The organism is Arthrobacter cavernae (genome assembly GCF_017368795.1).
GTDB classification, from domain to species: Bacteria; Actinomycetota; Actinomycetes; order Actinomycetales; family Micrococcaceae; genus Arthrobacter; species Arthrobacter cavernae.
Genome location: NZ_JAFNLL010000036.1, coordinates 1 through 57,671 on the forward strand (window position 1 = coordinate 1; position 57,671 = coordinate 57,671).

48 protein-coding genes (1 of these 48 running past the window's edge) are annotated in these 57,671 nt (G+C 66.8%); 18 read left to right on the forward strand and 30 right to left on the reverse strand.

The window, feature by feature from the left end; all coding sequences use genetic code 11:
• From J1902_RS14225 to J1902_RS14240, 4 genes are all read left to right on the forward strand, one after another.
• On the forward strand, positions 1-1,184 hold a 1,184-nt coding region (locus tag J1902_RS14225), incomplete at its 5' end, for a multicopper oxidase domain-containing protein (protein ID WP_207616971.1).
• Positions 1,185-1,216: 32 nt separating this feature from the next.
• Positions 1,217-2,260, forward strand: coding sequence for an EamA family transporter RarD (gene rarD, locus J1902_RS14230; protein ID WP_207616972.1), 1,044 nt, complete (start codon positions 1,217-1,219; stop codon positions 2,258-2,260).
• Between the two features lie 110 nt (positions 2,261-2,370).
• Positions 2,371-4,557: a multicopper oxidase family protein gene (locus J1902_RS14235; RefSeq protein WP_207616973.1), complete on the forward strand. Its 2,187-nt coding sequence runs from the start codon at positions 2,371-2,373 to the stop codon at positions 4,555-4,557.
• 95 nt (positions 4,558-4,652) lie between these two features.
• On the forward strand, positions 4,653-5,714 hold the full coding sequence (locus J1902_RS14240; RefSeq protein ID WP_207616974.1) for a hypothetical protein: 1,062 nt from the start codon (positions 4,653-4,655) through the stop codon (positions 5,712-5,714).
• Here the strand turns inward: J1902_RS14240 and J1902_RS14245 are convergent.
• The 3 genes from J1902_RS14245 to J1902_RS14255 form a co-directional block, all read right to left on the reverse strand.
• The gene (locus J1902_RS14245; protein ID WP_207616975.1) at positions 5,684-6,550 is read right to left on the reverse strand and encodes a universal stress protein; all 867 of its coding nucleotides are present in this window, start codon (positions 6,548-6,550) and stop codon (positions 5,684-5,686) included. The genes J1902_RS14240 and J1902_RS14245 overlap by 31 nt on opposite strands.
• Positions 6,551-6,713: 163 nt before the next feature.
• The gene (gabT, locus tag J1902_RS14250) at positions 6,714-8,084 is read right to left on the reverse strand and encodes a 4-aminobutyrate--2-oxoglutarate transaminase (RefSeq protein ID WP_207616976.1); all 1,371 of its coding nucleotides are present in this window, start codon (positions 8,082-8,084) and stop codon (positions 6,714-6,716) included.
• Between the two features lie 109 nt (positions 8,085-8,193).
• A complete protein-coding gene (locus J1902_RS14255) occupies positions 8,194-9,624 on the reverse strand; it encodes an aminobutyraldehyde dehydrogenase (protein ID WP_207616977.1) in 1,431 nt (476 codons plus the stop codon).
• A 144-nt stretch (positions 9,625-9,768) separates the two neighbouring features.
• On the opposite strand from J1902_RS14255, the gene J1902_RS14260 reads away from it, so the two are divergent.
• The 4 genes from J1902_RS14260 to J1902_RS14275 all read left to right on the forward strand — a co-directional run bounded on the left by J1902_RS14260 (position 9,769) and on the right by J1902_RS14275 (position 13,992).
• Complete coding sequence (locus J1902_RS14260; RefSeq protein WP_207616978.1) at positions 9,769-11,211, forward strand: PucR family transcriptional regulator; 1,443 nt, start codon at positions 9,769-9,771, stop codon at positions 11,209-11,211.
• A gap of 74 nt (positions 11,212-11,285) precedes the next feature.
• The gene (locus tag J1902_RS14265) at positions 11,286-12,572 is read left to right on the forward strand and encodes an MFS transporter (RefSeq protein WP_207616979.1); all 1,287 of its coding nucleotides are present in this window, start codon (positions 11,286-11,288) and stop codon (positions 12,570-12,572) included.
• Positions 12,569-13,249: a FadR/GntR family transcriptional regulator gene (locus tag J1902_RS14270; protein ID WP_207616980.1), complete on the forward strand. Its 681-nt coding sequence runs from the start codon at positions 12,569-12,571 to the stop codon at positions 13,247-13,249. The genes J1902_RS14265 and J1902_RS14270 overlap by 4 nt, the downstream gene beginning before the upstream one ends.
• 161 nt (positions 13,250-13,410) lie before the next feature.
• Positions 13,411-13,992 carry a hypothetical protein gene (locus tag J1902_RS14275; protein WP_207616981.1) on the forward strand — a complete coding sequence of 194 codons (582 nt, stop codon included), beginning with the start codon at positions 13,411-13,413 and terminating at the stop codon, positions 13,990-13,992.
• Positions 13,993-14,002: 10 nt separating this feature from the next.
• Here the strand turns inward: J1902_RS14275 and J1902_RS14280 are convergent, their stop codons facing one another.
• The 6 genes from J1902_RS14280 to J1902_RS14305 form a co-directional block, all read right to left on the reverse strand.
• Positions 14,003-15,397, reverse strand: a complete 1,395-nt coding sequence (locus J1902_RS14280) for an MBL fold metallo-hydrolase (RefSeq protein WP_207616982.1) — start codon at positions 15,395-15,397, stop codon at positions 14,003-14,005.
• 111 nt (positions 15,398-15,508) lie between these two features.
• On the reverse strand, positions 15,509-16,975 hold the full coding sequence (locus J1902_RS14285) for an FAD-dependent oxidoreductase (RefSeq protein ID WP_207616983.1): 1,467 nt from the start codon (positions 16,973-16,975) through the stop codon (positions 15,509-15,511).
• A 100-nt stretch (positions 16,976-17,075) separates the two neighbouring features.
• The gene (cobA, locus tag J1902_RS14290; RefSeq protein WP_207616984.1) at positions 17,076-18,347 is read right to left on the reverse strand and encodes a uroporphyrinogen-III C-methyltransferase; all 1,272 of its coding nucleotides are present in this window, start codon (positions 18,345-18,347) and stop codon (positions 17,076-17,078) included.
• A 74-nt stretch (positions 18,348-18,421) separates the two neighbouring features.
• Positions 18,422-19,177, reverse strand: coding sequence for a DNA alkylation repair protein (locus tag J1902_RS14295; RefSeq protein WP_207616985.1), 756 nt, complete (start codon positions 19,175-19,177; stop codon positions 18,422-18,424).
• A 20-nt stretch (positions 19,178-19,197) separates the two neighbouring features.
• Positions 19,198-20,109, reverse strand: a complete 912-nt coding sequence (locus J1902_RS14300) for a glutaminase (protein ID WP_207616986.1) — start codon at positions 20,107-20,109, stop codon at positions 19,198-19,200.
• A 105-nt stretch (positions 20,110-20,214) separates the two neighbouring features.
• The gene (locus J1902_RS14305; protein ID WP_207616987.1) at positions 20,215-21,831 is read right to left on the reverse strand and encodes a PucR family transcriptional regulator; all 1,617 of its coding nucleotides are present in this window, start codon (positions 21,829-21,831) and stop codon (positions 20,215-20,217) included.
• 628 nt (positions 21,832-22,459) lie between these two features.
• Between J1902_RS14305 and J1902_RS14310 the strand changes: the two genes are divergently transcribed.
• Genes J1902_RS14310 through J1902_RS14320 form a run of 3 tightly spaced genes read left to right on the forward strand, consistent with a single transcriptional unit; the run spans position 22,460 to position 26,975 of the window.
• A complete protein-coding gene (locus tag J1902_RS14310) occupies positions 22,460-23,998 on the forward strand; it encodes an amino acid permease (protein ID WP_242702031.1) in 1,539 nt (512 codons plus the stop codon).
• A gap of 17 nt (positions 23,999-24,015) precedes the next feature.
• Positions 24,016-26,733: an aminotransferase class I/II-fold pyridoxal phosphate-dependent enzyme gene (locus J1902_RS14315; RefSeq protein WP_207616988.1), complete on the forward strand. Its 2,718-nt coding sequence runs from the start codon at positions 24,016-24,018 to the stop codon at positions 26,731-26,733.
• A 17-nt stretch (positions 26,734-26,750) separates the two neighbouring features.
• Positions 26,751-26,975, forward strand: a complete 225-nt coding sequence (locus J1902_RS14320; RefSeq protein ID WP_207616989.1) for a winged helix-turn-helix domain-containing protein — start codon at positions 26,751-26,753, stop codon at positions 26,973-26,975.
• On the opposite strand, the gene J1902_RS14325 is transcribed toward J1902_RS14320, so the two are convergent.
• From J1902_RS14325 to J1902_RS14365, 9 genes are all read right to left on the reverse strand, one after another.
• The gene (locus tag J1902_RS14325) at positions 26,948-28,021 is read right to left on the reverse strand and encodes an LLM class flavin-dependent oxidoreductase (protein WP_207616990.1); all 1,074 of its coding nucleotides are present in this window, start codon (positions 28,019-28,021) and stop codon (positions 26,948-26,950) included. The genes J1902_RS14320 and J1902_RS14325 overlap by 28 nt on opposite strands.
• Positions 28,022-28,245: 224 nt before the next feature.
• On the reverse strand, positions 28,246-29,175 hold the full coding sequence (locus J1902_RS14330; RefSeq protein ID WP_207616991.1) for an ABC transporter permease: 930 nt from the start codon (positions 29,173-29,175) through the stop codon (positions 28,246-28,248).
• Positions 29,165-29,908: an ABC transporter ATP-binding protein gene (locus J1902_RS14335; RefSeq protein WP_207616992.1), complete on the reverse strand. Its 744-nt coding sequence runs from the start codon at positions 29,906-29,908 to the stop codon at positions 29,165-29,167. The genes J1902_RS14330 and J1902_RS14335 overlap by 11 nt, the downstream gene beginning before the upstream one ends.
• Positions 29,909-30,023: 115 nt before the next feature.
• Positions 30,024-31,178: an ABC transporter substrate-binding protein gene (locus J1902_RS14340; RefSeq protein ID WP_207616993.1), complete on the reverse strand. Its 1,155-nt coding sequence runs from the start codon at positions 31,176-31,178 to the stop codon at positions 30,024-30,026.
• A gap of 315 nt (positions 31,179-31,493) precedes the next feature.
• A complete protein-coding gene (locus tag J1902_RS14345; protein ID WP_207616994.1) occupies positions 31,494-32,894 on the reverse strand; it encodes a sulfate adenylyltransferase subunit 1 in 1,401 nt (466 codons plus the stop codon).
• Positions 32,895-33,842 carry a sulfate adenylyltransferase subunit CysD gene (gene cysD / locus J1902_RS14350; protein ID WP_207616995.1) on the reverse strand — a complete coding sequence of 316 codons (948 nt, stop codon included), beginning with the start codon at positions 33,840-33,842 and terminating at the stop codon, positions 32,895-32,897. It abuts the gene before it with no gap.
• Entirely contained in the window at positions 33,839-34,555 is a 717-nt protein-coding gene (locus tag J1902_RS14355; protein WP_207616996.1) for a phosphoadenylyl-sulfate reductase, read from the reverse strand. The genes cysD and J1902_RS14355 overlap by 4 nt, the downstream gene beginning before the upstream one ends.
• A complete protein-coding gene (locus tag J1902_RS14360; RefSeq protein WP_207616997.1) occupies positions 34,552-36,297 on the reverse strand; it encodes a nitrite/sulfite reductase in 1,746 nt (581 codons plus the stop codon). Before J1902_RS14360 ends, J1902_RS14355 begins: the two co-directional genes overlap by 4 nt.
• 132 nt (positions 36,298-36,429) lie before the next feature.
• Positions 36,430-37,134, reverse strand: a complete 705-nt coding sequence (locus J1902_RS14365; protein ID WP_207616998.1) for a sirohydrochlorin chelatase — start codon at positions 37,132-37,134, stop codon at positions 36,430-36,432.
• A 64-nt stretch (positions 37,135-37,198) separates the two neighbouring features.
• On the opposite strand from J1902_RS14365, the gene J1902_RS14370 reads away from it, so the two are divergent.
• Positions 37,199-37,882 carry a trimeric intracellular cation channel family protein gene (locus tag J1902_RS14370; RefSeq protein ID WP_207616999.1) on the forward strand — a complete coding sequence of 228 codons (684 nt, stop codon included), beginning with the start codon at positions 37,199-37,201 and terminating at the stop codon, positions 37,880-37,882.
• Positions 37,883-37,895: 13 nt separating this feature from the next.
• A complete protein-coding gene (locus tag J1902_RS14375) occupies positions 37,896-38,318 on the forward strand; it encodes a hypothetical protein (RefSeq protein WP_207617000.1) in 423 nt (140 codons plus the stop codon).
• A 106-nt stretch (positions 38,319-38,424) separates the two neighbouring features.
• Here J1902_RS14375 and J1902_RS19390 read toward each other — a convergent pair whose 3' ends face one another.
• From J1902_RS19390 to J1902_RS14405, 7 genes are all read right to left on the reverse strand, one after another.
• The gene (locus tag J1902_RS19390; RefSeq protein WP_307794458.1) at positions 38,425-38,652 is read right to left on the reverse strand and encodes an endonuclease domain-containing protein; all 228 of its coding nucleotides are present in this window, start codon (positions 38,650-38,652) and stop codon (positions 38,425-38,427) included.
• The gene (locus J1902_RS14380) at positions 38,580-39,263 is read right to left on the reverse strand and encodes a type IV toxin-antitoxin system AbiEi family antitoxin domain-containing protein (RefSeq protein WP_242702032.1); all 684 of its coding nucleotides are present in this window, start codon (positions 39,261-39,263) and stop codon (positions 38,580-38,582) included. Before J1902_RS14380 ends, J1902_RS19390 begins: the two co-directional genes overlap by 73 nt.
• Before the next feature lie 426 nt (positions 39,264-39,689).
• Positions 39,690-40,793 carry a polyprenyl synthetase family protein gene (locus J1902_RS14385; RefSeq protein WP_207617001.1) on the reverse strand — a complete coding sequence of 368 codons (1,104 nt, stop codon included), beginning with the start codon at positions 40,791-40,793 and terminating at the stop codon, positions 39,690-39,692.
• 9 nt (positions 40,794-40,802) lie between these two features.
• A complete protein-coding gene (locus tag J1902_RS14390) occupies positions 40,803-42,146 on the reverse strand; it encodes a geranylgeranyl reductase family protein (RefSeq protein ID WP_207617002.1) in 1,344 nt (447 codons plus the stop codon).
• A 24-nt stretch (positions 42,147-42,170) separates the two neighbouring features.
• Entirely contained in the window at positions 42,171-42,947 is a 777-nt protein-coding gene (locus J1902_RS14395; protein WP_207617003.1) for a demethylmenaquinone methyltransferase, read from the reverse strand.
• Positions 42,948-42,959: 12 nt separating this feature from the next.
• Entirely contained in the window at positions 42,960-43,976 is a 1,017-nt protein-coding gene (locus tag J1902_RS14400) for an L-idonate 5-dehydrogenase (RefSeq protein WP_207617004.1), read from the reverse strand.
• On the reverse strand, positions 43,973-45,400 hold the full coding sequence (locus J1902_RS14405) for an MFS transporter (RefSeq protein WP_207617005.1): 1,428 nt from the start codon (positions 45,398-45,400) through the stop codon (positions 43,973-43,975). Before J1902_RS14405 ends, J1902_RS14400 begins: the two co-directional genes overlap by 4 nt.
• A gap of 243 nt (positions 45,401-45,643) precedes the next feature.
• Here J1902_RS14405 and J1902_RS14410 point away from each other — a divergent pair, with 243 nt between their 5' ends.
• From J1902_RS14410 to J1902_RS14430, 5 genes are all read left to right on the forward strand, one after another.
• Complete coding sequence (locus J1902_RS14410; protein ID WP_242702033.1) at positions 45,644-46,357, forward strand: GntR family transcriptional regulator; 714 nt, start codon at positions 45,644-45,646, stop codon at positions 46,355-46,357.
• A 64-nt stretch (positions 46,358-46,421) separates the two neighbouring features.
• Positions 46,422-47,816, forward strand: coding sequence for an isochorismate synthase (locus tag J1902_RS14415; RefSeq protein ID WP_207617006.1), 1,395 nt, complete (start codon positions 46,422-46,424; stop codon positions 47,814-47,816).
• Positions 47,817-47,973: 157 nt separating this feature from the next.
• Positions 47,974-48,774 (forward strand): ABC transporter substrate-binding protein, encoded by an 801-nt coding sequence (locus J1902_RS14420; RefSeq protein WP_207617007.1) that lies wholly within the window; start codon positions 47,974-47,976, stop codon positions 48,772-48,774.
• A 100-nt stretch (positions 48,775-48,874) separates the two neighbouring features.
• The gene (locus J1902_RS14425) at positions 48,875-49,666 is read left to right on the forward strand and encodes an amino acid ABC transporter permease (RefSeq protein WP_207617008.1); all 792 of its coding nucleotides are present in this window, start codon (positions 48,875-48,877) and stop codon (positions 49,664-49,666) included.
• An 11-nt stretch (positions 49,667-49,677) separates the two neighbouring features.
• Positions 49,678-50,475 carry an amino acid ABC transporter ATP-binding protein gene (locus J1902_RS14430; RefSeq protein ID WP_207617009.1) on the forward strand — a complete coding sequence of 266 codons (798 nt, stop codon included), beginning with the start codon at positions 49,678-49,680 and terminating at the stop codon, positions 50,473-50,475.
• A gap of 81 nt (positions 50,476-50,556) precedes the next feature.
• On the opposite strand, the gene J1902_RS14435 is transcribed toward J1902_RS14430, so the two are convergent.
• From J1902_RS14435 to J1902_RS14455, 5 genes are all read right to left on the reverse strand, one after another.
• Entirely contained in the window at positions 50,557-51,531 is a 975-nt protein-coding gene (locus tag J1902_RS14435) for a type IV toxin-antitoxin system AbiEi family antitoxin domain-containing protein (protein ID WP_207617010.1), read from the reverse strand.
• A gap of 149 nt (positions 51,532-51,680) precedes the next feature.
• Positions 51,681-53,387 carry a 2-succinyl-5-enolpyruvyl-6-hydroxy-3-cyclohexene-1-carboxylic-acid synthase gene (gene menD, locus J1902_RS14440; RefSeq protein WP_207617011.1) on the reverse strand — a complete coding sequence of 569 codons (1,707 nt, stop codon included), beginning with the start codon at positions 53,385-53,387 and terminating at the stop codon, positions 51,681-51,683.
• A gap of 114 nt (positions 53,388-53,501) precedes the next feature.
• Positions 53,502-55,580, reverse strand: coding sequence for a PhoX family protein (locus J1902_RS14445; RefSeq protein WP_207617012.1), 2,079 nt, complete (start codon positions 55,578-55,580; stop codon positions 53,502-53,504).
• 105 nt (positions 55,581-55,685) lie between these two features.
• Positions 55,686-56,678: an o-succinylbenzoate synthase gene (locus tag J1902_RS14450; RefSeq protein WP_207617035.1), complete on the reverse strand. Its 993-nt coding sequence runs from the start codon at positions 56,676-56,678 to the stop codon at positions 55,686-55,688.
• 101 nt (positions 56,679-56,779) lie between these two features.
• Positions 56,780-57,671: the 3' portion of a sensor histidine kinase gene (locus J1902_RS14455; RefSeq protein ID WP_307794459.1), read on the reverse strand. Its footprint extends 335 nt past the window's final position; the window shows 892 of its 1,227 coding nt (coding positions 336-1,227); its start codon lies beyond the right edge, outside the window; it ends in the stop codon at positions 56,780-56,782.

Here is a 57,671-nt window from a genome sequence, read left to right on the forward strand (position 1 = left end):
AGGTTGCGATGGGCGGCATGTATCCGGGCGGGCTGGTGGGGCATTGGACCCTCGCGGCACCTGGCGGTGAATTGGAACATCATGAACACCGGAGCCAGGTGGATTTCAGCGCCAACCAGATCCAGCAAGGAAACCCCACTACAGAGTTCCGCCGGCGTCCGGACCGGGAACTGGATCTCCAGTTCTTTAACAGCAAGATGAAGTTCGACGACGGCGGCAACTTTGAGATCTGGGCGTTCGAGTCGAAGACTTCCGGACGAAAATTCCCGGCGCCTCTGGTGCGGGTCACCGAGGGCCAGACTTTCCACAGCACATTGAGTCCTGGCAAGAAAGTCCACACCATTCATTGGCATGGCGTGGAACCGGACCCGCGCAATGACGGCGTGGGGCACACTTCCTTTGAGGTCACGGGCCAATACACCTACCAGTGGGAACCTGAACCCGGCCGGCCCGGCGACCCCAACGTCGGGTCGGCCGGCACCTACTTCTACCACTGCCACGTCAACACCCCGTTGCATGTGCAGATGGGAATGTTCGGACCTGTGGTCATAGATCCTGTAGTCCACCCGGATTTCCCGGTGTCACCGGGGGCACGGCGGGCCTTCGTCGACGGGCCGGAATATGACATTGATACGGAGGCCATGCTGGTTCCCTATGCCGTGGATCCTCGGTGGCATAAACTCGGTCACGCCGCTGGGCTCTCCGGTGAGGATGTGGGACTGGACAAATTCGAGCCGGCACACTTTTACGTGCTGGGCGGCGAGCTCGCCCATCCGCAGGAAGAGGACGGCCCCCGCCAGCTGACCCGTATCCGCGCCAATGTCACCGCCGGCGGTGGTGCGAATGCCGCCAAACCCACGCTGCTGCGCGTGGTCAACGCCACCTTCATCCGGGTCAACGCCCATTTCACTGACGCAAACGGGAAGCCAGTGAAAATGGCTGAACTGGTCGCCCACGACGGTAGGCCGTACCGGGATACTTCCAGCCCCACCGGCGCCTGTCCGCCGACCTCCCGCACGGTTAGCCCCTTGGTGGCGGGCGTCATCAACGTCGGAGCCGCCGAGCGCTACGACATCATCCTGAATCCACCGTCCCCTGGCGATTATGTATTGACCGTCGAACTTATGAAATGGACCTCGGACACGGTCATCGCGTCCCGCAACATCGACATCATCGCCCGCTGACGGGCTGGAATACCGGCAGCACCGGTGGTGTTATGGATCTTGTGCCTACTCCCGATGGATCCGCCCCGTCCGCTGCCGTAGCTTCCTCCAGCCCAGTGGCACCGGCCAGCTCTTCGGGAATCCCAGCGACCGGCAGGCCTTCCCCGCCCAAAGCCGTCGACAAGGAAACGACGACGGGCGTGCTGTTCGGCATCGGCGCATACGGGCTGTGGGGGCTGCTGCCGCTGTACTTCCTGGTGCTGGCGCCCGCCGGAGCCGTGGAAATCGTGGCCAACCGGGTGGTGTGGTCGCTGCTCTTCTGCGCACTGCTCATCACCATCGCGCGCAGCTGGCGGGCACTCGGCGCGGCGATGAAGGACCGCACCGTCATGGTCCCGCTCGCGGTGGCCGCGGGCCTGATCGCCGTCAACTGGCTGACCTACACCTACGGCGTCACCACCGGCCATGCCGTGGAGGCCTCCCTGGGGTACTTCATCAACCCGCTCGTTTCGGTCCTCCTGGGCGTCATCGTGCTGAAGGAAAAGCTGCGCCCCCTCCAATGGGCCGCCGTCGGCATCGGCTTCATCGCCGTCGGCGTCCTGACCGTTTCCTACGGCAAGCTGCCGTGGATCGCCCTGACGCTGGCCTTCAGCTTTGGGCTGTACGGGTTCGTGAAGAAGCGCGTGGGCCCGAAGGTGGATGCGGTGACCAGCCTCAGCGTGGAAACCATCGTGCTGGCCCCGCTCGCCACCGCCACCATGGTTGTCCTGGGCGTCAGCGGAGCAGCAACCCTCAGCAGCAACGGCCCGGGGCATTTCTGGCTTCTCGCGGCGTCCGGCATCATCACCGCCGTCCCGCTGCTGTTCTTCGGCGCGTCCGCACGGCGGCTGCCCATGACCACCATCGGCCTGCTGCAGTACTTCGCTCCGGTCCTGCAGTTCATCGTGGCGCTAACGGCCTTCCACGAGACCATGACCGTGGACCGCTGGATCGGTTTCGGCGTCGTCTGGCTGGCCCTGCTGGTGCTGACCGTTGATATGCTGCGGAACTCGCGCAAGAACTCGGCCATCAAGAAGAGGGCAAGGCTTCACCCCTGAGTTCCTGCCTCTAAGTTTTTACAAGGTCTGTACGCCATAGTGATGTTGGCGGACTGCGTCGCGAAGCTGGCGTCCGAAGCGTCGGCCTCACGCGAAGAAGGCGCAGACTGATGTCGGAGGAATCTGAAAACGCAGGCGGGATGTCCCGCCGCACGCTCCTGCGGTGGGGGGCTGTTGGGAGTGCCGCTGCCGCGCTGGGTGCCGCGCAAGCGTACGGCAGCCCGTTTCTCGCCCAGCGGGGCCTGCTCTCGGCCGACGGCGCTTTTGCCGCCACGTCGACGTCGCTTGGTGACCTCTTGTTCTATATCGAGACATTCCCGACGAGCCCGCTGATCATCTCGCCGTTCAAGGACCGGCTGCCGATCCCCAAGGCGCTGGCGCCGGCGTCCCGCTCTGAACTCAGCAGCTGGAAACTGCCGCCGGGGCCCGGCACCGGCCAGCAGAACTCAATGCGCAACGACCGGCACCAGATCTGGCCGAGCCAGATCGGCTTTCCAGACCCCATCGTCTACAAGATCGACCTGCTGCTCGCCACCCACGCCTTCACTACCTCCCAAGTGCTGCCGATCAACTCAAATGGCCGTCCGACAGTCTCATTTGACGCAGGCGGCAAGACGTTCGCTGCCGGCACCAAGCGGACCCTGCCCCTGAGCACCATCTACGGCTTCAACGGCACCTTCCCCGGGCCGCTGATCAATGCCGAGTACGGCAGGCCGGTCCTCATCCGCTTCGAGAACCACCTGGATGAGAACCCTCAAAACCTCGATCGCCAGGACTTCGGCTCCCCGGACTGGTCTTTCCTGACCCACCTGCACAACAGCCACACGGCACCGGAAAGCGACGGCAACCCGCACTACTCCATGATCGCCGGGCCGAAGCACGACGGCTATTTACCGAAGACGTTCTGCGACAACCTGTACCTGAACTGGCCGGCAGGCGGCGACGACCGCGAAAAGCAGAGTTTCTTCTGGTTCCATGACCACAGGATGGACCACACAAGCTCAAACGTCTACAAAGGCATGGTGGGCCTCTACCCCATCTACGATCCGAAGAACGGCATGGACATGGGCGACGAGCGGCAGGGACTGCATCTGCCCGGAGTCCGCAAGGACAACTCGGACGGCACCTTCGACGTCGGCTACGACATCCCTCTGGCCTTCTTCGATTGCCGGCTGGACGACGGCGTGACGCTGCACAAGGACGTCCACGACGGCCTGGACGAATTCCCGGACGCCAAGAACCCGGCCAAGCACCCCGAGTGGTGGGGCAAGACCTTCTTCAGGCACTTCCCGAACCACGGCTTCGTGGGCGACATCTTCACCGTCAACGGCACGGCCAACCCGGTGCTGGAGGTGAAACGGCGCAAATACCGTTTCCGCTTCCTTGATGCCTCGGTCGCGAGGATCTACGAGTTCAAGCTGATGAGCTCGACGCAGGGCCCGAAGTCTTCGGCGTCGCTCGGCTACAACGGCGACGAACTCGCCGGCCAGTACCGCATCCCCGACGCGCAGCAGTGCATGCAGTTCGCCCAGATCGCCTCGGAAGGCGGGCTCCTGCCGTTCCCGGTCAGGCGGGACTCGTTCGAACTGTGGCCCTCCAAGCGGCGCGAAGTCATCGTCGACTTCACGCGGTACCAGGACGGCACGCCGACCACCAAGGGCGATGTCATCTACCTTACGAACGTCATGAAGATGCCCAACGGGCGGATGTGGTCCAACTCGTCCCGTTTCGGCCTGGATCCGGCCTACAAGGTGCCGGTGCTGAAGATCGTTATCGGCAACAACGCGCCGGACGAGAGCAGGATTCCCACGGCCATGCGTCCGCTTCCGCCGTTGCCGGACAACTGGCGGAACCTGATGGAGAACCGCCTCATATTCGAGGTGCAGCGCGGCAGCGCAGGCGGCGAGGCCGAGTGGCTCATCAACGGCAAACCCTTTGAGCCTTTGACAGTGGCGACGAGCCTGAAAAGCCCGCTCGGCCGCAGCCCGCTGGCCCAGCAGAAAAAGGGCAGCTTCAACCTCTGGGAGATCCGCAACGGCGGCGGCGGCTGGGTGCATCCCGTTCACCTGCACATGGAAGAACACCGCACCGTCATGCGGAACGGCAGGGATGTCACGCGCGGGGATCCCTCACATCCGGACGACGTCTCGCGGGAGGACACAGCGGCGCTTGATCCGGGCGAGTCCGTGATCCTCTACCGTGGGTTCAGGGACTTCGTCGGACCGTACGTAGTGCACTGCCATAACCTGGTCCATGAGGACCACGCCATGATGTTCGGCTGGGAAATCGTGCCGTGACCGCTCCACGTATCCCCTGGCGCACCAAGGGTGCGGGCTTGCCTCCGGGCCGGCCGGCCGTCCCTTGGTTGACAGTTGTATCGCTGGCTGCCGTGATGGCGTACGCTGACGGCTTCTGGATGATCTCGCTGCGGGGCGCCGTCGGGGCCATCGAGCGCACACAGGGGCCATTCGCGAGCTGGCTGCGCGAGTCCACCGCTGCCCTCCCGGTCTTCGTATTCGGTGTCCTTGCTGCGCTCGCCTTGGCGCTGCGCTGGTTCGGGCCGGTGCCCTCCAAGCCGCGGACGGTGATGGCAACGGGGCTGCTGGTCGCGGCGGCGGGCACCCTGGCCGGCACCGCTGAGATTGCTGCCAGCTCCGCCTGGGACTACCACCTGCAGCTTCAGCTCATGGACTCGTCGGACCGCGGCTCCACGGGCACTGCTCCGTCATCGCTGGAGCAGGCGACGCTCGGACTGCAGCTTCGCGCAATCGGCTATGGCAGCGGAATCCTGTTCATCACCAACCTCGTGTTGATCGGCTGGGCAGTGGCGATCCGGGGCGGCCGGCTGACCGTCAGCCGGACTCAACCGCGGACGGCCCGCGGACGCCAGCTTGGCCAAGCGCAGCTGTTCCTGGTCACCGCGTTGTTCGGCAGCGCAGCCATCCACGCGGCCGTCGTACCCGAGCATCTTGGCGAGTGGGCCGCCGCCGGTGCCTTCTTCCTTGTCCTCTCCGCGGCACAGTTTGCCGCCGGCCTCTTGGTGCTCCGCCGTCGGCAGCGCACAGTCCTCCCGGCCCGCACAGCCCTCCTGGCCACCGCCGCAGTCTCGATCATCCCGCTGGCGCTGTGGTTGTACTCCCGCACAGCCGGACTGCCCTTCGGCCCCGGAGCCGGAGTGCCCGAACCGCTCGGCCTGCCAGACAGCGCCGCCGGCGCCCTGGAACTGGGCACGCTCGTGCTCGCCATGGTGCTGCTCCGCGGCAGAGGCCGACTCCCCGGACGCCCGCCGGCGTCAGCCCACATTCGCGCCCTCCCGGTAGTAGCGGCGATCGCCGTCGGCGTCATTGGTCTCGCCGGGACCGGCGCAGCCTGGTTCGACAACCCTGGACGCTTCGGGCACGAGTCGGAGACGATCTCCCACTATCAGATGGGCATAGAGTCCACGCGCTCGTAGTCGCGCGGGACGACCACCATGGGCACCGGCAGGGCGCGCAGGATCTTGTTCGCCGTGCTGCCGATGAACAGCCTGTTCTTCTCCGCCAGGCGCGAGGAACCGATCACCATGACCTCGCCGTCGAGCCATTCCAGGCTGTCGATGGCTTCCTCGATGCTGCGCCCGTGCGCCACCGCCACGGTGACGTCGTGGCCTTCCGGCAGACGCGAAGCTGCGTCGCTCAGCACGGTGTTGGCGTGGCGGTGGGCGGCGTTGGTGGCTTCGCCGCCGTCGTCCGTCCCGGCGTCGAGGGTCACCAGCGACACGAGCCGCAGCGGCACGCCGCGGCGGTTGGCGGCACCGACGGCGGTGCCAATCGCGGCATCGGCCCCCGCGCGCTGCCCCGTGGCCAGGGTGAACCGGGTGACGGGTTCCGTGCGGTTGAAGCCGCGCGGCGCCAGGGCCACGGGCACCGGCGAAGCGTGCAGCAGGCCGTTGGCCACACTGCCCACGGTGAAGCGTTTGAACAGCCCGTTGCTGGCGGCACCCACCACGATCAGGCCGGTGTCGGCCCCGGCGGACTGGATCAGGCCATCGGCCAAGGACTCTGCCGGGACGGCGCGGAAGGTGGCCGGGACGCCGTCGGGAACCAGTGCCAGGCCCTGGCGTTCGACGGCCAGCACGTCCTGGTCACCAGGGGAAAGGCTCCCACCGGTGCGGAGGGCGCCGCCGGGGATGCCCGTCTTCAGGACGTACACCAGGTCCAGTTCGGCGTCCTGCGCCCGGGCCAGGGAAGAAGCCAGTGCAACGGCATCGGCGCCGCGCTCGTTGGGCGTGTAGCCAACTACGTATCGCATGTGAAGACCCCTCTTTGGGTGGCGTTTCAGTCCATATGTAGTGTGAACTTTACGGTTTTCCGTCAGCCCTGCCCAGAGCCCGTTAAAGCAAGGAATGGACACGGGATCACCGTGTCCATTCCTTTGCGAGGCCAGACGTTGTTGTTTGTCTGGAGATCCGTGGTTAGGCGTTGGCCTTGATGGCCGCGGCCAGCACCTCGAGGCCGTCGATGAGCAGCTCGTCGCTGATCACCAGCGGCGGCAGCAGGCGGATGACGTTGCCGTAGGTGCCGCAGGTGAGGATGATGACGCCCTCCTTGAGGCAGGCAGCCGCAACGGCCTTGGTGAGATCGGCGTTCGGTTCCTTGGAACCGGCCTGGACCAGCTCGATCGCCAGCATGGCGCCGCGGCCGCGGATGTCTCCGATGACGGAGGCGCCGGAAGCGGCAAGCTCGGCCTGCAGCTCGCGGAGTTTGCCGAGGGAGAGCTCTTCGATGTGGCGGGCACGGGCGTTGAGGTCGTGCTGTTCCATGGTCCCGATGGCAGCCAGGGCGGCTGCGCAGGCCACCGGGTTGCCGCCGTAGGTGCCGCCGAGGCCGCCCGGGTGGACGGCGTCGAGCAAGTCCGCACGGCCGGTGATCGCGGACAGCGGCAGGCCGCCGGCGATGCCCTTGGCCATGGTGATGATGTCCGGGACAACACCTTCGTGGTCAACGGCGAACCATTCGCCCGTGCGGCAGAAGCCGGACTGGACCTCGTCCGCGATGAAGACGATGCCCTTGTCCTTGGCCCAGGCGGACAGTGCCGGCAGGAAGCCCTCGGCCGGGACGATGAAGCCGCCCTCGCCCTGGATCGGTTCGATGATGATCGCGGCAACCTGGTCGCCGCCGATCTGCTTCTCGATCATGGTGATGGCGCGCCTGGCGGCCTCGGCACCCGTGATGTCCGGGTTCTCTTCACGGAACGGGTAGCTCATGGGCATGCGGTAGACCTCGGGCGCGAACGGGCCGAAGTTGGTCTTGTACGGCATGGCCTTGGCGGTCAGTGCCATGGTCAGGTTGGTGCGGCCGTGGTAGGCGTGGTCGAAGGCAACCACGGCGTCGCGGCCGGTGGCCAGGCGGGCAACCTTGACGGCGTTCTCCACGGCTTCGGCGCCGGAGTTGAACAGCACGGTGCGCTTGGCGTGGTCGCCCGGGGTGAGGCGGTTGAGCTGCTCGGCCACGGCCACGTAGCCCTCGTACGGGGTGACCATGAAACAGGTGTGCGTGAAGTGCGTGGCAGCTTCCTGGACGGCGGCGACGACGGCCGGGTCCGAGGCACCGACGCTGGTCACGGCGATGCCGGAGCCGAGGTCGATGAAGGAGTTGCCGTCGACGTCGCGGATGATGCCGCCGTCGGCGTCTTCAACGTAGACGGGAACGCCCGAGGAGACGCCGGCAGCGACGACGGCGGCGCGGCGCTCGTTCAGTGCCTGCGACTTGGGGCCGGGGAACTCAGCGTTGATGCTGCGCTTCTGCTCGATCCGGTACGAGAGTTCGTTTGCGGTGGTGGTCATGGGGAATTGCCTTTCTGGGAAGCCTGGTGTGGAGGGGTTACGCGACTGTGGGGCCACGCCGGCAGGGTTCCCTAGCCGAAGCGAAGCGAGGTTAGGGTGCCGGTGGGGATTATGCGTCCAGCGCACTCATGACGTGCTTGATGCGCGTGTAGTCCTCGACGCCGTACATGGACAGATCCTTGCCGTAGCCGGACTGCTTGAAGCCGCCGTGCGGCATCTCAGCGGTCAGCAGGATGTGCGTGTTGATCCAGACCGCGCCGAAGTCGAGGTCGCGGCTCATGCGCATGGCGGTGCCGTGGTCGGTGGTCCAGACGCTGGACGCCAGGGCGTATTCGACGTCGTTGGCCAGCTCGAGCGCTTCTGCCTCCGTGCTGAACTTCTGGACGGTGATGACGGGTCCGAAGGTTTCCTTCTGGACGATGTCGTCGCTCTGCTTGGCGCCCGTGATGATGGTGGGCTCGAAGAAGAAGCCCTTCTCGCCTGCGCGGTGGCCACCTGTTTCGATCCTGCAGTTGGCGGGGAGGTGCTCCACCACCGAGGTGACGGCGTTGAAGTGGTTCACGTTGTTCAGCGGGCCGAAGTAGTTTTCGTCGTCGTTCTGCGAACCGGTGTGCAGCGTCTTGGTGTGCTCCACCATGGCGGCAACCATGTCGTCGTGGATGGAGTCCTCGATCAGCACGCGGGTGATGGCGGTGCAGTCCTGGCCGGCGTTGAAGAAGGCGAACTCGGCGATGGCCGCGGCGCTCTTCTTGATGTCGGCGTCCTTGAAGACGATGGCCGGGGCCTTGCCGCCGAGCTCGAGGTGGGCACGCTTGAGGCCCTTGGCTGCGCCGCTGGCCACGGCGATGCCTGCACGGACGGAGCCGGTGATGGAGACCAGGCCGGGGACCTTGTGCTCCACCATCATGGCGCCGGTTTCGCCGGTGCCGAGGACCACGTTGAGCACGCCGGCGGGGAAGATTTCGCCGGCCAGCTTGGCCAGGACGAGTGTGGATTCCGGAGTGGTGTCCGAGGGCTTGAGCACCACGGTGTTGCCGGCGGCCAGGGCGGGGCCGATCTTCCAGATGGCCATGAGGAACGGGTAGTTCCACGGCGCCACCTGGGCGACCACGCCGATCGGTTCGCGGCGGACAAAGGAGGTGTGCCCCTCGAAGTACTCGCCGGCGGACTTGCCTTCCATGATGCGGGCGGCACCGGCGAAGAAGCGGAGCTGATCGGCGCCGGCGGCAACTTCCTCGGACGCGATCAGGGAGCGGACCTGGCCGGTGTTGCGGTGCTGGGCCTCAACGAGTTCCTCGCTGTTGGCCTCGACGGCGTCTGCGAGCTTGAGCAGCATGAGCTGGCGCTGGCCCGGGGTCGCGTGCTTCCAGCTCTTGAAGGCGTCGCTGGCGGCGGCCATGGCGGCGTCGACGTCGGCCTGCACCGAAATGGGCGACCGGGCCACGACCTCGCCGTTGGTGGGGTTCACGATGTCGAGAAGTCCCGTGCCGGCAGGAGTGACGAATTCGCCGTTGATGAAGTTCTGCAAGGTTTGAACCACGGTGTGCAACCCTCTTTCGATGTCTGGATGGTGGATTCAGCTGTTCAGAGCCTATGCCAGCACCCCCCTCCATGGAATAGACAGCCGCACAGCCGCACACCACCCCCTTAGTGCGCTTGACCAGCGCCGGGTTATCCTTTCAGCATGGCCATGTCCCTCGCCGCGCTCGTCGCCGTCCCCTCCCTCAAGCTCCGCAAAGCAGGCCTCGCGGAGACCACCTGGCACCAGGACATCCGCTGGGTTGCGGTCACGGAACAGGAGGATCCGCAGCGCTTCCTCAACGGTGGCGAGCTCGTCCTGACCACCGGCATGCGCCTCAAGAGCGCCGCGGAACAGCGGCGCTTTGTGCGCCAGGTCCAGCGCGCGGGCGCCGTGGGCATCGGCTTCGGCATCGGGCTGACCCACGAGGCCGTTCCGCCCGCACTGATCGCCGAAGCCAACCGCTGGGGACTCCCCCTGGTGGAGGTGGCCTACGAAACCCCGTTCATCGCCCTCGGCAAGCTCGTGGCTGATTCCCAGTCCGCGGACCACTATGCCAATCTTGAGCGGCTTATTGCCGGGCACCAGATCCTGGCCCGGGCCCTGCTAACCGGCGGTGGACTCGCCGAACTGCTCAAGCAGCTCGGCAGCATGCTCCGCACCGACGTGGTCCTGACCCAGTTCAGCGCCCAGCTCTACAACAGTTCCCTGCTCAAAACCCCGCCAACGGCCGAGGACTGGGCCTCATACCCCATCCCAACGGGCCGCCGCGACGCCTGCACCCTGTGGCTCAAACAGCCCTTCACCGATACCGGGATCATCAGCTACGCCCAGAACCTGATCAGCGTGGAACTGAACAACATGGTCAAGCAGCGCCAGTCCCAGCGCGCCATGGCCGGGCAGGTGCTGGACGACGTCATCCACGGCACCCTCGAGACCATCGAGGCAGCCCGCCGCCTGGCCGGCGTCGGGATCAACAGCACGCGCAAGAACGTGGTCCTGCTGGCCGAATCGAAAGCCCACCACAAGCAACTTGTGAGCATCTCCCTGCCGCAGGCCCTCGACGGCGGCGTGAGCGCCGTCGTCGGGAAGGACCTTATCGCCGTGGTGGCCGACGACGGCGGTTCGGCCAGCGCGCTGGCCAAGAGCCTCAGCGACCACCTGCTGGAGGCCGGCATCCATGCGGTGGTGGGGATCGGCGGCGCGTACACCAAGCCGAACGGCCTGCGCTGGAGCTACTTCGAGGCGCGCGACGCCCTGGCACACGGCCTGCCGGTCAACGAACCCGAACGCCTGAGCCTGACGTCGCTGCTACTCGCGAGCGAGGACGTGCCGCTGGCGGACATGGCGAGCGAATCGCTCACCCCCCTTCGCAAGTTCGACGCCGCGCATGGCGCCGAACTCGTGGCCACCCTGGAAAGCTACCTGAACCACAACGGCTCCGTGGCCGCGGTGGCCGAGGCATTGACCTTGCACCGCAACACCGTGCGCTACAGGCTGGCGCAGATCACCGAGCTCACAGGCTACGACCCCGCCCAGACCCAGGACCGCGTGCAGCTGTGGCTCGCCCTGGCCGTCCAGCGGCTGGGCTCGCGCCACCCCCGCTGAGGAGCCCGGGCCGCGCCCGGAGATATTCCCCACAAAAGGTTTAATATCAAACATCTAACGTCTAACCTTTAGCTATGAACCCGACGACTCCCACACCACCCGGAGCCCAGACAGCACCTTCCACGCACGCGCCCCTGGCGCAGGCCGGCGCCGCCACGGCGGCCGTACCGAAGTCGCGCTGGGTGGCAGTGGTGGGGATCATCGCCGTCGTACTGATCGGGCTCAACCTCCGCGCCGGAATCACCAGCGCAGCCGCGCTGTACCACGAGCTCCAGACGGTACTGGGCTACGGCGCCCTGGTGGCCTCGTTCCTGCCCACCATCCCGCTGCTCTGCTTCGCATTCGCCGGCCTGGCGACGCCCGCCCTGGTCCGCAGGTTCGGCGTCGAGAAGGCCATTCTGTTCGCGCTCTTCCTGCTCGCCGCCGGGCTGCTGGTCCGCGCAGTCCCCACCACGGGGGCGCTGCTGGCCGGAACCGTGCTGGCCATGTCCGGGCTGGCCGTCTGCAATGTGGCCATGCCGGCGTTCATCCGCGAGCACTACGCGGCCAAGACTTCCCTCATGACTGGGCTGTACACCTTCACGATGTCCGGCGGTGCCACCATTGCGGCCTCCGTCAGCGTCCCCCTTGCGCAGCAGCTCGGCTCGCCGTCGCTCGGCCTGGCAGCATGGGGCATCCTGGGCGTCGGCGCCATGCTCGGCTTCCTGCCAGTGGTTCTCCGTGCCCACCGGAAGTCCGCCAAGACTGACAAACCACGCGTGTCGATGTGGCCGCTGCTGCGCACGCGCCTGGGCTTCCTAATCACGGCCATCTTCACCTTGCAGGCGTTCCTGGCCTACGGCGTGATGAGCTGGTTCGCGTACATCCTGACTGCCACGGGACTGAGCGCCTCCGAAAGCGGCATCCAGTTCGGCATCATGCAGGTGGTATCCGTAGCCGCCGGCATGATCCTGCTGGCCATCGCCTCACGCACCGGCATGATGCGGCCCGCCCTGTTCGCCGCGAGCGGTGCCACGATCGCAGGCGTTGTTGCCATGCTCGCGCTGCCCACCTCGCTGGCTGTGGTGCCCGCTGTGCTGTTCGGTCTCGGCCTCGGGATCTTCCCGCTGATCCTGGTGATCATCAGCCGCAGTGGCCGCAGCACCGCCGAAACCACCGCTTTGTCCACCATCGCCCAGTCCCTCGGTTACCTGCTTGCCGCGCTGGGGCCGTTCGGCGTCGGGCTCCTCCACAGCGCCACCGGAGACTGGACCCTGCCGCTGCTGATGCTGCTCGTTGCGGCCGTGGCCCTGCTGATGGTCGCTTTCCTGCTGACCAGCCAGCGCACACCCCGCACCACCGGGCCCAGGACCGTCGCATGAGCCTCACTCCATCCCACCGCCCCGCCCTGGCCGAGGAAGTAACGGCCAAGCTGCGTGCCATGATCCAGTCCGGCGAATGGCCGCTCAACGCGAAGATCCCGGCCGAACCCGAGCTCATGGCCAGCCTGGGCGTGTCCCGCGGAACCCTGCGCGAGGCCATCAAGGCCCTCGCCCACGGCGGCATGCTGGAAGTCCTCCGCGGCGACGGCACCTACGTGCGCGCCACCAGCGAGATCTCCGGCGCTGCCCAGCGGATATACAAGGAGCACACGCAGGAGCACATCGTGGAGGTCCGGATGGGGCTGGACACGCAGGCCGCACGGCTGGCCGCACGGCACGCCACGGCCGAGGACATCGCCGCCATGCGGGCCCTGCTGCAGCTCCGCCGCGACGCCTGGCAGGCCGGGGACTACCTCACGTGGGCACGCGCCGACTGGGATTTCCACGAACGCGTGGCCCTCGCCTCGGGCAACCCCTTACTGCACCAGCTCCATGTGTCCTTCGGCGGCGTCTTCCATGACGACCTCCTGCGCCAGCAGCGCCGTGCCGGCTTCAACGGCATCCCCCGCGAGGGCCACGACGAGCTCGCCGACGCCATCGAAGCCGGTGACGAGGAAGCCGCCGTCGCAAGCGTCTACCGCAACCTGGACTTCGCCAAGGAGTGGCTCAAGCGTTAGTGGGCATCTGCGCGGAGTGGCTCCGAGATTAACCGCCAAGGCGGGGTCACTTCCGGTCGAATAATCCACTAGTATCTGCCTATAAGGGGTTCCGGCCCTGGACCGTCGTCAGCGGCGATCGGCCTTGCGCCCTTGGACAATTAAGCTCTTGGAGGTAAGCCATGAGTTACGTTCCAGTACACGGCGAGGCGACCGGGCACACTGCATCCCCGGCCAGTACCAGACTGCTGGTAGTGCTGCTGACCGCCGCCGCCATCGTGGCGTGGTCGCTCTCCGTCTGGCTCGCCGTCACTCTCCGCGTCGAAGGTCCGGTCCACACTGTGGCCCAGGTAGTGCACATCCTTGCCATGGTGCTCGCGTTCGGCGCCATCATGCTGGTCGACTGGCACGGGTTCCTCTGGCTGATCCGCAGACGCCAGCTTAAAGAAATCATCCGGCTCGATGGCGCCGCCACCCCGCTGATTTGGGCCGGACTCGCCGGGATGCTGGCAAGCGGAGTGTTCCTGAACCCAAATCTGGGCAACCCGCTGACAGTCATCAAGCTGGTCGCCGTGCTTTTGCTGATCATCAACGGCATCATGCTGATTCCGCTGATGCGGCGTCTGGTGAAGATGTCACCCGCCTCAACCTTCGCAGGACTGCAGCCTGGTCAGCGGTTCCACATGCTGGCGTGCCTGTCCATCTCGCAGCTGTGCTGGTGGACGGCCATCATCGTCGGATTTATCAACGCCGAATTCAACTAGCCGAATTCATCTAGGGGCCAGGCAGCTGGCCGTTCTCTTGGCTGGCGGCCAGCCGGACGCCCGCGGCGGCGGCGTCACCGAAGCGGGCATCGATGAGCACTACCTCCCGCCCCGCACGCTGCAGCAGGCTGGCCGCGACGGCTGCCCGGTAGCCGGTGGCGCAGTGCACCCAGGCCCGACCGTGCGGGACCTCGTCCATTTTCAGCAGCAGTTCGTGCAACGGGACGTTGACGGCCCCCTGCACGTGGGAGGCGGCGAACTCGTTCGAACGGCGCACGTCCAGCACGGTATCGCCCGCTGCCATCCCGGCCAGCAGGCCGTCCCAGCCGACGCGCGGGAACGACTCCAGCCGGACCCCCGGCGCCAGCAGCCCGGGGTCCTGCCCGACGGCGGCATCCGGGGAGTCGATCCCGATCCGGGACAGATCACGGATCGCCTTCCGGACCTCCTCGTGCGGCCCCAGCAGCGTCAGCGGCCGGTTCCACGGCAGGACCCAGCCAAGGTAGCTGGTGAAGTTTGATCCCGGGCCGTATTCAAAGGCCAGGCTGCCCCGCAGATGGTTCGCGGCGAATGCCACGCGGCTGCGCAGGTCCACCACCCACTCCCCCGCCTCGAGCCGGCGTTCGAGCTCCGCAGCGTCCACCGATTCCGGCACGTCCAGCGTCGCCGGTCCGGGGCCCAGTGCATTGAGCGGGCTCATGTGCGCGTAGTAGCTCGGGTACGCCGTGATGTTGGCCAGCAGGTGGCTGACAAAGTGGTCTTCGTCGGGGTCCGTGAGCGCGTGGTTGGTGGCTGCCTGCTCGCCGATCGTGGAGGCCGGGACCCTGCTCGCCGGGCCGATGGAGCAGAACGAGCCGAAGCCATGCGTGGGGTACAGGACCGCGTCCGGGGTGGCCTCCGCAACCAGCCGCCGCACGGAAGCGTACTGCTCATGGGCCAACCCGGCGGTCTCGGCGTCGGCGACGAGGTCCGTCCGGCCCACGGAACCATAGAGCAGGCTGCCGCCTGAGAACACGGCCTGCCGCCCGCCGTCGGCCTCGTCCTCCCGCACCACATACGACAGGTGGGTGTGCGTGTGCCCCGGCGTGGCGACCACCTTGACGGTGAGCCGCCCCACCCGGATGAGCTGCCCGTCGGTGACCGGAACGCGGTCGAACGCGACGGCGTCGGCGGCGTTCACCAGGTAGGCCGCGCCATGGCTCCGGGCCAGGAGCAGGCCGCCCGTGAGGTAGTCGTTGTGCAGGTGCGTTTCGGCCACGTGGGTGATCCGGACGCCAGTCTCCCGGGCCGCCGCTTCGACGCGGTCCGTATCGCGCTGCGGGTCGATCACCAGCGCCACAGTGCCGTCATGCACCAGGTAGCTGCGGTCCCCCAACTGGGTTGTTTCAATGACCACGACGTCCATGCGGTGAGTCTATCCCCGGTGCTGTCCCCGGCAACAAAAAACCGGCGCTTGTTCGCAGATCCGCCCCTTGAAGGACAGGATCCGCGAACAAGCGCCGGGTTTTAAGTGAAGCTAAACTTGTGCAGCAACGCCGTCGCGGGAGATGTCCACCATGTCCTCGCGGGCCACCACCTTGACGCGTTCGCGCTGGACCTCTACGCCGTGCGTGGTGCCGGCCTCGGTGGCTGCGGCGCCCAGGGCGAGTTCGTGCGCGTCCAGTGCCAGCCAGCCTTCCCAGCTGGTGAACTTCACGCCGCGGGAATCGAGCAGTTCGACGACGGCGTCTGCCGCGGGAACGGCGGCCAGCGGCAGGTTTTCGCGGTCCTCCAGCAGGTACGTCACGGTCTCCAGGGCATCGCCCTTGGTGTGCCCAATCAGGCCGATGGGCCCGCGCTTGATCCAGCCGGTGGCGTAGACGCCCGGGACGTGCTCGCCCGAGGCGTCCAGCACACGGCCGCCGGCGTTGGGGACAACGCCCTTCTTGTGGTCGAACTCGACGTCCGGCAGGGCCGAACCGAAGTAGCCGATGGCGCGGTAGACGGCCTGGACGGGGTAGTCGAGGAACTCGCCGGTGCCGCGGGCGTTGCCCGTGCCGTCCAGCTCGGTGCGCTCGAACTTGATGCCGGTGACGCGGCCCGGGTTCTCGGCGTCGTCGTAGACCTCCACCGGGTTGTGCAGGAAGTGCAGGTGCAGGCGGCGGGAAGCCTTCAGCTCGGAAAGGTCCTCCGGCTGCTCGGCGATCCAGTTGGTGAGCGTGCCAACCATGGTCTTGACCTGGTTGTTGCTCTGGATCAGGCGGTCCGACTCCTCGTCGAATTCGAAGTCCTCGGCGTAGAGGATGATGTCCACGTCCTTGGAGTGGGACAGTTCGCGCAATTCAAGCGGGGTGAACTTCACCTGGGCCGGGCCGCGGCGGCCGAAGACGTGGACGTCCGTGACCGGGGAGGCCTTGAGGCCTGCGTAGACGTTGTCCGGGATTTCGGTGACGAGCAGGTCATCGGCATGCTTGGACAGGACACGGGCCACGTCTAGGGCCACGTTGCCGTTGCCGAGCACGGCCACTTCCTTGGCGTCCAGCGGCCATTCGCGGGAGACGTCCGGGTGTCCGTCGTACCAGGACACGAAGTCCGCGCCGCCGTAGGAGGCCTCGAGTTCGATGCCGGGGATGTTCAGGTCCGCGTCCTTGATGGCGCCGGTGGCGAAGATGACGGCGTCGTAGTGGGTGCGCAGGTCCTCGATGGAGATGTCCGTGCCGTAGTCCACGTTGCCGAAGAAGCGGATGTCGCCGCGGTCCAGGACCTTGTGCAGGGCGTTGACGATGCCCTTGATGCGCGGGTGGTCCGGGGCAACGCCGTAGCGGATCAGTCCGTAGGGCGCAGGGTAGCGGTCGAAGAGGTCGATGCTGACGGTCAGTTCGCCGCTCTTGACGGCTTCGCTCTTGGTCAGGATGTCAGCGGCGTAGACGCCTGCCGGGCCGGAGCCGACGACGGCGACGCGCAGCGGACGCTCCGGAGAACCTACGGGGGTGCTAGTTGACACGGCTGTGTTCCTTCTTCTTCGGTCCGGCCCAACTGGGTCGCATTAGATGTCGTTTTGAGGGCTCATAACGACATCTACTGCTACCCAGTTGGGTGGGGGGCTAGATTGTGGCGACTCGGGGGCGGTTCGGGGTGATGGTGCTGTAGTCGGCGGTCTTGAAATGCTGGGGCGCGAACGGGCTGACCCGGACCACATCGCCGATCACAATGACGGCAGGATTTGCCACGCCAACGGCTTCCGCCTGGTCCGCGATGGTCCCCAGCGTGCCGATGGTGACGCGCTGCTCCGGCAAATACCCGTTCTCCACGATACCTACTGGAGTGTCCAGTGCGAGACCGGCCCCTGCCAGGGCGGCCGCGGAATCGCGCAATTGGGCCACTCCCATGAGCAACACCACAGTGTGGTCGGGGCGGGCGGGGACCTCGGAGAGTTCCTCGTGGCCGGTGACCACGCTGAAGCCCTTCGCCAGGCCGCGGTGCGTCATCGGGATGCCGGCGGCGGCCGGAACGGAAATCGCCGACGTCACGCCGGAAACCACTTCAACCTCGACGCCGTGCTGCCGGCAGAATTCTGCCTCCTCGCCGCCGCGCCCCAGGACGTAGGGATCGCCGCCCTTGAGCCGGACCACGTGGTTTCCGGCGAGGGCTTCCTCCACGAGGATGCGGTTGATCTCGAGCTGCGGGACGGGGTGGTGGCCGGGGGTCTTGCCGACCTCAATGATGCGGACGTCCGGGGCAAGCTCGTTGAGCAGCTCCCGGGGGCCAAGACGGTCAGCCACCACGACGTCGGCCTGGCCCAGGAGCCTGCGGCCGCGGACGGTGATGAGTCCGGTGTCGCCGGGTCCGCCGCCTACCAAGGCAACGGTTCCCGTGCCGGTCACGGTGCCGGGCTTGCGGTGGCGGCGCAGCGGGAGGTCGCCGGATTCCAGGGCCGTGGCGACGGCGTCGCGGAGTGCCATGGCGCGGCGCGGGTCTCCCCCGGCGTTGATGGCGATCTTGATGTCGTCCACGACGGCGACGGCGGGCGTCCAGGCGGCCGAGGCTTCGTGGTCCGAGGCGTTGACGCACCAGAGGCGCTGGGCTTCGGCGTCAGCGGCCACCTGGGTGTCCACGGCGGCGACGCCGGTGGCGGTCTGGACGAACCAGACGCCGTCGAGGTCTGAGGTGCGGTATTCGCGCGGCTCCCAGGCGAGGAGCCCGGCATCGGCGAGTCCGCGGAGTTCTGCGGAGGCAACGGGGGCGACCACGGTGACTTTGGCACCGGCGTCGAGCAGTCCCTTGGCGCGGCGCGCTGCCACGGGTCCGCCGCCCACCACCAGCACGGGGCGGCCGAGCAGCCGGAGTGCTGTGGGGTAAATGTCCTGTATTGCCATGAAAAAACTGTAGAGCCGGCCCGTAACATGCATCAAAGGGCCGGAAACACCCGTTAATGCTGGGTAATCCTGCGTCACATTGACGCGTAACCCTTGCTAGCGGGCGGGGCGTTCTTCAAGCCCAGGTAGTGCGCCCGCTGTTCCTGGTCCAGGTGCTCGATGGCGTAGCGCAGCGCCGTGCGCGGCATGGTGGCGGCATGGGCGTCCAGGAAGGCCAGGAGCCGTTGGCGGTTGCTGCGGCCGGCGTCGCGGACCCAGCCGCCCAGGGCCTTGTGGATCAGGTCTTCCTTGTCGTTCAGGAGGAGCTCGGCGATGGCGAAGGTGTCTTCCTGCTGGCCATGGCGCAGGAACGCCCAGGTGGCCACGATCGCCGTGCGGCGCTCCCACATGTTCGCCGAGGCGGCCAGTTCATACAGGACGTCCCGAGGCTTGTCCACGAGCCAGCCGCCCACCACGCGCCCGGCCCCGAGGTCCACCAGGTCCCAGTTGTTGATGCGATCGTGGCGGCGGAGGTACAGGCCGTAGAGCTCCCCGCGGCGCTGCTCCGTGGTCTTCTTGTGCTCCGCCTGCAGCGCCATGATCTTGACCGCCCCGGAACGCGCCTCGTGGACGTCCTGCTCCAGGAGGTTCTCGATCTCGGGCGGCTCCATGGCGGCGAACTCCTTGCCCAGCGTGAAGACCTCGCCCATGCGGACGCCCATGAAGAAGTCGCCCTCGGCATAGTCCCCGGGACCGGTCTTGAAGTAGCGCCGGTATTTGGCTTGTTCCTCATCGGACTGCAGGGCATCGAGGCGGGCCAGGAACGCTGCGGCCGTGGGCGTCTCCGTCATAGGGGCATCATCTTCCGTCGTCAGAAGATGGACAAGCCTGTGCGGGTGGTGAATTCATCGAGAGCGGCGACTCCTGCCAGCGAGTTTCCGGAGCGGCCAAGGCCCGGACTCCAGACACTGATCGTGCAGTGCTCGGGCACAACGGCCACAATGCCGCCGCCCACCCCGCTCTTTCCGGGGAGCCCTACACGGTAGGCGAATTCGCCAGCCGCATCGTAGGTGCCGCAGGTGAGCATCACCGCGTTGATTCTCTTGGTCTGGGACCGGGAGAGCAGGGGCGTGCCGTCCGCCCTTGCTCCGTTGGCTGCCAGGAACCTGCCGGCGAGCGCCAGATCCGTGCAGCTCATCGCCAGCGCACATTGCTTGACGTAGGCCTCGAGAACCTCCTCGACGGGGTTTTCCAAGTTGCCGTAGCTCGCCAGGAAGTGTGCCAGGGAGGTGTTGCGGTGGCTGTGGAGGAGTTCTGAAGCGGCGACGTCGGCGTCTGCGTCGATCCGCGGGTTGCCGCTCTCCTGCCGGAGCAGTTCGCGCACGGCCGACGCCGGGTGGCCCGTGACGCTCAGGAGCCTGTCAGCCACCACGAGTGCACCGGCGTTGATGAACGGATTGCGGGGAATTCCATCCTCGCTTTCCAGCTGGACGAGGGAGTTGAAGGGATTCCCGGATGGCTCCCGGAAGACGCGTTTCCAGATGCTGTCGCCGTCGCGGGCCAGGACCAGCGCGAGGGCAAAGACCTTCGAAATACTCTGGATCGAAAAGGGCACGTCGGCGTCCCCCGAGGAGTAGACCTCGCCCGAGCGCATTGCCACGGAAATTCCGAACTGTTTGGCATTCACAGACGCCAGCTGGGGAATGTAGTCTGCCACTTCTCCCTGGCCGAGCAGCGGCTGAACCGAGGCGACAATATCGTCGAGAAGATTCTGGATGTCCATAAGGCGGTGTCTCTGGCTTCTTGCTATGGCGGCATGGTGGAGTGAACCGCGCTGTTCAAATAACTCAATAACGGTGATGAAGGACCACGGGGCTGCGGGAAGCGGCTACCGGCGTCCTTCGGAATACGTCCACAGCCGGATCTGAAGATGGGCCAGAAGTCGCTCATCCGGCAGCTGGAGGTCGATTCCGGCCACTTCGCAGGCCCGGCGGAGGCGGTAGTGGACGGTGTTCCGGTGGATTGCCAGTTCCTCGGCGCAGCGGTTCACGTCGCCGAAGAATTCGAGGTAGGTCAGGAGCGTCGTGGCAAATTCGGGGTACCGGCGGCACAGCCGCGTGATGCCTTCGTGCCGCAGCCGCGTTCTCGAGGCCAGTAGATCGAGCAGTTCCTTGGTCAGCACCGTCGTTTCCACGTCGCTGTAGGAGGCCACGTGGATCGACGGGGTTCCTTCGAGGACCGTCAGCACGCTGCGGACGTGTTCAAGCGTCGTGTGCAGCGAGTCCAGCCGTTCAACGACTGGTCCCACGGCCGCCTGTACCTGGAAATGAAGGTGGGTCTTGGCATCCCGGACAATCACGTTGACCAAACGGTTGATGGCGGGCAGCGATTTCACCGGGTCCAGGTCCGGCAGAATGATGGCTATTTCCAGTCCGATGGCACCTACAACCGCACCTGGCCGGTACGCGGCGGCATGGATTGCCGCCAGGTTGGCCAACTCTCCCCTGCGCAGCTGCAGGCCCGACGCGCTCTGGTTCAAACCGCCCGCGGATATCAGCACCAGCGCTGCCGGCCTGGATGGATCTATTCCCGCGGACTGGGCCTGGGAATGCACCTGGGCCGTGCCGCTGAGGAGGCTCGAGACACGGTCCCGGCGCATGGACTGGGACTGCTCATTGCGGTGCCTGACCAGCTCGATCGCCGCATGGCGGGCGGCGCCGACCATGATCCTGTCGGTGTTGGGCGCCAAGGGCTCCGTGCCTTCCTGCAGCCAGATGTAGCCCAGGACCCGGCTGCCCGCGTGGATCCCGATGGCCACCCGTTCCCGGAGGCCTTCCTGCGGATTGGCTTCGACATGGATCGGGGCCTCGGCGGCCTGCAGGTGCTTGTAGACACCGGATTCCTTCAGAAGCTTCTGGTACCTTTCCGGACCCCGCCTCGCGAGGATGGACAGCCTGCGCAGTTCATCCACGTCGTTGGATGCCGGCGAATACGCCAGGACCCTGTTGGCAGGGTCCTCAATGACCACATGGCCGTTGGTCAGCGTCGCGGTTGTCTGGGCGATGGCGAAAAGGTCCCGGTGCATGATGGAGGACGCTTCGCCTGACAGTGCGGGTTCGCGGATCCGGTCCCTTGCGATGCTTTCGAACTGGTCCCACCGCATGGCAGGAGCGACCGCAATCAGGCCGATTCCGCTGGGACGCAGCAGTTCCTGGACCGCATCCAGTTCGTCCTCGCTCCCTTTCACGGCGATGGCCGTAGGGAGATCGGGAATCAGCGTCCTTATTTTCGGCAGCGCCGCCCTGCCGCGCGAGCCGATCAGCATGACCAAGGTTCCGCACTGAACGGTTTCCTGGTCCTCAGCGTCAACAATGACAGTTTCGCGGACAAACTGGTTGTCCGGACCGGGGGCAAGCAGCAACTGGCCGTTGTCCACTCCGATGTCTTCAAGGACGTCGCTCAGCAGGACACCAACAACGTCCTCGTCTGTTTCCTGAGGTCTCACCTCCGCTATCGCTTCCTCTCGCAATAAGTCACAACAAATAGGTGTGGAGTTCCATCATCCGGCTCCGGAAAGGATTTTTTGCAGGGTGGCGAAGAAACCAGCATGTGTCCCTCAACGGTGAAGGACACGAGGCAGTGGTTCGGCACGGCCGTGCACACAGCCATGAACATTACTCGCCCTTCACCACGCCGATGTTGTCATCCAGGCACAAACCGGTGGGTATGAATTTGGCAGGCTGGACAGTTCGCCGGCTTCTGCCGGGATCTAGAGTTGGTTGGTGTCCCTGCCGCTGCGGAACGGCGTGCAGCTGCCGCCCCAAAGCAGGCCGGGACACGTTTTGAGCATTGAGCCGCCGCTGCGGCATCGGAGTCAAAGGAGACCCCCGAAGTGATCGTTGCAACAACACCGGCGCCCCCACATGGCATGGACAGACCGGGGCTGCCCTAGAGGCACTCCGGAAGATCCCCGGCCACGCATTCCATCACCTGCAGTGACCTGATTCCTGCAGTGCACCCACATTCTCATGGCTACACGCCTGCCCACGGTGAGTCCGCCCGAAAGGACAGCCCGTGCAGGCAGTCGGCGCCCAGCTGTGCGCTGGCCATCAACAACAAAAGTTTGGGATTCCATGACAAGCAACGACACAAAAGCCGGGCCTGGCCTGACCGACGCACCTGACGGCAGCCTGCAGCTGCCGCCCGGACGGTTGATCCCGGGCCAGGATTTTTCGGGCGAAGAAGCCGGATACCACAAGTCCCTTAAACCACGCCAAATCCAGATGATCGCCATCGGAGGCGCGATCGGGACCGGCCTGTTCATGGGTGCCGGCGGCCGGCTGAACGGCTCAGGGCCGGCTTTGATCCTGGTCTACGCCGTCTGCGGGTTCTTCGCCTTCCTGATCCTCCGGGCGCTCGGCGAACTGGTCCTTTACCGCCCGACGTCGGGCTCCTTCGTGTCCTACGCCCGGGAGTTCTACGGCGAGAAGATGGCCTACACGGCAGGCTGGCTCTACTTCCTGAACTGGGCAATGACCTCGATTGTCGACGTCACCGCCGTGGCCTTGTATGTGAAGTTCTGGGGGCAGTTCTGGCAGCCGCTCCAGGACATTCCCCAGTGGCTCATCGCGTTGCTCGCCCTGCTTGTTGTGCTGGGACTGAACCTGGTCTCGGTAAAGATCTTCGGCGAGATGGAGTTCTGGTTCGCTATGATCAAGGTGACCGCCTTGGTTGCGTTCCTCGTCGTCGGCGTGTGCTTCATCATTTTTGGCGGACGAACCGACATCGGGGTCCCCGGGCTGAACGTGATCCTGGACAACGGCGGGGCCTTCCCCACGGGCGCCGTGGCGCCCCTCCTGGCCATCAGCGGCGTGGTGTTCGCCTATGCCGCCATCGAACTCGTCGGCACCGCAGCCGGAGAAACGGCCAATCCGGAAAAAGTCATGCCGAAGGCCGTCAACACCGTGGTCCTGCGCATCGGCATCTTCTATGTCGGCTCGGTGCTGCTGCTCTCGCTACTGCTGCCCTTCACCGCCTATAAGCCCGGCGAATCACCCTTCGTCACGTTCTTCTCCCACCTCGGAGATCCCCAGGCGGGGGCAGTCTCCGCCTCGGTGATGAACTTCGTGGTCCTGACGGCGGCCTTGTCAAGCCTGAACGCCGGTCTCTACTCCACTGGCCGGATCCTGAGGTCCATGGCCGTCAACGGTTCAGCCCCGCGCTTCACCGCCAGGATGAGCACCACGGGCGTCCCGTACGGCGGCATCCTGCTCACCGCCGTCATCACCCTTCTCGGCGTCGGCCTGAACGCCCTTGTCCCGTCCCAGGTGTTTGAGATTGTGCTTGAAGTCTCGGCCGTTGGAATCATCGGAGGCTGGGCCACGATCATCCTCTGCCACATCAGGCTCCAGAGCTGGGTCAGGCTGGGCAAGGTGGAGCGCCCCTCGTTCCGTCTGTTGGGAGCACCCTTCACGTCCTACCTCACGCTGGGATTCCTCGCCTTCGTCCTGGTCACCATGGGCTTCTCCGAAACGGGGCGGTGGGTCCTGGCGTCCCTGCTGGTCCTCGCCCCGCTGCTCGTCCTGGGATGGTTCGCCTTCCGGCAGAGGATCAGGGAAACCGCCGAAGCCCGCCGCGAAGATGTGCAGGTCCCTGCCGCCGGTCAATTGTGATGGAAAACGGAATCAACATGAACAACGAATCTTCCTGCCCTGAAATCGGCACGCCCAGCCGTGCCTGGCGCTCCCGTGCCGATGCCTGGGAGTTCCTCGGATACGCGCTGAAGCAACTGGCCATGGGACGCCACGGCGGATCATCCGACTCCGGTCTCCAGGCCCAGGTGGGCCGCGCCTTCGGCTTGCTGCAGGCCGTTGAACTGTACTGGGCGGCACCTGGGCTGGAGGCCTTGGCGCAGCTGCGCGGTCATGTGGACGCCGGTGACTACCAGCTCGGCCTGGACCTGATGGCACGCATGACACATGTGGTGCCGGCAGCCGGCACCGGATCGGAGCAGCGCACAGGAACCCGGCCAGTCCGTGAGTCCCCGGACGAGGACATCCCGGAAGGGCTCGAGCCTGCAGAGCGGCCCAGGTTCGAGGTCCTGGTGGTCGATGACCTCACCGGGCAGGAGGCGGAAGCCCTGAAGGCGGATATGTCCGCCCAGCGCCGGCCCTCCGATGCCTTCATCTACGAGGTCACGGTGGTCCCCAGCTATGAGGACGCGCTCGTGGCCGTGCTGCTGAACCCTGACATCCAGGCATGCATTCTCCGGCCGGGGTTTGCGGTCAACAGCAAGCAGCCGCTGGGCCGGGATCTGCGCAGGTTCCTCGCCGGGCATGTCGGCGGCGGCCTACAGGCGATGCGCCCGCTCGGCAGGATCCTTGCCCTCGCCGAAGAAATCTCCGGGCTCCGCCCCGAACTTGACGTCTATCTGGTGGCCGGGGTGTCCATCGAAGACCTGGCCGGGTCTTTGACGAAACGGTTCAGGCGGATCTTCCGCCGTCAGGACCACCTTGACCTGCATTTGTCGCTGCTCTCGGGAATCGCGGAGCGGTATGAAACCCCGTTCTTCACCGCGTTGCAGGACTACAGCCGGCGGCCGGCCAGCGTCTTCCATGCCTTGCCGATCTCCCGCGGCGGCTCGGTAGGCAGTTCCCCTTGGATCCGTGACATGGCCGACTTCTATGGGTTGAACCTGCTCCTGGCCGAGACCTCCGCAACCTCCGGCGGGCTGGACTCGCTGCTGGACCCGCATGGATCCATCAAACGGGCCCAGGACCTGGCCGCGCGGGCGTTCGGGGCACAGCGGACGTACTTCGTCACCAACGGAACCTCCACGGCCAACAAGATCGTCCACCAGTCGATCCTTGCCCCCGGCGACGTCGTCCTCGTGGACCGGAACTGCCACAAATCGCACCACTACGCGTTCGTCCTCGCGGGGGCACAGGTGTCCTACCTGGACGCCTACCCTCTGGACCAGTACGCCTTCTACGGCGCGGTGCCGCTGGCGAGCATCAAACAACGGCTGCTCGACTACCGGAAGGCCGGGCGCCTGGACGAGGTCAAGATGGTCACGCTGACCAACTGCACCTTCGACGGGATCGTCTACGACGTGGAGCGAGTCATGGAGGAATGCCTGGCCATCAAACCGGACCTGGTGTTCCTCTGGGACGAAGCCTGGTTCGCCTTTGCCCGTTCGCACCCCGTCTACCGCCGCAGGACCGGCATGGCTGCCGCGGGAAAACTCGACGCATCATTCAGCGACCCGGCCTATGCGGCCCGCCATGCGCGGCAGGCGGCAGCGCTTCATGATCCGGAAACGGGCGAACCCGCAGATGATGAACTCTGGCTGCGGACCCGGCTCATCCCGGACCCGGCGAAAGCCCGGCTGCGGGTCTATGCCACCCAGTCCACGCACAAGACGCTCACGTCGCTGCGTCAAGGATCCATGATCCATGTCTTCGACCAGGACTTCAGGGACCTGAACCAGGAAGCCTTCCGCGAGGCCTACATGACCCACACCTCGACCTCGCCGAACTACCAGATCCTCGCCTCCCTGGACATCGGCCGGCGGCAGGTCGAACTCGAAGGCTTCGGCCTGGTCCAGAAACAGGCCGACCTGGCAGTCAGCGTCGCCCAGGCCGTCGCCCGGCACACACTCCTGAAGAAGTACTTCCGTGTCCTGACCTCACGGGATCTCATCGACGCCCCCTACCGGGAGACCAGCAGCCCCATGCCCCTGCGCGACGGCTTGGCCGAACTGGAGGACGCGTGGCGGCGTGATGAGTTCGTGGTGGACCCCAGCCGGCTGACGCTCGACATCAGCCGGACAGGAATCGACGGCGACACGTTCAGGCACAGCTACCTCGCGGACGACCACGGAATCCAGATCAACAAGACATCCCGGAACACCGTGCTGTTCATGACCAACATCGGCACCTCCCGCAGCGCCGTTGCCTACCTCATCGAAGTCCTCGTCAAACTGGCCGAGTCCTTCGAGGACCCCAACCGCTCTCCCCGCCACCAAGGAAAGCTGTCCCCGGGCCTGGCCGCGGGAACCACGCCGCCGCTTCCGGACTTCAGCAGCTTTGCCGCCCGTTTCCGGCGCGACGCCTCGAGCCAGGACGGGGACATCCGGGCCGCCTATTTCGAAAGCTACAAGGCCGGGGCCACTGCCTACCTTTCAGCCAGGGAGCTCACCGAAAAGGTCCTGGGCGGCGCCGAGGTCGTCTCCGCCGGGTTTGTCACGCCGTACCCGCCGGGGTTCCCCATCCTCGTCCCGGGCCAGGTCATCACGAACCAGACCCTGGAATTCATGGCGGCCCTGGACACCCGCGAGATCCATGGCTTCGACCACGAGCGCGGCTACAGGGTATTCACCGAGCAACCAGAAACCGCCGCCCAATGACGACGCAGACTCTGGAAATGCCGCTGAGACACCACCCCCTGCGTGAACGGATCGTCGCCTATCTGGAAGCGAACGGCGCCCGCAGGACCGCGGACATCAGTGCCGCCGTCGGGGTTCCACGGGCAACCACGCAGTACCATCTGGCCGCGCTGGAGTCCGCCTCGGTCATCCGCTCGGATGTTCCGCCGGACATGAGGGCGAGGTCCACGCCTTTCTACGCGCTGGTCCGGCTGCCTTCCTGACGGCGGGTGTCCTGCCAACCAATGGCCGGTGCGATGTGCTTGGCGACATTGCCCAGCAGCTTGGCGTTGTAGTCGACGCCGAGCTGGTTGGGCACGGTGAGCATCAGGGTGTCGGCGGCCTGGACGGCTGCGTCTTGGGCCAGTTCCTCGGCCAGGGTATCCGGTTCGCCGATGTAGCTCTTCCCGAAGCGGGACAGGGCGCCCTCGAGCATGCCCACCTGGTCGCGGCTGTCCGCCTGCGCCCGCAGCCCGAAGTAGTGCCGGTCCTCGTCGTCCACGATCGGGATCACGCTGCGGCTGACGGAGACGCGCGGCTGGAAGCCGTGCCCCGCCGCCGCCCAGGCCTCGCGGTACATGCTGATCTGCTCGGCCTGGAGCTGGTCGAACGGAACGCCGGTGTCTTCGATCAGCAGCGTGGAACTCATCAGGTTCATGCCCTGCTCGGCAGCCCACACGGCTGTGGCCCGTGTCGCCGCGCCCCACCAGATCCGCTCGGAAAGCCCCGGCGAGGTGGGCTGGATGGGCAGCAGCCCGGTGCCGCCACCCGCAAAGGAAGGGTCCGCCTGCGCCACGCCGTGCCCTGCGATCGCGCGCCGGAACACCTCGGTGTGCCGGCGGGCCATGTCCCCGGGGTTCTCGCCCTCGGACGGCGCGTAGCCGAACGTGGAGGCGCCGTCGAGGGCGGGCTCGGGTGAACCGCGGCTGATGCCCAGCTGCAGCCTGCCGCCGCTGATGAGGTCCGTGGCCGCGGCTTCCTCGGCCATGTAGAGGGGGTTCTCGTAGCGCATGTCGATCACGCCGGTGCCCATTTCGATCCGGCTGGTCCGCGCCGCGATGGCGGCGAGCAGCGGGAACGGTGCCGACTGCTGCCGGGCGAAGTGGTGCACCCGGAAGAACGCGCCGTCGATCCCCAGCTCCTCGGCCGCGACGGCGAGGTCAATGCCCTGCAGCAGCGCCTCGCGGGCCGACTGCACCCGCGAGCCCTGGACCCGCGCCCAGTGCCCGAAGGAGAGGAATCCGATCCGTTTCTTGTGGGTCTGAGTCATGTCCGGCACAACAGCGCGGGGCGTCCGGGAATTCCGCTTCCGGACGCGGCCGGGCCATGATGCTGGGCACACCGCCGTCGTGGGGCCCTTTGACGGCCTACTTGGAGCATTCCGGCTGGCTCACCGGCGTGTCCGCGTCAAAGTGCCCCCGTTTGGCGCGTGCGGAAAAGCCAGAGCCCGACGGCGGAAGGTCGCCGTCGGCTCTGGCCTTACTTTGGGTGCATCTAGCGGGTGCTGCCGGCCAGCAGGCCTCGGCGCTGCAGGAGCCGCTTCTCGATGGGCCCAAAGACGAGCAGCTCCACGAGGATGCCCACGGCCAGGATCAGCAGGATCGCGGACATGACCACGGACATGTCCGCCAGGAGCCGGCCCTGGTCAAGGAGCGAGCCGAGGCCGAAGCCGATGGTGCCGCCGGTCGCGATGATCTCGGCAGCCATGAGGGAACGCCAGGAGAAGGCCCAGCCCTGCTTGAGGCCGCCGAGGTAGCCGGGCAGTGCGGCGGGAAGGACGATCTGCAGGGCCATCTGCAGGCGGCTGGCGCCGAGCACCTTGCCCACGCTGCGGTACTGCGGCGGGATCTGGTCCACGCCGGAGATGAGTCCGTTGATGATGGACGGGATGGCGCCCATGAACACCACGAAGTACACGGTGGCGTCCGTCAGCCCGAACCAGATGATGGCGGCAGGAACCCAGGCCACGGACGGCAGCACCTGCAGCCCGGAAATCAGCGGCCCGAAGGCACGGCGAAGCGGCGCCACCTGGGCCAGCAGCAGCCCCACGGGGGTGGCGATCACCACGCTGATGAGGAAGCCGATGAGTCCGCGCTGCAGCGAGGTCCACACGGATTCCTGCACCTTGCCTTCGCCCCACAGGGTGACCATCTGGGCAAACACATCAAAGGGGCCCGGAACCAGGTCGCGGCGCTTGAGGCCAAGGGAGACATAGAACTGCCAGGCGAGGATCAGCACCACGAGGGCGGCAACGGGCAGCAGCACGCGTTTCCAGTCGATGCCGGCTTTGCGCTGGGTGTCCGACTGGAGGTTGTCCAGGCCTGCCTCGAGGTCGCGGAGTTCCTCGGGGTTGCCTTTGAGGACGGGCGAGGTGATGTGCTCGATGGGTTCGGTCACGGGGCGGACGTCCTGTTCAGTTGGCATGGCGGCGAATCTCCTGGCGCAGGCGGCGTGTGATGGTCGCGGTGAGTTCCCCCGCGCGGCCGGCGTCGGTGCGGTGTTCCTCGGTGACGTCCCATTCGGCCACCACACGGCCGGGCCGGGAGGAGAGCAGCAGCACGCGCTGGCCGAGGCGCACGGCTTCGCGCACGTTGTGGGTCACGAACACGATGGTCCGGTCGGTTTCCTTCCAGATCCGTTCCAGTTCGTCGTGCAGGAGGTCGCGGGTGATGGCGTCCAGGGCGGCGAAGGGCTCGTCCATGAGGAGCAGCTGCCGGTCCTGGGCGAGGGAACGGGCCAGGGCCACGCGCTGTCGCATGCCGCCGGAGAGTTCGTGCGGGCGCTTGTCCCCGGCCCCGCCCAGGTGGACGAGCTCCAGCAGTTCCGTGGCGCGGGCGCTGCGGGCGGCCTTGCTGCCGGCCTTGCCGCTGTTCTTCTCCGCGAGCTGCAGCGCCAGTTCGATGTTGCCCCGGGCCGTCAGCCACGGGAACAGGGCCGAGTCCTGGAACATGAACGCGGCGCCATCGCTGGGCACCTCCAGAGCGCCCGACGTCGGCTGGTCCAGTCCGGCGATGATGTTCAGCAGGGTGGACTTGCCGCAGCCGGAGGCGCCGAGGAGCGCGACGAACTCGCCCTTAGCGATGCTGGCGTTGACGTCGTCCAGCACCGGGGCGCCGTCGCCGAAGCGTTTACCCAAGTGTTCCAGTACGACTGGCATGGTCCCGTCCTTCGTGTTGATCGGTAGAGCTGATGTTGCCTGTGCGCCGCCGGGTGTTTCCGGTGGCGGCCAAAGGCCGGCCCATCCCGCGGGGGACGGACCAGCCTGTTGGTGCTTAGTCCTGGCCGAGCCCGGCCGCGGAGGTCTTCTTGCCGGAGACCTCGTTGAGGGCCCGGAGGTCGAAGATGCCGCCGATGTCTGCCTGCTTGGTGGTTCCTGCGTCCACGCCGTCCTGCAGCAGCTTCTTGTACGTTCCGGCCAGGGGATCGATGGTGAAGGTGATGTTCTGCAGGGAACGCTCGATGATGTTGGCCGCGAGGGGCTTGCCTGCGGTGTCCTTGAGGGCTGCGTTGATTTCGCTGGCCTTCTCGGCAGCCGGGGCGGAGTTCAGCCAGTTGACGGACTCCGCGTGGCCCTTGAGGAGGGCCTTGACGGTCTCCGGGTGTTCCGCCGCGAACTTCTTGTTGACGATCAGGATGGTGGTGGTGAATTCACCCTTCTCCCACAGCTCCTTCTCGTCCACCAGGACCTTCGCCCCGGCGTCGAGCACCAGGCGGGAGGCCCAGGGCTCCGGCAGCCACGCGCCGTCGAGCTTTCCGTCCTGGAAGAGCTTCAGCGACTGGGCGTTTTCGGTGGGGTTGATGTTGACGTCGCCGCTGCCATCGGTGCTGGTCTTGAACCCCTGGTGGCCGAGCCAGGCGCGGAGTGCCACGTCCTGGGTGCCGCCCAGCTGCGGGGAGGCAAGAACCTTGCCCTTGAGGTCCGCCGGGGTGGCGATCTGCGGCTTGACCACCAGCTGGGCTCCGCCCGATGCGGCGCCGGCGATGATGCTGACCGATTCGCCCTGGCTCTTGACGAAGGAGTTGATGGCCGGGTTGGGGCCGATGTAGGTGGCATCGATGGCGCCGGCGTTGAGTGCCTCGATGGCCGCGGGGCCGGCGTTGAAGACCTGGGTGCTCAGCTTGGTGTCGCCGAGGTTCTTGGCGATGATCCCCTTGCTGACGCCCACCAGGGCCGGCGCGTGGGTCACGTTGCCGAAGTAGCCGAGCTTGAGCTCAGCGGCGGCGGAAGGTGCGGCGGCCGGCTGGCTTTCGTTGTTGCGGGAGACCGCGGAGGCAATGGCCGCTCCGGCGCCGATCAGGAGCACGAGGCCGACGGCGAGGCCGATCTCGAGCGTGCGGCGGCCCCTGGGCTTGGCCGTTTCACCGGCGACGATGCGCGTGGTGCCGGCCGGGGTTCCGGTCTTGGGATTCTCTGGGGTGCTTGCCATGATGGGGTCCTTAAGCTTTGCGAGTCGTGGGGCTGAAATTCAGGCCCTGTGACATCGCCCCGGCAGGGCAAGGAAGGACCAGTCCGAAGAGGTCATGAACTCACAGTAGGGACTGTCATATTTGCGCTTCAATAGGGCGGAAACCCGGGGTCACGCACGTTCACGCAACGTCATATTTCGCTTTGTGTCATGGGGAGGCCACGCGGCGATGTCCCGCCGGGCGCCCACCATGCAAAAAACCGCGGCTTGTTCGCAATTCCGGCCGTTGAAGGCGCGGAATCGCGAACAAGCCGCGGTTCTGTGGCGGAAATAGCCTCAGATGACGTAGCGCTCGTCCTCGTGGTCGCCCGGGTGGTCCTTGACCAGGCCGGCGGCCAGCGTGTTGCCGTCGATCGGGTCGATCACCAGGAACGCGCCCGTGCGGCGGTGGTGCAGGTAGTTCTCCAGCGGCAACGGGGCAGCAAGGCGCAGCTGGGCGTGCCCGATGTCGTTGAGCTCCAGGCTGGAGGCGGCCTCGAGGTTGAACGTGGCGAGGTCCAGCTTGCCCGTGACGTTGCGGACCAGGGCCTGCACGGTGCGGGTGCCGTGCTTGACGAGCACCTTGGCGCCTTCGCGCAGCGGCTTGGGCGAGAGCCAGCACAGCGCCGCGTACAGGTCGGCCGTGCTTTCGCGGACGGTCCCTGCGGCTGCGATGGTGTCGCCCCGGGCGATGTCGATTTCCTCGGCCAGGCGGATCGCCACGGACTGCGGGGCTGCGGCTTCCTCAAGCTCGCGGCCCGCGAAGTCGATGCCCGTCACCGTAGTGGTGCGCGGCTCGTGGCCCGGGCTCAGCACGGTAACCTGGTCGCCAAGCTTGACCGAGCCTTCCGTGATCTGGCCGGCGTACGCACGGTAGTCGCGGTACGCCTCGACGTCGAGCCCTGCGGCCACGGCGTCCGGTGCCAGCGCGCCCTGCGGGCGGATGACCAGCTGGACCGGGAAGCGGAAGCTTTCCAGCTCGGCCTCGAGCTCGTCGGCGGCCGGAAGGGTTTCGAGGACCTCGAGCAGGGCCGGGCCGGTGTACCAAGGGGTGCGGTCCGAGCGGTCCACCACGTTGTCGCCGTCGAGCGCCGACACGGGGATCACCAGCAGGTCCGCGACGCCGTCGGAACCGAGGCCGAGCTCACGGGCGACCTTCTGCACGTCGGCCTCGATGTCGCGGAACACGGACTCGCTGAACTCGACCAGGTCGATCTTGTTCACGGCCACGATCACGTGCGCCACGCGCAGCAGCTGCAGCACGGACAGGTGCCGGCGGGTCTGCTCCAGGACACCCTTGCGGGCGTCGATGAGTACGACGACGGCGTCCGCGGTGGACGCGCCGGTCACCGTGTTCTTGGTGTACTGCACGTGCCCGGGGCAGTCCGCCAGGATGAAGCTGCGGCGGTCCGTGGCGAAGTAGCGGTACGCGACGTCGATGGTGATGCCCTGCTCGCGCTCGGCACGCAGGCCGTCGGTCAGGAGGGCGAGGTCGATCCCGCCCTTCTCGCCGCCAAAGCCGCGGTCGGCGGAGGTGCGGGCAACGGCGTCGAGCTGGTCGGCGAGGATCGCCTTGGAGTCGTGCAGCAGGCGGCCCACGAGGGTGGACTTGCCGTCGTCGACCGAGCCGGCGGTGGCGAAGCGGAACAGGGAGGCGGAAGAAAGCCCGGTTCCGAGGAGGGAAGTTTCGGTGCTCATTTAGAAGTAGCCGTCCTTCTTGCGGTCTTCCATGGCTGCCTCGGAGATGCGGTCATCTGCACGGGTGGCGCCACGTTCGGTGATGGTGGAAGCTGCGACTTCGAGAACAACAGCGGAGACGTCGGCTGCGGCCGATTCGACGGCGCCGGTGCAGGACATGTCGCCCACCGTGCGGTAGCGGACCGTCTTTGTGATGACTTCCTCGTGCGGCAGGGGCTGGGAGACTTCGCCGACTGCGCGCCACATGCCGTCGCGGGCAAAGACCTCGCGGTCGTGGGCGTAGTACAGGCCGGGCAGCTCGATGTTCTCGCGCTCGATGTAGCGCCAGATGTCCAGCTCAGTCCAGTTGCTGATGGGGAACGCGCGGACGTGCTGGCCCACGGTGTGCCGGCCGTTGTACAGGTTCCACAGCTCGGGGCGCTGGTTGCGCGGATCCCACTGGCCGAACTCGTCACGCAGGCTCAGGATGCGCTCCTTGGCGCGTGCCTTGTCCTCGTCGCGGCGGCCGCCGCCGAAGACGGCGTCGAACTTGTTGCGCTGGATCGCGTCCAGCAGCGGGACGGTCTGCAGCGGGTTGCGGGTGCCGTCGGCTCGCTCGGCGAGTTCGCCGCGGTCGATGAACTCCTGGACGGAGCCCACCACGAGCTTGAGGCCGAGGCGCTCCACAGTGCGGTCGCGGAAGTCGATGACCTCCGGGAAGTTGTGCCCGGTGTCTACGTGCAGCACGGGGAACGGTACCTTGCCCGGCCAGAAGGCCTTGGTGGCCAGGTGCAGCATGACCACGGAGTCCTTGCCGCCGGAGAACAGCAGTGCGGGCTTCTCGAACTCGGCCACCACCTCGCGGATGATGTGGATGGCCTCGGACTCCAGGGTGTCCAGGCTGGAGAGGCGCGTCGAAACAGCAGCGTCAGTCACCAGGGTGGGCTCCTCGGTTGTGTAAGTGCTCATGTGTGTAGTCCGCATTCTGTCTTGTCCGAGCCGGCCCAGCGGCCGGAACGGGGGTCGGCACCGGGTGCCACCTTCTTGGTGCACGGCTGGCAGCCGATGGACGGGTAGCCCTGTGCCAGCAGCGGGTTGACGGGGAGGATGTTGTCCTCGGAGTACTGGACCAGCTGGTCGAAGGACCAGGCGGCCAGCGGGTTCACCTTGACCAGGCCGTTGGCCTCGTCCCAGGTGACCAGGGGCGTGTTGGTGCGGGTGGGGGCTTCGTCGCGGCGGACACCGGTGAACCAGAGTTCGTAGCCGGCCAGGGTGCGGCGCAGCGGCGCCACCTTGCGCAGCGCGCAGCACTGGGCGGCGTCCCGGGCAAAAAGGTCCTTGCCCAGGAGCCGGTCCTGCTGTTCCACCGTATGTTCCGGAAGGACGTCCACGATGTTCACGCGCAGGCTTGCCGCGACCTCGTCACGGGTCTCGTACGTTTCCTTGAAGTGGTACCCGGTTTCCAGGAACAGGACGTCGACGCCGGGAAGCTGGTCCGCGACGAGGGCCGGAAGGACGGCGTCGGCCATGGAGCAGGCCACCGTGACGGCCGGGAGCTCGAAGTTCCGGGCCACCCAGGCGATGACATCGCGGGCAGGCGCGTCCCAGCCGAGCTCGGCGGCGCCGGCCTCGGCCAGGGCCTTCAGTTCCTCGTGGGAACGCTTAACCGCAACGGGAGTCATTGCAGGTCCCCCTCATCTGCTGCGAGGGCCCACTCGGCGAAGGTCTGGCCCTCGGCGCCAACGGCGACGAACTTGCGGACAACACGCTCCACGTAGTCGGGCAGGTCTTCCACCGTGACCTTGAGGCCGCGGACGGTGCGTCCCAGGCCGGCTTCCTCACGCTCGACGTTGGCCAGCCCGCCGCCCAGGTGGACCTGGAAACCGGGGGTGGGGTCGCCGTCGGGCGTTGGCAGCATCATGCCCTTGAGGCCGATGTCCGCCGTCTGGATGCGGGCGCAGGAGTTAGGGCAGCCGTTGATGTGCAGGGACAGGGCCTGCGGCAGCTGCTTGGTCTCGACGAGGTCGGCCAGGCGCTTCTCCAGCTCGGCGATGGCTGTGGCGGCCGTGACCTTGGTTTCCACGATGGCCAGTTTGCAGAACTCGATGCCGGTGCAGGCGATGGTTCCCCGGCGGAAGACCGAGGGGCGGGCGGACAGTCCCAGCGTGTCCAGCTCGGCCACCAGCGGCTCCACCTGCTCCTTGGCCACGTCCAGGATGACGAGCTTCTGGTGCGGGGTGGTGCGCAGGCGGTAGGAGCCATGGGCCTCGAGGGTGTCGGCCAGCTTGACCAGGGCCTCACCGGAAACGCGGCCCACCGTGGGGGTCACGCCGATGAAGAACTTGCCGTCCTTCTGCTCGTGGATGCCGATGTGGTCGCCGGGAGCCGTGGGCTTCGGTGCGGCCGGGCCGTCCGGGAGCTTGAAGCCGAGGTATTCGTCTTCCAGGATCTGGCGGAACTTGGCGGGGCCCCAGTCGTTCATGAGGAACTTCAGGCGGGCCTTGGTGCGCATGCGGCGGTAGCCGTAGTCGCGGAATATGCTGGTGACCCCGAGCCACACTTCGGCTGCGACGTCGGCGGAGACGAAGACGCCCAGGCGCTCCGCGAGGCGCGGGTTGGTGGAGAGTCCGCCACCGACCCAGAGGTCATAGCCGGCGCCGAGCTCGGGGTGCACCACGCCCACCAGGGCGAAGTCGTTGATCTCGTGGACCACGTCCTGGGACGGGTGGCCGGTGATGGCGGTCTTGTACTTGCGCGGCAGGTTGGCCAGCTCCGGGTCACCGATGAACCGCTCGGCCAGCTCGTGGATGAGCGGCGTGGGGTCGATGATCTCGTCCTTGGCGATGCCGGCCACCGGGGAGCCGAGGATGACGCGGGGGACGTCGCCGCAGGCCTCGGTGGTGGAGAGGTCGATGGCTTCGAGGCGGCGCCAGATTTCGGGCACATCCTCGACACGGATCCAGTGCAGCTGGATGTTCTGGCGGTCCGTGAGGTCGGCGCTGCCGCGGGCGAAGTCCACGGAGATCTGGCCGATGACACGCAGCTGCTCGGTGCTCAGGGCACCGCCGTCGATGCGAACGCGCAGCATGAAGTACTTGTCCTCGAGCTCGTGCGGCTCAAGCGTTGCGGTCTTGCCGCCGTCGATCCCGGGCTTGCGCTGGGTGTAGAGGCCCCACCAGCGGAAGCGGCCGTGCAGGTCCGTGCCGTCGATCGAGTCGAAGCCGTGCTTTGAGTAGACAGACTCGATGCGCTCCCGGACGTTCAGCCCGTTGTCTTCCTGCTTCCAGGTTTCGTTGCCGTTGAGCGGCGCGGTGCCGTCAACCTTCCACTGGCCGTGGGGTTTCGCGGCAGGGCGGGCGGTGCGGGCCGGGCGCGCGGGGACTGCGGCGTCTGTGGACGGTCCGGCTACAGCTGTATCTGTCATGTATCGACTGTAGGACCGGCCAGAATTCCCCGGCAAAGGAGCGGAAACGCTGAGTCACCTAGGGAAATATTTCGTCACGAACACGCCAGGGCCCTTGTCCGGAGTGCCCTGCTATGCATTTCCCCGGAAGGCTCAGGACGCCGCGCCCACCACGGCGTCGTAGCGCTCCAGCGCGATCTCCGCCAGCACCGTGGAAGGCAGCAGCGGGGCCGTCACAATGTCGGCGCCGGCTTTGAACAGCTGGTCGTGGAAATAGCCGGTGGCCAGCAGGTACGAGGACACCAGGACGCGCCCGGCTCCCCCGTCGTCGGCGAGTTCGGCACGCAGGGCCGCGACGCCGTCGGGCACGTTCGGTTCTGCACTGGCACCATAGGCGACGCGCACCTTGTTGGGGAGCAGTTCTGCCAACTGGCGGGCCTGTTCCTCGGAGTCCACGGAGCCGTCCGGCAAGGAGGAACCGGCGGCGGCGAGCAGCACGCCGTCGTCGTCCGTGAGCCCTGCGGCGCGCAGCTGCGCGGCCAGCAGTTCCGCGAGTCGCGGGTCCGGGCCGAGCGGCGGTGCCGCAGTCACCTCGGGGCGGGCCTTGATGGCCTTGGGGACGTCCACCTTGACGTGGAAGCCGGTGCCCAGCAGCAGCGGAACCACGACGGCGGGGGTGCCCTCCGGGAGTCCTGCCACCACGGCCGAGAGCTCGGGCTCCTGCACGTCCACGTAGGCCTCCAGGACCTGCAGGCCGGGGCGCAATGCCTGGATGTCGGCGAGGACCTGGCGGATGGCGGCCTGGCCTTCGGTGTTCCGGGTTCCGTGGGCACAGGCGATCAAGACGGGGCTGTTCATGGGAGCTAGCGTAACGTTGAGCCCACACCGATGGAGAGCCGCCGGCAGAAAGTAACGGATCCCCTTGTTTTCTTTTGACACTGTGTTGGTCTGGCTGGACCTGGCCGGAGTGTTCTTCTTCGCGGTCTCCGGATCCCTGCTCGCAGCGCGGAAGCAGTTCGACATCTTAGGCTCCATCCTGCTGGCCTCGATCGTCTCCCTGGGCGGCGGCGTCATCCGCGACATCGTCATCAACACCGGCCCGCCCGCGGCTTTCACCAACCCGGTCTATCTGCTCCCTCCCTTGCTGGCTGCGGTGCTGGTCTACTTCCTGTTTTCGAGCGTCCAGCGCTACACCTCGCTGCTGACCTTGTTCGACGCCGGCGGGCTTGCGCTGTTCTGCATCACAGGGACACTGAAGGCCCTGACCGCCGGGATGAATCCGGTGGCGGCAATCCTCCTCGGAGTCACGACGGCGGTGGGCGGCGGGCTGCTGCGCGACATCACGGCCAACGAGGTCCCTGAGCTGTTTGATGCGCGGGACATCTATGCGCTGCCGGCGTTCACCGGCTCCGCGCTGACCGCCCTGCTGTGGCAGCTGGGCTTGTTCAGCGGACTGACCGCGGGACTCGTGGCTGCGGTGGTTTTCACCTTCCGGGTGACGGCCTGGCGCCGCGGCTGGCATGTGCCGCTGGCGGTGCGCGGCTGGCACCGTCTCGGGGCGGCTTCGGGCGGGGCTGCGGGCGGGGAATCACGCGGCCGCGATTAGCTAGGATGGGAGCATGACTGACATGTTCCTCGAGAAGTTCCGTGCGCTGGTCCCGAAATATCTTGAGGATGAATGGCAGCAGGAAGACGGCCTCACCCCGGAGGAAATCGACTCCGCACTGGCCGCGCACAAGTTCACCGTCCCGCTGGTACTGCGCGAGTTCTACCTCGCCATCGGCGGCTGCGAAGACCTCATGGAGGCCTACCACTACTTCTGGGACCCCGAGGAACTCGAAGTCGATGACGAAGGCTTCCTGATGTTCCTGGAGGACGAGGAAGAGCAGTTCACCTGGGGCTTCCGCACCGCCGATCTCGGCATACCCGACCCCATCGTGTGGCGCCGCAACAACACCCGTGGCCAGTGGAAGAGCGAAGAGGGCACCTTCTCTGAGTTCGTCTTCGACATGTTCGAGTGGGCGTTCAACGAGGAGGACTAGTTTTTTGCGCCAGCCGCGCCGTCCTGGGGCACTTTGACACGGACACGCCGCTGATTCTGCAGTTCCGCGGCCGCCGAGGCGGCAATGTAGCCCACGACGGCGGCTGTCACCTTGCATCGAAGGCTCCATTTCGCCGCAACTCGAGCACGGCGAGCACTTCCGCCACCATCTGCTCCGGGTTGTGGACCACATCCTGGTATCCGTACCTCAATACCAAGTAACCTCCTGCGATGCTGCGGTTGTTCCGCTTCCGGTCCTTCTTCACCTGCCGGGGTTCCAAGTGCGTTTCGCCATCGGTTTCCACCACCACGGCGTCTTCCACAAGGAAATCCACCTCTCCAACGCCTTCCAGTTCAACATACCGTCGCAGGGACAGGCCTGCGCGGCGGAAATGCGTGTTCGCCAGTACCTCCATGAGCGAGTCGGCACGCGGAATGAGAGGTTGATGACTTCCTTGGCTCTGGCGTTACGGTTGCCTTGCAGCTTGCTCGCCAGAAATCCCTGGTTGATGCTGCCGCGGGCCACAGCAGACTGGACCATAACCAGGGCCTCGAGCTCCGGCAGGCAATGCAGCGCGTGAATCAATACGTCAGCAAGCCCTGCCACAGGCAACGAAGGATGACGGGGGTGGCGGCAAGGACCGTGCCTGGTGGAATCATCCGGGACCGTCTTGTGCCCGGCGCTAAGGTGCAGGCTGGCCGCGGGGTTCAGGGTCCACAGCCCGTAGTGGGGCGCCGCCGAGAGGCACGTCAACAAGGCATTGCAGCTCTGGGCGCGCCGTATGTCCTTTGAGCCCTCGGGCACGGCGTAGATGCCGCGGCGCAGCCTGAGGACCTTGCCGGCATTCAAGGCTGATGCGATGTCTGCTTTGGTGATCCCGGCGGCCAGAAGGGTGCTGCGCCTGGCCACGCCACCGCGCCCGGCCATGAATGATGAGATGTCCATATCCCATCAACCCAGTTGAAGGCAGCCTTCCAACAGGCCGCACCTGGCACATGTGGACAACGGTGCCGTCCAAACCGGGGCACTTTGCCGCGGACACGCCGCCAAGTCAGGCGCAGGAGGGGATGTGGGCCGCCAATGTGCCCCGGGACGGCACGCTGCAAGCTGCAAATCTGATTGACCGCACCCGTTGCACTTGTGACAAGCCTGTCATATGCTGTTCATGGATCTACTAGATGCCTCCGGTAGATCCGATGCGAACGGAGACTGTGGTCCCGGTTCCTTGCAGCGTATGACTCGTAACGCCGCAGAGAGCCGGGGCCACTCCCGTTGATGGCACCCCGGCGTGCAGCCGCCAACAAATCTTCGCCCAACAGATACAGGCGCCCGGCCCACGAAGGACCGGACGCCTGCACCATACGAAAGAACCTAGCTGGCGCGCTCCACCACGGCGTGCGCGAAGTTGGTCAGGGAGGCCTTGACCACTCCTTCGGGCAGCGGCTGCAGCGCGGCAATGGCCTCGGCGGACCACCGGCGGGCAATCACCCAGGACTCGGCGGTGACGGGGTGCTCGCGCAGCCCGGCCACGGCGGCGGCCAGGGCCTCATCGGAGGACAGATCTCCGTCCACCAGCTTGAGGAGCTCGACGGAGGACTGGTCGCCCGCCGCGGCGTCGCGCCGGAGCAGCAGGACCGGCAGGGTGGGCACGCCTTCGCGCAGATCCGTGCCCGGGGACTTGCCTGACTTGACCTTGACGCCCGTGACATCGATGACGTCGTCGGCCAGCTGGAAGGCAACGCCCACCTTCTCGCCGTACTCCACCAGCACGTCCTCGAAGGCTTCGTCGGCGCCGGCGAAGATTGCGCCGAGCTGCCCGGACGCGGCAACCAGGGAACCGGTCTTGTCCGCGATGACGGACAGGTAGTGCTCCACGGCGTCCTCGTCCTCGCGCGGGCCCACGGTCTCGTGCAGCTGGCCCAGGCACAGCCGCTCAAAGGTGCGGGCCTGGATGCCCAGGGCGCGGGAGCCGAGCTCGGACACCAGGATCGAGGCACGGGCAAAGATCAGGTCGCCGGTGAGGATCGCCACCGAGTTGCCCCAGACCTCGTGGGCCGTGGGGGCGCCGCGGCGGAAGGGTGCGGAGTCCATGACGTCGTCGTGGTACAGCGTTGCGAGGTGCGTCAGTTCCACCACGACGGCGGCCTGGACCACCTCGGGGCGGGAGGCGTCACCGAGGTGTGCGCACAGCAGAGTGAGCAGGGGACGGATGCGCTTGCCGCCGGCTTCCACCAGGTGACGCGACGTTGCGTCAGCCAGCGGGTCCGAGTTGGAGATGGCTTCGCGGAGCTTCTTCTCCACGCGGGCAAGGTTGGTGGTGATGGCCGGGCCGAGTTCGGCGTCGCCGGCGATGGCGGCAAAACCGGCGGGCAGCTGGAGGCCCGTGGCGATCGCGGTGGTGTTGGGGGCAGGCTCGGCAGAGTCCGGCAGGCCGTGCCCGGCGTGCGTCCAGCTGTGTTCGGCAGAGTGTGTCACGGGTTAACCCTAACTTTTCGCAGCGGAAACCGCTGATTCGGTGCCGGCGCGCGTGGAAGCGGCAGGAGACGTGGTGTTGGAGGTGGCCGGGACCAGCATCTCCAGGACCCGGATCACACGGTCCTCGAAGCCCTTCGCGGAGGCGTCCGTGAGGTTGGCGAGCATCCGCACCACAAAGCGCATGAGCAAAGGAATCGGCATGCCCGTGCGCAGCGCGAGCTTCATGACAGCGGGCTTGCCGATCAGCGCGGCAAACATCCGGCCGAGCGTGAAGTGCGAACCCCATTGGTCCCGCACGTAGTCGGCGTACCGCGAAAGGTGCGCGTCGGCGTCGTCGGCGGTCCACCCGGCGGACGCGGAACGCGAAACACAGTCGATGATGAACTCGGCCGCGAAGCGGGCGGACTCCATGGCGTAGGAGATGCCCTCGCCGTTGAAGGGGGACACCATGCCGCCGGCGTCGCCGAGCAGGAGCATTCCGGGCGAGTAGTGCGGGGTGCGGTTGAAGCCCATGGGTAGCGCGGCGCCGCGGATCTCGCCCACCTGGTTCTCGGGCGTGAAGCCCCAGTCGGCGGGCATGCCGGCGGTCCATTCGCGCAGGACCTGCTTGTAGTCGAGCTTGCCGAATTCCTTGGAAGAGTTCAGGATCCCCAGGCCCACATTGGAGGTGCCGTCGCCCACGCCGAACACCCAGCCGTAGCCGGGCAGCGGCTTGCCGGACTTGCCGGGCAGTTCCAGCCAACCTTCCATCCAGTCGTCCTCGTGGCGCGGCGAGGTGAAGTAGGTGCGCACGGCGACGCCGAGCGGGCGGTCGTCGCGCTTATGCATGCCCAGCGAGACAGCGGTGCGGGTGGAGTTTCCGTCCGCGGCGAGTACGACGTCGGCAAGGAAGTCACGCGTTTCGCCCGTCTTGCGTCCGGATCCGTCAAGCAGGGCGGCGCGGGCGCCGATCACGCGCCCGGCGTCGTTGCGCAGGGCTTCGGTGACGGAGTGCCGTTCGAGCACGACGGCGCCGGCGGCCTGGGCGTGCCGCGCCAGTTCCTCGTCGAAGCCAAGGCGCGTGCGGATGAGCCCGTACGTGGGGAAGTCTGCGACCTCGGGCCAGGGCAGTTCGATGGTGCGGCCGCCGGCAATCAGGCGCAGGCCCTTGTTGCGGCGCCAGCCCGCTTCCTCGGCATGCGGCAGCCCGAGCTTCTGGATTTCGCGGACCGCGCGGGGGGTGAGGCCGTCGCCGCAGACCTTCTCGCGGGGGAAGCTTGTCTTCTCCAGCACGGTCACGGAGATTCCGGCCTGGGCAAGGTAGTACGCGGCGGTGGACCCGGCGGGGCCCGCGCCGACGATCAGTACGTTCACGTCGTCCTAGTCAGCTAAGCCGGCTCAGCGGGACTCTGTGTTGGCCTGGCGGCGGGGCTTGATCTGGCGGCGCAGCTTGGCCACCGGAACGCTCTCCGCGTGCTCCGCGGCAGGCTTCCGGGCCCGGTGTACGGCCACGATCCCGCCGGTCAGGTTGCGGTAGGTGACATCGGTCCAGCCGGCTTCCTGCAGCCAGGCGGCCAGGTGGTCCTGGTCCGGCCAGGCCCGGATGGATTCGGCAAGGTACACGTAGGCGTCCGGGTTGGAGGAGACCTTGGTGGCGATGGCAGGCAGTGCGCGCATCAGGTATTCGGTGTACATGGTGCGCCACAGGGGCACCACGGGGGCCGAGAACTCGGCGATGACTAGGCGGCCGCCCGGCTTGGTGACACGCAGCATCTCTTCCAACGCCTTGTGGGGCTGATTGACGTTGCGCAACCCGAAGGAGATGGTGGTGGCGTCGAAGGAGTTGTCCGCGAACGGCAAGTTGGTGGCGTCGCCGGCGATGAAGTTGATGTCCGGGCGGCGGCGCTTGCCCACCTTGAGCATGCCTAGGGAGAAGTCGCAGGCCACCACGTCCACGCCGGCATCGGCGTAGGGCTCGCTCGAGCTGCCGGTGCCGGCAGCCAGGTCCAAGACCCGCTGGCCGCGCTTCACGTCCATGGCCTCGACGACGATCCGGCGCCAGCGCCGCGTCTGCCCCATCGACAGAACGTCGTTGACGACGTCGTATTTGGGGGCGACATCGTCAAACATCGTCGCAACTTCGTCCGGACGCTTTTCCAAGGATGCTCGGTTCACCCTGCAATTGTCTCAGACAAACTTGAGAAGAACTTTCGATGATCCGGTCCCCCGGTCCGCGGCCACTGCAAAGGCCTCCGCAACGTCGCCGGCGTCGAAGGTGTGCGTCAGGAGCGGCTCCACGTCCAGCCCGTCCGACAGGCACTCCAGTGCGTCGTCCATCTCGTCCGCGAAGCGGAACGTGCCGCGGTAGTCAATCTCACGGAAGACGAGGGCGGCGAGCTCGGTAGTCACCGGCCCGGCGGGAAGATTGCCCACCTGGACCACGGTGCCACCGCGGCGCACCGCCGCGAGGACGCCGCCCAGGGCGCGGGCGGCCCCGGAGGCCTCGAAGGCGACATCCACCTCGGGAAGCTCTGCGCCCGAACCCACCAGCACGACGTCGTCGGCCCCCATGCGCTTGGCGATGGCGAGCGAAGTCTCGGAGAGATCGCTCGCGACGACGGTGGCCGCGCCGGCGCGCCGGGCAGCGGCCACCACCAGCGCGCCGATGGGCCCGGCGCCGTTGACCAGCACGTCCTTGCCGGCGAGGCTGCCCGCCCGGCCGACGGCGTGGATCGCCACCGCGAGGGGTTCGGCGACGGCGGCCTGGCGGGTGGTGACGCCGTCGGGCAGGCGGCGGAGCTGGCCCGCCGGGACGGCCTTGCGGGAGGCGAAGGCGCCGTCCGTGTGCGGGTGGTGCGCGGCGCTGCCGTAGTAGGTGACCTGGGGGCACAGATTGGTGCGCCCGGCCAGGCAGTCGGCGCATTCGCCGCAGTACACGGCCGGGTGGACGGTCACGGCGTCGCCAATTGCGAAGCCCTCCACGCCCTCGCCAAGCACGGAGATCCGGCCGGCCACCTCGTGGCCCAGGACCATGGGGTCGGCCAGGACGCTCAGCCCGGAGGCGCCGTGGCTGACATAGTGCAGGTCCGAGCCGCAGATTCCGCCGTATTCGACGTCCACGATCACCGAGCCGGCCGGGCAGGAGGGGTCCTGCCGGTCCTCGAGACGGAGGTCTCCGGCGGAATGGACAACTACGGCTTTCATACTGCGTCCTCCACGAGGGTCAGGTCGCGTCCCTTGGTTTCGGGGGCGAGGAAGGTGGCCACGAAGGCGATGGCGGAGTAGAGGACCATCATTGCCGCCACCGGCCACCAGGAGTTGGTGAACAGTGCCAGCAGGCCTGCGGCGATGATGGGGGCCAGGCCGCCGGAGAGCACGCCGCCGATTTCCTTGGCCAGGGCCAGTTGGGTGTAGCGGTTGCGGGAGCCGAAGAGCTCGTTGACGTAGGCCGACTGGACCGAGAACATGCCCAGCACGGAGACGGAGAGGCCGATGATCAGGGCCAGCGAGACCAGGAACGGGTCGCGGGACTGCATCATGAGCAGGGCCGGGACGGCGAAGAGCATCTGGAAGCCGGACAGGGCGCGGTACATGGTGCGGCGGCCGATCTTGTCGGAGAGCCAGCCGGCAAGCGGGACCGTGGCGAAGCCGATGAACGAGCCGATCAGCAGCGCGAACGTGCCCACGCTCTTGTTCATGCTCAGGCCGGTGACGATGTAGCCGATGAGGAAGGTCTGGATCATGGCCGAGTTGCCGGATTCGCCGATCCGCAGTGCCATCGCCAGGAAGAAGGCCTTGCCCTTGCGCTTGGTCTGGGCGGGCTGTGTTTTGGCGGGCTGTGTTTTGGCGGCCTGGGTTTTGGTGGACTGGGTTTTGGTGCTCAGTGCGGTGGACTGCCCGACGGCGGCGGTGGAGTTCGCGGCGGAGCCGGCGGCAGCTGCGGCGTCCTGCTCACGGGTGGCCTCGAAGACGGGGCTTTCCTTGAGATTGCGGCGCATCCACAGGGCGTACAGCGTGATGCCGATGCTGGCGATGAACGGCAGGCGCCAGCCCCAGCTCATGAGCGCTTCCTCGGGCAGGAGGGTCAACAGGACCCAGAGGCCGGAGGCCAGCAGCGTGCCTGAGTTGGTGCCGAGGCAGACGAAGGAGGCGATCAGGCCGCGCTTCCTGGGCGGGGCGTACTCGGCCAGCATGACCGAGGCGCCGGAGAGCTCTGCGCCGGCACCGAAGCCCTGTGCGAGGCGGAGGAGCACCAGGATGACCGGCGCGGCGAGGCCGATCTGGGCGTAGCCGGGCAGGAAGCCGATGAGCATGGTGGACACGCCCATCATCATGATGGTGGCGACCAGGACCTTCTTGCGGCCCACGCGGTCACCCATGCGGCCGAAGAACCAGGCACCCACGGGGCGGGCCAGGAAGCCGACGCCGTACGTGAGAAACGCAACCAGCAGGCCGACTACGGGGTCGAAGTTGGGGAAGAAGATCTTGGGGAAGATGATAGCGGCAGCCAGCGAATAGAGCTGGAAGTCCATGTATTCCATGGCCGTTCCGAGCCAGCCGGATACTGCTGTCCTGATTAGGTCTTTGGATGAGCGCTGGGTGGCGCCGATCTGGATTGTTGCCGTCATGAACCCCTCTGTTCTACGGGCCCGGGCAGCTGCACATCTTCAATGATGAGGCATGGCGGCCAGGCGTCTTCAGTGCCCCATCATGGGTACACGACTGCCATTCAAGCACTGCCATACCAGCGTGTCAAGATGTGATGCGGATCATTTCCCGGCGTGCGGGGTTGGGGCCGCCCGGCGCCGCCCGGCGCCTCCCCGGCGCCTCCCCGGCGGCGCCCGGGCCTGCTGCCCGGCTACTGTGGAAGCATGGCCGCCTCCGACAACACCCCCCGCGTCTCCGCCCGCATGATGGCGTACGGGCAGATCCGCGAGCGCATCATTTCCGGCCAGGACGCACCGGGCACGCTCCTCTCCGAAAACGAGCTCGCGCACCATCTGGGCACCAGCCGCCAGCCGATCCGCGAGGCACTGCTGCTCATCGCGCAGGAGGGGCTTGTGGAGATCCGGCCGCAGAGCGGCACCTACGTGACCTACTTGGACCCCGACATCGTGGCCCAGGCCCAGTTCATCCGCGAGGCCATCGAGGTGACATCCCTGGCCGAATGCGCCCGCAACATCACCCCGGACGCGGCAGCCGCGCTCCACGGGCTGCTGGACCGGCAGGACGCCTGCACCAGCCGCGAAGAGTTCTACCCGCTGGACGAGGAATTCCACCGCACCCTGCTGGCCATCGCCGGCCACGAAACCGCCTGGGCCACTGTCTCCAATGCCAAGGGACACCTGGACCGCGCCCGCTATCTGGGGCTCAGCGGCTATCGCGGCATCACGGAGTACGCCGCCGACCACCGCCGCGTCCTTGATGCCATCCTGGCCGGCGATCTCACGGCCGCGGAAGACTGCCTGCGCAGCCACCTGCGCTTCGTCCTGGACGATGTCATCGCCATGCGCGCATCGCGGCCGGAGCTGTTCTCCGCTCCTGCCGTGCCGGAACGCCGCACCGGCCGCCCGGCGCGGCTCTGAGGCACGGCCCCACTGAACAGCCAAACGCGGCTCCACACCCGCGCGGGAGTAGTGTTGTTCCATCATGACGAGCACGCTCCGCACCAGCACTTTGAAGACCTTGACAGTCCCCCTCGATGTTGACTCAGCTTCCGGGGGGCTGCCGTCGTTTCTGGTCCGGGACGACGTCCTGTGCTGGTCCCGCCGCGAGAACGGCTTGGTGGGCTTCGGCGAGCTGGCGCGCTTCACAGCCACCGGCCCGGACCGCTTCCTCGAAGCCGACATCTGGTGGCGCCACCTGATCCTCGAGGCAGAGATCAGCGATGCCCTGGAAATCCCCGGCACCGGCCCCGTGGCTTTCGGCTCCTTCGCCTTCTCCAAGACCTCCCCACACCTTTCCCGGCTGATCCTCCCCGAAATCGTGGTGGGCATCCGTGACGGCCGGGCCTGGCTCACCCAGTTGACGCTCGACGACGCCGAACTCACCGAGGCGGGCGCGCTCGCCGCCCTGCGGCGCTGGGTTCCCTCGGGAAACCCGGCCCCGGCGGAACTGGCCACCGATTCCCCGGCCACCGCGGACGCCGCCGTCGGACCGCAGGGGGGCACCGCCGTCGGGCACGCCCTTTCCGGGCGGCAGGCAACCCTGGCGAGCGGCTCACTGAGCGAGGCCGACTGGATGCAGGCCGTGGCGGACGGCGTCGCGGAAATCCGCACCGGAAAGCTTGAAAAGCTGGTGCTGGCGCGGGACATCCTGGCCACGCTCCCCGACGGCGTCCGGGCGTCCGGCGTGCTCCGCGAACTTGCCGCGCGCTACCGCGAATGCTGGACCTACGGCGTGGACGGCCTGGTGGGCGCGACGCCGGAAATGCTCATCCAGGTGGAAGGCCGCACGGCGCAGGCGCGCGTGCTGGCCGGGACGCTGGACCGGCGCGATGCCGAGGGCGTGGACGGCTCCCCCATGGCGTATGCCGAGCGGGTCTTGGCCGGCTCCGAGAAACAGCGGCACGAGCACGAGATCGCCATCCAGTCGCTGACCACACAGCTGGCGCCCTTCTCCGAGGCGATGAACGCGCACAGCGAACCTTTCATCCTGGAGCTCCCCAACGTGTGGCATCTGGCCTCGGACGTGAAGGCGGAGCTGGCGGACATCGAGGGCCACGTGCCCACCTGCCTGGCCCTAATCAATGCGCTCCATCCCACGGCAGCGGTGTGCGGCACGCCCACACTGGTGGCCGGGGCGCTGATCCGGCGCCTCGAACACATGGACCGCGGGCCGTACGCCGGACCCGTCGGCTGGCTGGACGGCGCGGGCAACGGCGAGTGGGGCATCGCCCTGCGCGGGGCCGTCATCGAGGACTCCCATACGGTCCGGCTGTATGCCGGATGCGGCGTGGTGGAGGGCTCGTTGCCGGAGGCGGAGCTCGCCGAGACCTGGGCGAAATTCCGCCCCATGCTCGAATCGCTGGGCATCCGCAGCTGATTCCGGGGCTCCAGACGGCGCGGGAACGGCGGGGCTTGATTTTTGGGTAATCTAGTTATCCAATAGTGAAGCTAAGTTTTCTGTGATGCACATCTCTTGTTCGGCGCTACACTAAAACCGATTTGGTTCCGCATCCCCTGCAACAAAAGGTAAAGATATGCAGATCTCCCGTTCGTTCCTTGGCAATCCCAAGGCCAAAGCAGCTGCCCTCCTCGCCGCAGGCGCCCTGGCTCTGACGGCCTGCGGCGGCAGCCCCACGCCGGCAGCCAGCCCGGGAGGTGTGTCGCTCATCAATGCGGGCAAGCTCACCGTCTGCTCCGACATCCCCTACGAGCCCTTCGAGTTCCAGAAGGACGGCAAGAATGTCGGCTTCGACATGGACATCGCCGCAGAGCTCGCCAAGGACTTCAAAGCCGAACTGAACGTGGTGGACAGCTCCTTCGAAGCCATCGAGACCGGCACCGCACTCACCCAGTGCGACGTCTCCATCTCCTCGATCTCCATCACTGACGTCCGCAAGAACGTCATGGATTTCTCCACCCCCTACATGGACGATGACCTGACCCTCGTGGCTACGTCCGCGTCCGGGATCACGAACATCGACAGCGCCAAGGGCAAGAAGGTCGGCGTCCAGCAGGCCACCACGGGCGCCCAGTACGCCAAGGACAAGGGCATTGACGCCCAGCAGTTCGAGGATTCCGGACTCCTGGTCCAGGCGCTCAAGGCCGGCACCATTGACGCCGCACTGGGCAACCAGTCCGTCCTGGCCTACGCCATCAAGGACGACGCCAAGATCAAGCGCGTTGAGAACTACGCCACGGGCGAGAAGCTGGGCATCTCCATCAAGAAGGGCAACACCGCCATGGCCGAGCAAGTCAACGCGACCCTGAAGCGCATCACGGATGACGGCAGCCTGAAGAAGTTCGAGACCACCTGGTTCGGCGAGGCCGCCAAGTAACCAGCGCCACGGCCTGAGACCAACACAGCGGAGGCCCCGTGAGGATCTGTAAAGCAGTCCGTACGGGGCCTCCACTGCGCAACATGAATGTGAGAACCGCATGGCAATGACTGCACGTCAACGAGCCAAAGTAAGTCTGTACGTCCAAGCCGGAATCTTCGTTGTGGCCGTGGCCGCGCTGATCCTCGCCGCGGATTGGAAGACCATCGGCAACAGCGTCTTCAACTTCGCCAAGATCGGGCCGATGTTCCCGGACATCTTCCTGGTAGGCCTCAAAAACACCCTGATCTACACGGCCCTCGGCTTCATCGTGGGCCTGTCCGGCGGCCTGCTGCTGGCCCTGATGAAGCTGTCCACGTTCCCGCTGTACCGCTGGATCGCCACGGGCTACATCGAGTTCTTCCGCGGCATCCCGGCACTGCTGGTGTTCATCGCCTTCGGCTACGGTGTTCCGTTGGCGTTCCAGGTGTCCTGGGACGTCACCATCGTGGTGATGGTGTCACTAGGCATGGTGGCCTCGGCCTACATCGCCGAGACGCTCCGCGCAGGCCTGCAGGCCGTCCCCAAGGGCCAGATGGAAGCTGCCCGGTCCCTGGGCATGCCGCAGTGGCGGGCCATGGTCACCATCGTCATCCCACAGGCATTCAAGATTGTGCTGCCGCCGCTGACCAACGAGGTCATCCTGCTGACCAAGGACTCCTCGCTCATCTACGTGCTGGGGCTCACCGCATCCCAATACGAACTCACCAAGTTTGGCCGCGACGGCATCTCCAGCCTCGGAGCCGGGCTGACCCCGCTCCTGGTGGCCGGCGCCTTCTACCTGATCATCACCATCCCGTTGAGCCTCTTGGCCCGGAAGTTCGAAAGCCGCACAGCGCGGACCAAGCGATAGGCAGGACAGTCATGAACGACGTCGAATCCAACCCCCGCGGCACTGTAAAAGCCGCCGGAGTCTCGCTGAAGGACCTCCGCAAGTCCTACGGCAGCAACGAAGTCCTCAAGGGCATCAGCCTTGACGTGGCACCCGGCGAGGTGGTTTGCCTCATCGGCCCTTCGGGCTCCGGCAAGTCGACCCTGCTGCGCTGCGTCAACCTCCTGGAGAAGCCCAACGAGGGCACCATCCACGTGGGCGGCTTCGAGGCCACCGACCTGGACGTGGACATCGACAAGATGCGCCGCAAGGTGGGCATGGTGTTCCAGCAGTTCAACCTGTTCCCGCACCTGGACGCGCTCAGGAACTGCACGGTGGCGCAGACCAAGGTGCTGCGCCGTTCGCAGGCCGAGGCCGACAAGGTGGCCCGGCACAACCTGGAGCGCGTGGGCCTGGGGCACCTGGCCGACCGCTTCCCCGACCAGCTCTCCGGCGGGCAGCAGCAGCGCGTGGCCATCGCCCGCGCCCTCAGCATGAACCCCGAGCTGATGCTCTTCGACGAGCCCACCTCCGCCCTGGACCCCGAGACCGTGGGCGATGTCCTGGCCGTCATGCGCAACCTCGCCAAGGAAGGCATGACCATGCTGGTGGTCACGCACGAGATGGGCTTCGCCCGCGAAGTGGCGGACCGGGTGGTCTTCATGGACGGCGGCGTGGTGGTGGAGGAAGGCGTGGCCGAACAGGTCATCAGCGCCCCCACCCAGCCGCGGACCAAGGAGTTCCTGCGCCGCGTCCTTGACCCGACCCACATCGAGGTCGTGGAGGACTAGCTTTTCGACGCGCACCTTGCCTGGCGACGCGCATATGCCCTGCCGCTACCGGAATACCGGTAGCGGCAGGGCATATGCGCATCATGGGGTCTTTCGCGCGTCGAATTCCGCGGATCGTGCACGACGGCGGGGCACGCCGGCCGCCGCCAGCATGCGTTCCAGCTTCCCGGGCTCCATGAGATCGGCCCAATCCCACCTCACCACGTTGAACCCAGTGGCCCGGATTCGGTTCTCGCGCTTCTTTTCCTCCACCACCGCCTGCGATGCCGTTCTGCCCTTGAGGAACTCCGGTTTGACGTACTTCTCCACGCCGTCAAATTCCCCAACCACTTTGGCCAGCTTCCAGTAGAAGTCGGCGTAGCCCACGAGCCCGTCCTTGTCGTGAATGGCTTGCTGCAGAACCGGAGTTTCGAAACCGGCGACCTGGATCAGCGAACGGCTGTAGGACTCCCCCGCCGAACCGGACAAAGGATCTGCAAATGCCAAGGCTGCCAATATCCGTCGCCCGGCGGCCGCCGAGTAGTTCGTGCCCATGCCCGCCAGCAACTCATCCTTGGTCAGGCCCCGTAACTGGAGCCTCCGGTCAGGTTTGAGCACGTGGTCCAGCGGCGCAGCCGCCTCGGTGAACGGAGTGAACGCGGCAAGATCAAGGACGGTGCGGATGCGGCCCGTGACCAGCAAGCCCTCACGCCGGACGACCGTCAGACCAGATGGATCAGCGAAGTGGCGGACGACTCCGGCACGTGACCGGCCGCCGTCGTTCTTCATCGTTAGGGCATGGACAGCATGGTTCAGGCCAACAGTAGGAATACTCCAAACAGATGCCGCCGAGTGTCGGGCGAATACCGTGGGGCTCTCGAAGGTTTCCGCCGCCGCGCTGATGCGGAGCCTGTACTGCTCCCAGGGCTTCAAGTCCTTCCAAGCGCGGCCGTCCGTGTAGACACCGTGCCGGATCCGGACAAGGGAACCGGCCTTGACGCGCTTGGCGAGTTCCTTGGCGGTCAGCCCATGCTGGATACGGTCGCGGGCCAGGAGGAGCGGGGGAAGGTCTGTCATGTACCGAAGGTGCCATTTGTATGCCCAGCGCGACAGATTCGGATGCCTCTATGTGGAGAACCATTTTTACAGTCGACGCGCATAGGATCTGGCGCGCCCGGAATATGGGCCGCGTCAGGGAATATCCGAGTCGCCAGCCGCTGAGCGCGTCAGCCCACGAGCACTCTGGCCACGGCCTCGGCCACGGCCTTCTTGATGCGCGCGTGCAGCGGGCGCAGGCCGGCCCGGTCCGTACGCACTTCAACAATGGTGCGCCCCTTCAGCGGGGTCTTGAGCGCGGTGGCGAGTTCCGCCGTCGTGCTTACCGCACAGTGCCCGACGCCGTAGGCCGCGGCGAGTGCCGCGATGTCCACCGAGTGCGGGGTGCCGAAGAGGCGTTCGACGGCGGTGCCGTAGCCGCCGCCGTCCTCGACCGCGCCGTGCTCAAGGAGTCCGAAGATGCCGCCGCCGGCGTCATTGAGCACCACGATCCGCAGGTCCGGCCCGGGTTCGCCGGTCCCCAGGAGCAGGCTGCCGGCGTCGTGCAGGAACGTGACGTCACCCAGGAAAAGGGTGGTTTCGCGGCCGCCGCCCAGCGCGATGCCCGTGGCGGTGGCGATGGTGCCGTCGATGCCGGCGAGGCCGCGGTTGGCGTACACGGTGGCCACGGGTTCCGGTGCGGGCTGGCCGGCGAGGTCCACGTCGCGGATGCCGTTGGAGGAGCCCAGGACCAGCTGCCCGCGGGCGTGCGCCCACACCGTGGCGCCGGCGGCCGGCCCGTTGGCGCTGGCCTCGGATGCGAGTACACCGTCAAGGGCGTGCTGGGCCGCAGCACCGGCCAGGAGCCAGGCGTCGAGCCATTCGGCCGGGCCACGCCCGGAAAACTCCGCCAGTTCGGGCAGGGATTTGATGGGGGTCTCGCGGCGACGGCCGGCCTCGTACCAGGCCACGGGGACCGGCTCGTAGATCGCCGTGGCCACGTCCTCACGGGCCAGAAGCGCCGCTACCGGCCGGGACAGCGTGGCCCGGCCGAACAGGACCACCCGCTCAATCGCCAGTGCGGAGTCCGGGCCGAAGTGCTCCAGCAGCAGCCGGTACGGGCCCACGGCGTTCGGCCCGAAACGGGCGTTCGAGGACGGCTCGGCCAGCAGCGGCAGGCTGTGGGCGCGGGCGAAAGCCTCGGCGACCGGACCGGCGTCGTGCCCGGCGAGGACCACGGTGCGCCGCTCGGGCAACTCCGCCGGGGCCGGCGGGAGGTCGAAGGCCAGGGGTCCGGCGTCGTAGTGGAACACGCCGTGGCCCGTCTGCGGCGGCAGCGCCTCGCCCACTTCCGGGACCAGCGGTTCGCGGAAGGCGAGGTTGAGCTGGACGGGACCCGGAGGCGTGTCTTCGAGGGCGCCGGTGGCGGCGTAGAGCGCCGTCCCCACGGCCCGCTGCGGATTGTCGCCCGCGGGGACCTCGACGGCGAAACGGACGTGCTCGCCGAACAGGTCCAGCTGGAGAGTGGTCTGGTTGGCGCCTGTTCCGAGGAGTTCCTCGGGGCGGTCGGCGGAGAGAACCACGAGCGGCACCGCGGCATGGTTGGCCTCCATCACGGCTGGGAGCAGGTTCCCGACGGCGGTCCCCGAGGTGGTCAGCACGGCCGCGGGTGCGCCGGTGGACAGTGCCAGGCCCAGGGCCGTGAACCCGGCGGAGCGTTCGTCGATCCGCACGTGGAGGCGGACGCGGCCGGCAGCCTCGGCCTCCGCAAGGGCGTACACGGCGGGCGCCGAGCGCGAGCCCGGCGCCACCACCACATGCCGCACGCCGCCGTCGAGCAAGGCCCCGACGGCGATCCTGGCGGTGGCGAGCGAGGTCAAGGAGTCCTGGGAAGTCACCGCTCCAGTCTATTTCCCGATCCATCCCCCAAACGCTCTCCCACCTTTGACCCCCAAACGCCAAACGCTCTCTCACTTTCCTGACGAAAGTGAGAGAGCGTCGGGGCGGGGAGATCAGTCCTGGCGGTACACCTGGATCACGGACGGACGGGGCGCGCGCGCCTGGCCGGGTGCCGGCGTCGTGCCTGCCGGAACATAGTCCGGGAAGTACGAGTTCGGGACGTCGAACGAGCCGTCCTCGCCCGGGTGCTGGACAGAGACGAACACGGTGCGCTCGTCGTCGTGGATGATCGGTCCGCAGGTTTCGCCGTCGCGCGGCACTGCCAGGAACTGCTCCACCTTGCCGCGCTCTGCGCCGTCCAGCGTGACCTTGAACAGGCCGTCGGCCTTGCCGATGCCGGAGGGGGCGCCGTCGGTGGAGATCCACAGGTTGCCCACGGAGTCGAACGCGAGGTTGTCCGGGCAGGAGATCGGCGAGACCTTGTCCACCGGGAAGCCGGAGAAGTAGGTGACGTCGCCGGTGGAGGGGTCTCCGCAGACCATCAGCAGGTTCCAGCTGAACTTGGTGGACGTCTGGTCGCCGGTTTCGGTGATTTCCACGATGTGGCCGTCACGGTTGGCGTTGCGCGGGTTGACCTCGGTGGCGCCTTCCTTGCCGGGTAGGCCACGGTCCGTGTTGTTGGTACAGGCGACGTAGACCTTGCCGGTGTGCAGGCTCGGCTGGACGTCTTCGCAGCGGTCCATCTTGGTGGGGCCCACCTTGTCCGCGGCGAGGCGGGTGTAGACGAGGACCTGTTCCACGGTCATGCCCGGTACTTCAGAGGCGCCGTCCACCACGAGCGGCAGCCATTCGCCGGTGCCGTCGAAACCGCCGTCAGCCGGAACCGTGCCCTTGCCGTCGATCTGGGTCGCCGAGTTGCCGGTGAACTTGGCCACGTACAGGTCGCCTTCCGAAAGCAGCGTCATGTTGTGCTTGCGGTCCCCTTCCTTGTACTTGCCCTTGGAGACGAACTTGTACAGGTAGTCGAAGCGCTCGTCGTCGCCGGAGTACGCCACCACGTGGCCGGAGTCGGCCACGATCACGTTGGCGCCCTCGTGCTTGAAGCGGCCCAGCGAGGAGTGCTTCTTGGGGGTGGACGTGGGGTCGAAGGGGTCCACCTCGACGATCCAGCCGAAGCGGTTGGCTTCGTTCTTGTAGTCGGGGTTGCGGGTGTCGAAGCGGGGGTCGTCGAGTTCCCACCGGCGTTTGGTGGGCTCTTTGGTGATGCCGTAGCGCTTGTCCGATGCCGAGGTCACGGGGTCGCCGATGAAGTAGCCGTTGAAGTTTTCCTCGCCGGAGAGGATGGTGCCCCACGGGGTGGTGCCGCCGGCGCAGTTGCCCAGGGTGCCCTTGATGAAGCGGCCAGCCTTGTCGTCCTTGGTCTTGACCAGCGCTGAGCCCGCAGCCGGGCCGGTCAGTTCGTAGACAGTGTTGTTCAGGAAGCGGCGGTTCAGCGGAGCGCCCTTGACGTAGCTCCACGGCTTGGTGGTGTTCTTGCGCTCGAGCTCGACGACGGTCAGGCCGTGCGCGGCAGCCCCCACAGCGCGCACCTCGGCTGCCGGCATGCTGGCCGGGAACATGATGTTCTCGTTGGTGTATTCGTGGTTGGCGAACAGCACGGCGCGGCGGCCCTTGGTCCCGGGGATTTCCAGGATGTCCGTGTAGTCGTTGTTGTAGCCGAACTGCTGCGCCTGCGCGGCCGCCGTCTGGTTGTTCAGATCGAAGTCCGGCGTGCCGTTGAAGATCGGGTCACCCCAGCGGATCACGGGCTGCCAGGTGAAGCCTTCCGGGACCGTCACCGCGTCGACGGCGGCATCCACGGGAGCGATCGGCGTGAACTTCAGCTTGGACTGGGCGAAACCCTCCCTGGCGGCGGGTGCCAGGCCGGGGCCGCCGGCAACTGCCGGTTCGGCGGACGTAAAGGCAGAACCGAGTGCGACGGCGAGCGCACCGGCGGCGCCGAGCCCCAGGGCGGCGCGGCGGGACATCGTGGCGGAGGCGATGTCGCGGAAGTAGCTGTTGGAGCTCGTGTTGCAGACATCGCCCGCGCAGGCGTTGTCGCACTTCAAGGCGCAGGTGACGGCGCTGCGCTTGCCCTTGGTGTGGCCAAGCATGGGCAGCAGGGTGAACTTACGGGCTGTCGTTTCAGACAAGGGGTGCCTCCAGAATGACGATCGGGTCCCGGCCACCATTCCAGCGCAAAACGAATCCGAGAGGGCACTCTGGTTAAGTTCGGGTGAACGTGCCGGCGCGAGCGGTCAGCCGGCGGCGGAGGCCAGCACCGCGTGCACCCGGCGCAGCCGTTCCAGCCACCAGTCGCGGCGTTCCGCGGGGGCCGCATACCGCTCCATCAGCCCCTCGTCGGCGACGGCGTCGCGCAGGCGGATGGCGCCGTCGTCGGCCACCAGTGGATCCCGGGTGACATCGGCTGTAAACAGGGACACCGTCCCCAGCCCGCACGCATACGGCAGGTCCGGCAGGGCGGCGGCGAGCGCGAGCCCCGCGCGGATGCCCACCGAGGTGTCCAGTGCGGAGCTGACGACGGCGGGGAGGCCCGCCTGCGCCACGATGTCCAGCGCGCGCCGCACTCCCCCAAGTGGCGCCACTTTGACCACAATCAGGTCCGCCGCACCGGCCCGGGCCACGTTGAGGGGGTCGTCTTCCTTGCGGACGCTTTCATCGGCCGCGATGAGGACCGGAGTTCCTTGCTGGGCGAGCCGCAGGCGGACTTCGGCGAGGCCGTCGATGGTGGGCACCGGCTGCTCGGCGTATTCGAGCCCGACGCCGGAGAGCCGGGTCAGTGCCTCGACAGCCGTCGCGACGTCCCAGCCGCCGTTTGCGTCCACCCGGATGGCCGCGTCCGGAAGGGCTTCACGGACAGCGGCAACCCTGGCGGCGTCGTCGTCGAGCGTCTGCCCGCGCTCGGCAACCTTGACCTTGACGGCGTCCACGCGGCCGAAACGGGCCAGGACGTCTGGCACACGGTCCACCGGAACCGCGGGAACGGTGGCATTGACCGGGATGCTGTCCCGCAGCGGCGTGGGGAAACCGAGCCAGCCGGCCTCGATGGTGGCGGCGAGCCAGCGGGAGGCTTCGGCGTCGTCGTATTCCGGGAACGGGCAGAACTCGCCCCAGCCGGCGGGCCCACGCAGCAGCAGGGTTTCGCGTTCCATGATGCCGCGGAATCTCACGCGCATCGGAAGCGCGACTACATGGGCGGAAGCGAGCAGTTCGTCAAGGGGCGGAAGCATCTCAGGCACACGGACACTGTACGCCGGGCGCCTCTCCGCGAGGTCAGCACGGCTGGGCCTGCAGGTCCATTCGGCCCTGTCGACCGTGAAGCCCCGGCGGCTCAGGGGGTGGGCACGGCAGCATTGACGAAGGTGGCGGTGACGGTTGTGCCGGAGCCCGGAGCAGACTGTATCTCCAGTGATCCCCCTGCCTGGTCGATGGTGTCGCGGAGGATCCGCAGGCCCAGGTGGCCCTCCAGAGGAGGCCTGCTTGGGTCAAATCCGAGTCCGTCGTCAGAGATTCTGATCTCCGTGCGATGTCCGTTTTGCCGGATCCGAAGCTCGGCAAGCTGCGCGGAGGAATGCTTGGCAACATTGGCCAGGGCCTCCCTGGCGACACGATAGACCATCACGGCCCGCTCCCTGTCGAGGACGAACTTGTCGGGAACGTCAACTGTCAGCGAAATGCCGCGCTCCAGCAGCGGAGTCCCCAACCGCAGGAGCGAGGCCTCCAGTCCCACTTCCTGCAGGTCCGGCGGATACAGCTCGCTGGTCATGGCCCGCAGGGTGCGAACGTTTTCCTGAAGTATCGTCCTGGCATTCGCAAACAAGGGCCGCTGCATCTCAGGTCCTTGGCGCTCCTCCGACTCCAAGGCGTATGCCAGCCCGGACAAATCCTGGATCACGTCATCGTGCAGCTCCCTGGCAATGCGCCGGCGTTCCAGGTCAGATGCCTCGACGGCATGCCGGAGCAAGCTGTGGCGCGTCGCTTGGAACGCTTGAATCCGGTGTGCCAACCGTGCGGCGGGAATCAGCTGCGCCAATTGCAGGACTGCCAGTGCCAGCAGCAGGGGCGGGATCATTCCATACAGGACGGCCTCCTGCTCCTGACGCACGCCCGTCCCGTCATAGTAGGCTTCGAAAATCAGCGGGGTGCCGCTCTGGGCAGTCGAGCGGACGTAGACCTCCAGCAGCTCGCCGGAGGTTTCCTCGAAGGCATTTTCGAGTTCGTTC

Coding starts and splice junctions, on each gene's coding strand:
- rarD (WP_207616972.1), top strand. CDS start 1,217: ATGGATCTTGTGCCTACTCCCGATGGATCCGCCCCGTCCGCTGCCGTA.
- J1902_RS14235 (WP_207616973.1), top strand. CDS start 2,371: ATGTCGGAGGAATCTGAAAACGCAGGCGGGATGTCCCGCCGCACGCTC.
- J1902_RS14240 (WP_207616974.1), top strand. CDS start 4,653: ATGGCGTACGCTGACGGCTTCTGGATGATCTCGCTGCGGGGCGCCGTC.
- J1902_RS14245 (WP_207616975.1), bottom strand. CDS start 6,550: ATGCGATACGTAGTTGGCTACACGCCCAACGAGCGCGGCGCCGATGCC.
- gabT (WP_207616976.1), bottom strand. CDS start 8,084: ATGACCACCACCGCAAACGAACTCTCGTACCGGATCGAGCAGAAGCGC.
- J1902_RS14260 (WP_207616978.1), top strand. CDS start 9,769: ATGGCCATGTCCCTCGCCGCGCTCGTCGCCGTCCCCTCCCTCAAGCTC.
- J1902_RS14265 (WP_207616979.1), top strand. CDS start 11,286: ATGAACCCGACGACTCCCACACCACCCGGAGCCCAGACAGCACCTTCC.
- J1902_RS14270 (WP_207616980.1), top strand. CDS start 12,569: ATGAGCCTCACTCCATCCCACCGCCCCGCCCTGGCCGAGGAAGTAACG.
- J1902_RS14275 (WP_207616981.1), top strand. CDS start 13,411: ATGAGTTACGTTCCAGTACACGGCGAGGCGACCGGGCACACTGCATCC.
- J1902_RS14280 (WP_207616982.1), bottom strand. CDS start 15,397: ATGGACGTCGTGGTCATTGAAACAACCCAGTTGGGGGACCGCAGCTAC.
- cobA (WP_207616984.1), bottom strand. CDS start 18,347: ATGGCAATACAGGACATTTACCCCACAGCACTCCGGCTGCTCGGCCGC.
- J1902_RS14295 (WP_207616985.1), bottom strand. CDS start 19,177: ATGACGGAGACGCCCACGGCCGCAGCGTTCCTGGCCCGCCTCGATGCC.
- J1902_RS14300 (WP_207616986.1), bottom strand. CDS start 20,109: ATGGACATCCAGAATCTTCTCGACGATATTGTCGCCTCGGTTCAGCCG.
- J1902_RS14310 (WP_242702031.1), top strand. CDS start 22,460: ATGACAAGCAACGACACAAAAGCCGGGCCTGGCCTGACCGACGCACCT.
- J1902_RS14315 (WP_207616988.1), top strand. CDS start 24,016: ATGAACAACGAATCTTCCTGCCCTGAAATCGGCACGCCCAGCCGTGCC.
- J1902_RS14320 (WP_207616989.1), top strand. CDS start 26,751: ATGCCGCTGAGACACCACCCCCTGCGTGAACGGATCGTCGCCTATCTG.
- J1902_RS14325 (WP_207616990.1), bottom strand. CDS start 28,021: ATGACTCAGACCCACAAGAAACGGATCGGATTCCTCTCCTTCGGGCAC.
- J1902_RS14330 (WP_207616991.1), bottom strand. CDS start 29,175: ATGCCAACTGAACAGGACGTCCGCCCCGTGACCGAACCCATCGAGCAC.
- J1902_RS14335 (WP_207616992.1), bottom strand. CDS start 29,908: ATGCCAGTCGTACTGGAACACTTGGGTAAACGCTTCGGCGACGGCGCC.
- J1902_RS14340 (WP_207616993.1), bottom strand. CDS start 31,178: ATGGCAAGCACCCCAGAGAATCCCAAGACCGGAACCCCGGCCGGCACC.
- J1902_RS14345 (WP_207616994.1), bottom strand. CDS start 32,894: ATGAGCACCGAAACTTCCCTCCTCGGAACCGGGCTTTCTTCCGCCTCC.
- cysD (WP_207616995.1), bottom strand. CDS start 33,842: ATGAGCACTTACACAACCGAGGAGCCCACCCTGGTGACTGACGCTGCT.
- J1902_RS14355 (WP_207616996.1), bottom strand. CDS start 34,555: ATGACTCCCGTTGCGGTTAAGCGTTCCCACGAGGAACTGAAGGCCCTG.
- J1902_RS14360 (WP_207616997.1), bottom strand. CDS start 36,297: ATGACAGATACAGCTGTAGCCGGACCGTCCACAGACGCCGCAGTCCCC.
- J1902_RS14365 (WP_207616998.1), bottom strand. CDS start 37,134: ATGAACAGCCCCGTCTTGATCGCCTGTGCCCACGGAACCCGGAACACC.
- J1902_RS14375 (WP_207617000.1), top strand. CDS start 37,896: ATGACTGACATGTTCCTCGAGAAGTTCCGTGCGCTGGTCCCGAAATAT.
- J1902_RS14380 (WP_242702032.1), bottom strand. CDS start 39,263: ATGGACATCTCATCATTCATGGCCGGGCGCGGTGGCGTGGCCAGGCGC.
- J1902_RS14400 (WP_207617004.1), bottom strand. CDS start 43,976: ATGAAAGCCGTAGTTGTCCATTCCGCCGGAGACCTCCGTCTCGAGGAC.
- J1902_RS14405 (WP_207617005.1), bottom strand. CDS start 45,400: ATGACGGCAACAATCCAGATCGGCGCCACCCAGCGCTCATCCAAAGAC.
- J1902_RS14410 (WP_242702033.1), top strand. CDS start 45,644: ATGGCCGCCTCCGACAACACCCCCCGCGTCTCCGCCCGCATGATGGCG.
- J1902_RS14415 (WP_207617006.1), top strand. CDS start 46,422: ATGACGAGCACGCTCCGCACCAGCACTTTGAAGACCTTGACAGTCCCC.
- J1902_RS14420 (WP_207617007.1), top strand. CDS start 47,974: ATGCAGATCTCCCGTTCGTTCCTTGGCAATCCCAAGGCCAAAGCAGCT.
- J1902_RS14425 (WP_207617008.1), top strand. CDS start 48,875: ATGGCAATGACTGCACGTCAACGAGCCAAAGTAAGTCTGTACGTCCAA.
- J1902_RS14430 (WP_207617009.1), top strand. CDS start 49,678: ATGAACGACGTCGAATCCAACCCCCGCGGCACTGTAAAAGCCGCCGGA.
- J1902_RS14435 (WP_207617010.1), bottom strand. CDS start 51,531: ATGACAGACCTTCCCCCGCTCCTCCTGGCCCGCGACCGTATCCAGCAT.
- J1902_RS14450 (WP_207617035.1), bottom strand. CDS start 56,678: ATGCTTCCGCCCCTTGACGAACTGCTCGCTTCCGCCCATGTAGTCGCG.